Below are 57,671 nucleotides of genomic sequence, written 5' to 3' on the forward strand. Positions count from 1 at the left end.
GGCACTACGCTCTTTACTAATCATACAGAGGCAACTATCCCCACTACGTTGACGAATATCACTCGGGTCGAGTTGTCTGATGCTGGCGGTGATGGTTTCAGGGTGACTGGAGCCAATTTACTCGAGCGTATTGAAGAGGATCCTGTGATCACTAATTTCAATGTTGCGGTAGTTGATGGTGATGGTGACAAAGATACATCAATATTGCAGGTGGCCTTTGAGCCAGTTGTTGCTCCTGTTCTTATCGTTGGTAGTAATGCCGACGATGTCAGCGGCAGCTCCGTACCGTTTGTCGTGTCTGGTGGCGCTGGCGAGATTGATGGAAAGAGTGGTAATGATGCCCTGATCGGAGATGTCGGAGGATCGAACCAGTTACCTGGGCAGAAAGCGAATATTGCCTTTTTGCTGGATAACTCAGGCAGCATGATCAGCAATACAATTCAGTTCACCAATATTAATGGTGTCACGTCCAGTATCACCCGACTCGAGGCTATGAAGCAGGCAGTGATCAGTGCAATTAATGGGTTGTACAACTCGGGAGCGAGCGACATTCGAATTCATATCGATGCGTTCGCTACTCAGGTAAACAGCTCAGGTAGCTTCACTCTGACAACTGGAGGAGTAGATGACAATGCTCAACGGTTGGCAGCAATTGCTTTTGTCAATGCCATCACTGTGCCCAGTGCTGACGCCACAAACTATGAGGCTGGATTGATCGCCGCTAATAACTGGATTGAATCAGTTGGCCCTGATGCTCCTATTGCCGCGGCTGATGTTAACAAAGTTATCTTTGTTTCTGATGGGGAGCCCAACCGAGCATACCATGCAAATGGTACAACGACGGTTGATAGTGTCAGCAGTGCTGTGGCTATGCAGCATGTGCTCGGGACTTATAATCCTAGTGGCTCAAGCAATGATGATAATGTCAGCGAAGTAAATCGAATTGAGAATGTAGGCTCGTCAGTCGGGCAGACTTTTACGATTGAGTCCGTTGGGATTCAAATCGGTGCTAATGCCTTGACGCTACTTGGTCAAGTCGAAGGAACAGGAGGTAGCGCAACCAATGTCAACAATGCTAACCAGCTTAATACCGTTATTGGTCAGCTTACCGGCGGGGGGAGTGCTGCTGCTTCGGTAGGCAATGATCATCTGCAAAGTGGTGCCGGCAATGATGTGATATATGGCGACAGTATTTATGTCAACAGTGCTGATGCTGGCTGGGCTGCATTTGTAGCTGCACATCCAGGGCTGACGTCGAATCAGTTGCTGACCGAATTAGTAACTAACCATGCCTCCTACGCTCAAGAAGGTACAGTGGGTGGGGATGACATATTGGATGGTGGGGCTGGTAATGACATCCTCTATGGTCAAGGTGGTAACGATACCCTGATTGGTGGCTTAGGTTCGGATACTCTTACCGGAGGCACTGGTAACGATACCTTCAAATGGGTCAGTGGCGATGCAGACGGCAGTACGGACAACATCACCGACTTCACCCTGGGTGCGACTGCCAGTGGTGGCGATGTATTGGATTTGTCTGATTTGCTGGTTGGCGTACCTACTGGCGGCACCAACGAGGATCTGGCGACGGTATTGGACAACTATCTGCAGTTTGATACAGCTACCAACAAGCTGACCATAGATACTGATGGAACACTTGGGGGGCCCCAATTGACCATCCAGTTCCAGGGAGGATTGGACTTGGATCAAGGTGGCACGCTCACAACCAACCACGACATCATCAAGCAAATGCTGGATGACGGTAACCTCAAGGTTGATCCGTAGCCAGGAGTCGGGGCCAGGCCATGCTTGGCCCCTGTTTTTTATGACAGAGGATGGATAAGATAGCGGCGGTATAAAGGAGAGACACCATGCAGTCATTCAACTGGGTCGACATTGATGGCATCCGCTATAGCTGGGATGGACAGGGTCAGATTACCTGTGCCGGCCAGTTTGGCTATCAAGCCTCGATCGCAGGTGATCGGCTGGATGCGGTGGAGATAGAAAATGACGCCGGTGATGTCGCAGGAACGCTGCATGTCGACTTTGCGGCTGCATCGATCAGCTACATACCGGCCATGGATGCAGAAGCTTCCCATAACATGATTTTGGTTGGTCATGAGTTGGGTCAGCAGGAGTATCTATTGAATAGCTTTCATCCTGCATCCTTGCAGGAGTTGTTGGGGCCTTCTGAAACAATCGCTTGGACTGTAGTCGCAGATGACTTCAGTTCTCTCGGAACGGAATTACCTCCTCAAGGACATATCCTGTCGTGGGATTCATTCCATTTCGATGATGAGGTGTTGCTCGACAGTTCATTGCCGACGACAGCGCATGCAGAGATTCTTCCCGCTGCTGATGCGACAATCAGCATCAGTCTCGATTTGACCAATCAGGTACTGGATCAGATCCCGCCATTGCACGATATATAAATTCCCGTTTGCTAGGAGCATAATGACCTCAATTTTTCGATTGAGGTTTTTTATATGTGGCGTCCGCTTCTTACCCTTTCTGCGCTGGTTGTCAGTGTCCCCCTGTATGCTCTGGAAGTGCCTCAGGCACCCCATCTGGTGGTGAGTGGTTACGCCGAGCAGAAAGCGGAACCCGATATGCTGACCCTCAATGTGTCGGTCACCGCGTTGGAAAAACAGGGGTTCAAGGCCAAGCAACAGGTTGATACCAGAGTGGCTGCATTCTTTGGCCAGCTGGAAGGACTGGGTATCAAGCGCAGTGATGTGGAGGCGGGAAATCTGGTCATCTCTCCCGAGTATCAATATGGCGAGAACAAGAAGCCGACCTTGCTGGGGTATCGTGCCCAGCGTCAACTGGCGGTGAAGCTGTATCAACTCGACAAGCTGAGCCAGTTGATGGATACCGCACTCAAGGCAGGACTCGAGTCGGTGTCACATATCGAATATGGTCTGAAATCTCCGCAAACCATCAAGGAACAGGCACGCCTGGCTGCGGTCGAGGATGCGAAAAGCAAGGCCGAATCTCTGGCCAAGGCATTTGGTATGAAGCTTGGCAAGGTATACAGCGCTGAATATCGAAATTCATCGCCAGTTCCCGTCTATAGCCGCAATCTCAAGGCGCTGGCCATGTCCGCCGCACCTGCCGCAGATATGGTGGAAAACAGCTATCAACAGCAACAGATCACCATCACCGACAACATCGAGGCGGTTTTCCTCCTGGAATGATGGATAGCCAGTCTACTGCGCATTGATAATGCCAAAACCCGCTCTCGCAACGGGTTTTTAATGTCCAGCGCAACATCAGAATGAAAAAAGCCGACTCGAGAGAGTCGGCTTTTGTTTACTTGAATGGCGTTCAGACTGTGACGGCGTCAGCCTTGGCTGCTTCTGGTGCCGGATTACGGATGAGGTAATCGAAGGCCCCGAGTGCGGCGGTTGCACCAGCACCCATGGAGATGATGATCTGCTTGAACGGCACAGTAGTGGCGTCCCCTGCGGCGTACACGCCGGGCAGGGAGGTGGCGCCCTTGGTATCGATCTCGATCTCGCCGAAGCGGGTCAGCGCTACCTCGCTCCCCTTGAGGAACTCGGTATTGGGCACTAGGCCGATCTGGACGAAGATACCCGCGACAGCCAGATGCTTGATTTCCCCGGTGGTGCGATCTTCGTAATCCATGCCTGTCACCTTACTGCCATCACCGATCACTGCAGTGGTGCGGGCGCTCATGATGATGTCGATGTTGGCCATGGAGCGGGCCTTCTGCTGCAGCACTTCGTCGGCGCGCAGGGTGTCGGCGAACTCCACCACGGTAACGTGCTCGACGATGCCGGCTAGGTCGATGGCCGCCTCGATGCCGGAGTTACCGCCACCGATCACCGCCACCCGCTTGCCCTTGAAGAAGGGGCCGTCACAGTGCGGGCAGTAGGCCACGCCCTTGGTGCGGTACTCGAGTTCGCCCGGCACGTTCAGGTCGCGCCAGCGGGCACCGGTTGCCAGGATCACGGAACGACTCTTCAGGGTTGCACCGGATGCAAGATCCACGTTGACATAGCCATCCTTGCTGATGGCGGCGGCGCGCTGCTCGGTGATCACTTCCACGCCATACTGCTTGACGTGCTGCTCCAGGCTCGCGGCCAGCTTGGGGCCTTCGGTGTAGGGCACGGAGATAAAGTTCTCGATGCCGACGGTGTCCATCACCTGACCACCAAAACGCTCGGCGACGATGGCGGTGCGGATCCCTTTGCGGGCTGCATAGATGGCTGCCGCAGCGCCAGCCGGGCCACCACCCACCACCAGCACGTCGTAGGGATCTTTCTCATTCAGCTCAGCGGCTTTGCGTTCGGCAGCGCCGGTGTCGAGCTTGGCGACGATCTCTTCGAGCGAGATGCGACCCTGGCTGAACGGCTGGCCATTCAGGTAGACGTTCGGTACCGCCATGATCTGACGCTCGTTGACCTCGTCCTGGAACAGGGCGCCGTCGATCATGGTGTGGGTGATCCCCGGGTTCAGGGTAGCCATCAGGTTCAGTGCCTGAACCACGTCCGGACAGTTATGGCAGGAGAGGGAGATATAGGTCTCAAAGTGGAACTCACCCTTGAGGTTGCGGATCTGCTCCTGCACGGCTGCATCGGCCTTGGAGGGGTGACCGCCGCTTTGCAGCAGGGCCAGTACCAGAGAAGTAAATTCATGACCCATGGGAATGCCGGCAAAGTGAATGCGCGGAGTCTGGCCCTGGGTGGCCACACTCATGGAAGGCTTGCGAGCGGCAGTGCCAGAAGTCTGGGTAATCTTGGGTGACATCTCGCTGATCTCGGTGGCCAGTGCCAGCAGCTCTGCGGATTTGTCACTGTCATTGCCGGACACGCTGATCTCGATGGGATTGACGATGTACTGCAGATAGGTGTTCAGCTGTTGTTTGAGGTTGGTATCCAACATCTTCGAATTCCTTCTTGTGATTGCGGGTCGGCGGTATGCGTGGGCCAGAAAGCAGACCGGCCCTGAATCGGGCCGGTCTTTGGAGTGGGGAGGCTTAGATTTTGCCTACCAGATCCAGGGACGGGGCCAGAGTGGCTTCGCCTTCTTTCCATTTGGCCGGGCATACTTCGCCCGGGTGAGCGGCAACGTACTGGGCAGCTTTGACTTTGCGCAGCAGCTCCAGAGCGTCACGGCCGATACCGCCGGCGTTGATTTCAACGATCTGGATGATGCCCTGCGGGTCGATAACGAAGGTGCCGCGGTCAGCCAGGCCTGCTTCTTCGATCATCACGCCGAAGTTGCGGGTGATGGTGCCGGTCGGGTCGCCGATCATCGGGTACTGGATCTTCTGGATGGTGTCAGAAGTGTCGTGCCAGGCTTTGTGGGTGAAGTGGGTGTCGGTAGAGACGGAGTAGATCTCGACGCCCAGCTTCTGGAATTCGGCGTAGTTGTCAGCCAGGTCGCCCAGTTCGGTCGGGCAGACGAAGGTGAAATCAGCCGGGTAGAAGAAGACAACGGACCACTTGCCTTTCAGGTCAGCGTCAGACACCTGAACGAATTTGCCATTGTGGTAGGCGGTGGCGTTGAACGGCTTGATTTCAGTGTTGATGTAGGTAGACATGTATTGGCTCCTTGGTGATGTACATATGCCTGTCTGGTGTTGATGAGTCGAGCCGGACAAGGCGCTTAACTTTCGATGGATTCATCTTAGGGTCTTTCGCTAATCGATAAAAGCCGCAATTTTGAATCGCTTAAATCTAATAATTAGATACTACTTCTCTGCTGTACCTAACATGAACATGGCGACCTGGATGCGCTAACTCCTTGTCTGAATTCCATATCTGTGGTGTTGCTCCCCTTGTGCGAGAGGAAATGTGCGATCAAGCGAGGGGCCAGGTATAGAAACGTGGGGGAGTAAATGGCGGTAAGGCGAGAGGGGAACGTGCAGATAAAAAAATCCCGGCGCTATCGTGAGACAGGGCCGGGTCATCAAACAAGGAATGGCTATATAAACAAATGCTTTACAGCAAAGACTAACTACGGGGTGTGCAAACTTGCAGACAAATGAGAGGAAGAAGGTGGGTGCACAATCCCTCGTCTCCCCCTCGGCAATTATTGCATGGGGGAGATAATAGTGTGATGAAGATCACAAAGCAAGTTTTTGGTGTAAGTTTTCATTCAAAATGAAAGGCTTTCATTTTTACAGGCTGTTTTATCGCCTAAAAACGCTTTCTTTGTAATTTAATTACAAGTTGGTGGTCAGAAATCGGTAGGGGGATCCTGCTCTTCCATCAACTCCAGCAGGTTGATGGCCACCGCGATAAAGTCAGACTCTGTCACTATGCCCACCAGTTTGCGCCCCTTGAGTACCGGCAAGCAGCCATATTTATGGCGTTGCAAATAGAGGGCCGCCTCCTTGATGCCGGCGTGGGGATCCACGCTTGCCACTTGACGGGTCATGATCTCGTCGAGCTGGACACTGTCGGTGAATTCGGCCTCCCGCTCCGGACTGATGAGCAGCAGTTTGGACTCGCGAGTCGCCAGAATGTCGGTGAGGGTGACCAGGCCCAGCAGATGATGATGCTCATCGACGATGGGGATATGACGGATCCGCTCCTGCTGCATCAGATCCATCGCCTGTTTGACGCTGTTCTCCGGACCCAGGGTGAAGGGCTGTTCTGTCATGATTTCGGCTAGGGTCATCATGGTGGGCCTCCTTATGTACCTGCTTTCACCCTAGCCCACCCCCATCGGGCAAGACATGATCAGGGTCAATACAGATCATTAAAGAGTCATTAACCGGATGCGTATCGCAATATTGCTCGCTATCCCTTGTCTCTCTTGGGTTTTTGGTCTTTTGGGTTGCCTTGCAAGAGGGGGATAACTAGACTAGCCGCCGATTCCCCCGAGGTGAAAGATGCAAGTATCCGATTTTCATTTTGATCTGCCAGACGAGCTGATTGCCCGCTACCCGATGGCAGAGCGTACCGCCAGCCGCCTGTTGCAGCTCGACGGTCAGACTGGTGCGTTGCGCCATGGTCAATTTGTCGATGTGCTGGACCAGCTCAACCCCGGTGATCTGCTGGTATTCAACAACACCCGCGTCATTCCGGCGCGCATGTTTGGCCAGAAGGCCAGCGGCGGCAAGCTGGAAGTGCTGGTCGAACGCATTCTGGACGAGCACAGCGTACTGGCGCACGTCCGCTCTTCCAAGTCGCCCAAGCCCGGCACCCGCCTTATCCTGGATGGCGGCCCAGATGGCGAGAAGGTCGAGGCCGAGATGCGGGCCCGCCACGACGCCCTGTTCGAGATCCACTTCCTCGATGCGCGTCCCGTGCTGGAGATCCTGGAGGCCATCGGTCACATGCCGCTGCCGCCTTATATAGATCGTCCCGATGAAGATGCCGACAAGGAGCGTTACCAGACCGTCTACAACGCCAAACCGGGCGCGGTGGCGGCGCCAACCGCCGGTCTGCACTTCGATGAGCCTCTGCTCGAGAAGATCCGCGCCAAGGGGGTGGAAACGGCCTTCGTCACCCTGCACGTGGGGGCGGGCACCTTCCAGCCGGTGCGGGTGGACAAGATTGAAGATCACCACATGCACTCCGAATATGCCGAGGTGCCGCAGGAGGTGGTGGATGCCATCGTGGCAACCCGAGCCCGTGGCGGCCGCGTCATTGCGGTGGGGACCACCTCGGTGCGTTCTCTGGAGAGTGCCGCCAAGGTGACCCTGGCCCAGGGCAAGCCGCTGGCGCCGTTTTTCAGCGACACCGACATCTTTATCTTCCCGGGCTACCAGTTCCAGGTGGTGGATGCCATGGTCACCAACTTCCATCTGCCGGAGTCGACCCTGATCATGCTGGTCAGTGCCTTCGCCGGGTATGACAACGTGATGGCGGCCTATCAGGCAGCCGTGGCCGAGCAGTACCGTTTCTTCAGCTACGGGGACGCCATGTTCGTCACCCGTCGTCGGGCGCAGGCTTAAGCTTCGTCCTTCAGGCGCCGTTCACGAGCATCCTGTGATAATCGTGGGCGGCCCCAAAAATCGGGCCCATGAGGGCCTTCCACTGTCAGACTGTTTCTCTGACTGAAACCGAGGTAGCAATGAAATTTGAATTGAAAACCACTGACGGCCGCGCCCGTCGCGGTCAGCTGGTATTCGAACGCGGTACGGTACAGACTCCGGCCTTCATGCCGGTCGGTACCTATGGCACCGTCAAGGGGATGACCCCGGAAGAGGTGGCCGAGACCGGTGCCCAGATCCTGCTTGGCAACACCTTCCACCTCTGGCTGCGTCCGGGTCAGGAAGTGATGCGCGCCCACGGCGATCTGCACGACTTCATGAACTGGCAGGGACCGATCCTGACCGACTCCGGTGGTTTCCAGGTATTCAGCCTGGGGGATATTCGCAAGATCACCGAGGCGGGCGTGCATTTCCGTCACCCCATCAATGGCGAGAAGATCTTCCTCGACCCCGAGAAATCCATGGAGATCCAGTACGATTTGGGCTCCGATATCGTGATGATCTTCGACGAGTGCACCCCGTATCCGGCCACCTATGAAGAGGCGCGCAAGTCCATGGAGATGTCCCTGCGCTGGGCCAAACGCTCCCGTGACAAGTTCGATGCCCTCGGCAACAAAAACGCCCTGTTCGGCATCATTCAGGGCTCCGTCTACGAGCCGCTGCGGGATGTGTCGCTGGACGGCTTGCTGGAGATCGGCTTTGACGGTTATGCGGTCGGCGGTCTCGCCGTGGGTGAACCCAAAGAGGACATGCACCGCATCCTCGAGCACGTCTGCCCGAAAATCCCAGCTGACAAGCCGCGCTACCTGATGGGGGTGGGCAAGCCGGAAGATTTGGTGGAAGGGGTGCGCCGCGGTATCGACATGTTTGACTGCGTGATGCCGACCCGCAACGCCCGCAACGGCCATCTGTTCACTACCGATGGGGTGGTCAAGATCCGCAACGCCAAGCACCGTGACGACACCAGCACCCTGGATGCCGATTGCGATTGCTACACCTGCAAAAACTACAGCCGCAGCTATCTGCACCATCTGGACAAGTGCAACGAGATCCTCGGCGCCCGTCTGAATACCATCCATAACCTGCGTTATTACCAGCGTGTCATGCAGGGTTTGCGGGACGCGATCGAGCAGGGTAAATTAGACGACTTTGTAACAGAGTTTTACCGTCGGCAAGGGAAGCCTGTGCCTCCACTCGCTGAAAATGACGTGAAATAACAACAGCGTATCAGCTCGTTATCTTTGTGAATCTACATCAATAAGAGGTTGTTAAATGAGCATTATCTCCAAGGCATATGCAGAAGGCGCAGCTCCGGCAGCACAGGGTACAGGCATGGAAATGATCATCATGCTGGCCGTGTTTGGTCTCATCTTCTACTTCATGATCTACCGTCCCCAGGCCAAGCGTGCCAAGGACCATCGCAACCTGATGAGCTCTCTCTCCAAGGGTGATGAAGTGCTGACTTCCGGTGGCCTGGTTGGCAAGATTGCCAAAGTGGCAGCTGACAGCGATTACCTGGTGATCGCCCTGAACGACCAGACTCAAGTCACCATCAAGAAGGACTTCGTTTCTGCCGTTCTGCCCAAGGGCTCTATCCAGTCCCTTTAATCTCCCGAGGAGCACAGCGTGTTAAATCGCTATCCGCTGTGGAAATACCTGATGGTGATCGTGGTGATCGCCATCGGTTTTCTATATGCAGCCCCCAATCTTTACGGCGAAGACCCGGCCTTGCAGGTTTCTGCCAGCCGTGGTGCCGAAGTCAAGCTGGAAACTCTTGACCTGGTGAAAGAGACGCTCGAGGCGGCCAAGATCCCGGTCAAACATGCGGCGTTCGAGCACGGGCTGATCCTGGTACGTTTCAAGAACACCGAAGATCAGCTCAAGGCGCGTGATATCGTCGCCAATAAATTGGGCGATGACTTCATTACCGCGCTCAACCTGGCCCCTTCCACTCCCGCCTGGCTCGAAGCTATCGGCGCGGCGCCACTGAAACTCGGTCTTGATTTGCGCGGTGGCGTGCACTTCCTGATGGAAGTGGACATGGCTGAGGCGCTGGCCAAGCAGCAAGAGCAGATGGTGCAGGATTTTCGCACCGAACTGCGTACCCAGAAGATCCGCTACTCCGGCGTGCGCCGGGTCGGTGATCAGGTACAGGTGGTGTTCCGCGATGAAGCGGATCAGGAGCGTGCCGTTTCCCACCTGCGTCGCCAGAACCCTGATTTGACCTTCACCACACAGCAGAAAGGGGATGAGTACATCCTGCTGGCTGGCTTGAGTGAAGCCAAGATCAAGGAGGTGAAGAAGTACGCGCTTGAGCAGAACATCACCATCATCCGCAACCGGGTGAACGAGTTGGGTGTGGCCGAGCCGCTGGTACAACAGCAGGGTGCCGAGCGTATCGTGGTGGAGCTGCCTGGTATCCAGGACACTGCCCGTGCCAAGGAGATCCTGGGTGCGACTGCGACCCTGGAATTCCACATGGTCGACGAGACCGCTGATATCCAGGCTGCCGCCGCCGGTCGTGTCCCGCCGAGCTCCAAGGTGTATACCGATCGCAATGGCCGCCCGGTGGTATTGCACAAGCGGGTCATCCTGACCGGCGATCACATCGTGGGTGCCCAGTCCGGTTTCGATGAGTACAGTCGTCCCCAGGTCAACATCAAGCTGGATGGCCAGGGTGGCAACAAGATGGCCAACTTTACCAAGGACAACGTGGGTAAAGGTATGGCGACCGTCTTCATCGAATACAAGCCGGTGGGTCAGCCTGGTCCGGATGGCAAGCGCAAGTTCCGCAAGCAGGAGGAGGTGATCAACGTCGCCACCATCCAGTCGCGCCTTGGCAGCCAGTTCCGCATCACTGGGATCGACAACGCCAACGAAGCCCATAACCTGGCGCTGCTGTTGCGTGCCGGTGCCCTGATCGCCCCGATCCAGATCGTGGAAGAGCGCACCATAGGCCCGAGCCTGGGTCAACAGAACATCGACAGCGGTATGGAAGCCATCGGCTGGGCCATGCTGGTGATCGTGCTGTTCATGGGGATCTACTACCGTGCCTTCGGTTGGGTTGCCAACCTGGCGCTGTGCATGAACTTGGTGCTGATCGTCGGCATCATGTCGATGATCCCGGGGGCCACCATGACCCTGCCAGGCATCGCCGGTATCGTGTTGACGCTCGGTATGGCGGTGGATGCCAACGTGCTGATCTATGAACGTATCCGGGAAGAGCTGCGCAACGGGCGCGGGGTTCAACAGGCTATCCACCTGGGCTTTGATCGTGCTTTCTCGACCATCGCCGACTCCAACGTCACCTCGCTCATCACCTGTGTGATCCTGTTCGGTATCGGCACTGGCCCCATCAAGGGCTTTGCCCTGACGCTGGGCATCGGTCTGACTGCCTCCATGTTTACTGCCATCACGGTATCTCGCGCCATTATCAACCTGGCATGGGGTGGACGGCGTATCGACAAGCTGCCCATCTGAGGAAGAGACATGTTTCAGATCCTACATTTTGAAAAACCCATCCCCTTTATGCGTTTCGCCAAACCGGGTGTGGTGTTCTCTTCCCTGCTGATGGTGATCTCCCTGTTCTTCCTGTTTGATCGGGGCCTGAACTGGGGTCTGGACTTCACCGGTGGTACCACCATCGAGGTGGGGTTCCAGCAGTCGGTGAGCCTGGAGAAGATCCACGACGTCCTGGCCGAGCAGAAAATTGAAGGGGCAACCCTGCAACACTTCGGCTCCAGCCGTGACGTGCTGTTCCGCCTGACCCCGCAAGAGGGGGTCAAGGTCGAGCAGCAGGGCAACGAGGTGCTGGCCGCTGCCAAGCTGATCGACAAGGATGCCGTGCTCAAGCGCGTCGAGTTTGTCGGTCCTTCGGTGGGTGACGAGTTGGCGACGGACGGTGCGCTGGCGATGCTGGCCTCCATCCTCTGTATCCTTGCCTATGTGGCGGTACGTTTCGAATGGCGTCTGGCCATGGGGGGCATTCTCTCCCTGGTGCACGACGTGGTGATCACCCTCGGCGTCTTTGCCTACTTCCAGTACGAGTTTGACCTGACCGTGCTGGCAGCCCTGATGACGCTCGTGGGTTACTCCCTGAACGATACCATCGTCGTGTTCGACCGCCTGCGGGAGAACTTTCGCAAGGTGCGCAAGGGGGATACCGAGTACATCCTGGATCTCTCCATGACCGAGACCCTGAGCCGTACCATCATCACCTCCGGCCTCACCTTCGTGGTGGTGCTGGCGCTGCTGCTCAAGGGCGGCGCGCTGATCCACGGTTTTGCCGTGGCCATGGTGATCGGTGTGGCCTTCGGTACCTACTCTTCCATCTATGTGGCGAGTGCGTTTGCCATGTTTCTCGGCGTCAAGCGCGAGCACATGCTGCCAACCCAGGTCGAGAAAGAGGGTGCGGATCAACAAGAGATCCTGCCGTAACCATGAAAAAGAGCGCCGCTGGCGCTCTTTTCTTTTGTCTGCCTGTCGTATGCTGACGCAGATGATTCAAGTCAGAGGAGTTTGCCATGCAACACAATCCCCGTTTTCTGGCGCTGGTCGAAGGGATCCGCGCTCGGGTCGAGGAGACAGACGTTCACCAGATCCGGCGTTGGCAGGAGGAGGGACGTACCTTCATCCTGGTCGATGTGCGCGAGGAGAGCGAATGGGCCAACGGCCATTTGCCAGGGGCCGTCTATCTGGGGCGAGGGGTGATAGAGCGCGATATCGAGACCCGTTACCCGGATCCGGCGACCAAACTCTACCTCTATTGCGGGGGCGGATTTCGCTCGATCCTGGCGGCCGATAATTTGCGCCAGATGGGGTACAGTCGGGTTGTCAGCGTCGATGGCGGTTTTCGGGGATGGAAGGATGCTGGATACCCTGTCGAATCCTGATTTATTTGATGGAGAGGGGCTCAGCCACATGACAAAGTGGTTGTTGCCCTTTACCATATGCGAGGTCAAGAAGCGTCAGCGTCGGAGTGTTCATTGAACGTCAGGAAAGGGATTGGATGCCTCCTTGGTATCCTGTTGTTGCTTCCTATGTGGGGTTGCAGCAGTAGCAGTCAGATCAACACCCCGAAAGAGCCCAAGCCGCAGCCCGCGTCACTGGTTTTGGCGACCCCTCTGCAGGTCTCCTACCAGAGCGAGCTGGCACTGGCGCGCCTCGGGCAGATGCTGAGCGAAATGGAGTTGACCACGGAGCAGCGAGCAGAACTCTTCTATGAGCGTGCCGTCGTTTTCGATCGGGTGGGGCTGCGCTCCCTCGCGCGACTGGATTTCAACCGTGCCCTGCGGGAGAAACCGGATTTTGCCGAAGCCTACAACTTCATCGGTGTCTATCTGGTGCAGCAGCAGAACTATGACGAAGCCTACGAGGCATTTGATTCCGCCCTCGAACTGGCTCCCGATTATGATTATGCCTACCTCAACCGCGGCATCGCGCTCTATTACGGCAACCGCCCCGATCTCTCCGCCGCCGACATGAAGCGCTTCTATGAGGCGCAGCCGGAAGATCCCTATCGGGTGATCTGGCTCTATCTGGCCGAGCAGAAGCTCGATCCCGCCGCCGCCATGAGTCGGATGCGCGAGCGCCTGAACAAATATGACGACGATGCCTGGAACTGGGATCTGGTTCGCCTCTATACCGGCGAGATCAATGCCAGCAAACTGATGGCCAACGTGGTCAAAGGGGTGAAGGACAATCGCGAACTCGCCGAGCGCCTGTGCGAGACCTACTTCTATCTGGGCAAATTAGAATTGGGCAAGGGCAATCGCAAGGAGGCCATCAGCTACTTCAAGCTGGCGCTCTCCAACAACGTTTATGACTTCATCGAACACCGCTACGCCCTGCTCGAGCTGGAGCTGATGGCGCGCAAACCCTTGCCGCCGGGAGCCCAGAGTGCCCGCAGCAAAAGCGATCAACCATCTTGAACGCGTGTCATCACACCTGGCCCTGAAATAGGTCTACACATTTCCGGCTAGCTTTTCGTTACTTGGAACCCCCGCTGCACCACATCGGGGGTTTTGTATTTCAATGCCTGATGCGACCGCTTCAGGTTGTCAATGTTTATGGTCTGGGTTGCATCGGCAGGCGGTGCCCGGCCAATATCCGGTACAGCCTATCCCGTCCATCCCTCAGCCAGGCCTCATCCTGATTCTTCAACAAATAATGCAGCTTGCGGGTCCCCACCCGTGGCTCTTCGCAATAGTACCCATTGTACGTAGCGTACTACGTGCAAACAAATGGTCAGCTTGTCGACTTGCCATTGCGAGAGGGCTTGTCGAGTCGCATTTTTATGGGAGAGGCGCCGTAATCGTTCTTCCGCACATCGACCACGGTCTCGAAGAACCGGGCCTGCCGGTTAATGAGCGCCCATTGCTGCTTGAGTTCATTGATGAGCTGTTCGGGTTGCCGGGGTCAGGTGTGGAGGTGCTTCAGTCTGCGCGCCGGGATACCCCCTGTTCCAACTTTGCCGACGCGACCATCCCGGAGCGGTTGAGCTGCCACTACATCTGTAAACCATATTCAGGGCGGAACACACAGAGATAAAAGAGGGCCCCACCCTGTGAGGCCCTCTTGTTATGGGATGGCAACCTTAACGAGGTGCACAGTGTCAGGAACCGGATCCCGTGCTGGCCTCTGACATGGTTGCGGCACTCTTGCGCCGGCGCAGCACGCGCACCAGGGGAGGCAGGGCGATGACCAGCACCGCCAGAACCAGCAGGCTCTGGCTGATGGCGCTGCCCCACAGGATGTCGAGCTCGCCGTTGCTGATAGAGAGTGCCCGGCGCAGGTTTTGCTCCAGCATCTCCCCGAGCACGAAGCCCAGGATCAGCGGCGAGAGGGGGAAGTTGAGCTTGCGTAGCACATAGCCAAACACCCCGAGACCGGCCATTAGCAACAGATCGAAGGTGGTGCTGTGCACCGCGTAGACCCCCACCGCCGAGACGGTGGCGATGGCCGGGGCCAGGAACCAGAGCGGGATGCTGAGCATGCGGGTGAACAGCCCGATGAGGGGGATGTTCATGATGAGCAGCATGATGTTGGCCAGCAGCAGGGCGGCGATCAGCCCCCAGACGATATCCGGTTGCTCGGTGAACATGGTCGGACCCGGGGTGATGTTGTAGAGAGTCAGGGCCCCCATCATCACCGCCGTGGTGCCCGAGCCCGGCACGCCCAGGGTCAGCATGGGGATGAAGGAGCCGCAGGCGGAGGCGTTGTTGGCCGCCTCGGGGGCCGCCACGCCGCGGATGTCCCCCTGGCCGAAGGTGCCTTGCGGGCCGGCCAGGCGCTTCTCGGTCATGTAGGTGAGGGCGCTGGCGATGGTGGCGCCGGCCCCCGGCAGGATGCCGACGAAGAAGCCGGCGATGGCCGAGCGCAACATGGTGCCGGTGCACTGGGTCAGCTCGCGGAAACTGAACAGCAGGCGGCCGGTCTGGCGCACCAGCTGCTGACCCCCCTTGGTGTGCTCGAGCATCAGCAGGATCTCGCTCACCGAGAAGAGGCCGATCACCACCACGATGAACTGGATCCCGTCCGACAGGTGCACGCTGTCGAAGGTGAAGCGGTAGACGCCGGTGTTGGCATCGACGCCGACGGTGGCGAGCCCCAGGCCAATCAGGGCGGCGAGGAAGGACTTGAGCGGGTTCTGGCTCATCATGCTGCCAAGGCAGGCGATGGCGAACACCATGAGGGCGAAGTACTCGGCCGGGCCGAAGGCGAGCGACCAGCGGGCCAGGGCCGGGGCGAACAGTATGATGCCGCCGATGGCGAGCAGGGAGCCGACGAACGAGCTCACCGCCGAGATGGAGAGCGCCACCCCGGCGCGTCCCTGCTTGGCCATGGGGTAGCCGTCGAGCGCCGTCATGATGGCGGCGGCGTCCCCCGGCACGTTGAGCAAGATGGAGGAGATCCGCCCGCCGTACTCGCAGCCGATGTAGACGGTGGCGAGCAGGATCAGGGCCGACTCGGGGGGCAGTTTCAGGGCGAAGGCGAGGGGCAGCAGGATCGCCACACCGTTGATGGGGCCGAGCCCCGGCAGCAGCCCGACCACGGTGCCGACGAAGCAGCCGATGAGGGCGATCAGCAGGTTTTCGGGGGTGAGGGCCACCGCGAAACCTTGCGCAAGGTACATCCAGGTATCCATGACAACTCCTTAGGCCAGCCAGGCGCCGAGCGGCAGGGTGACATCCAGCAGCCGGTCGAAGGTGTAAAAGAGGCAGATGCCGAGCAGGGGCCCGGCGATGAGGGCGGCGCGCCAGCTGGCGCCAAACAGCCGCCCGACCACCACGGTGAGCAGGGTGGTGGCGAGCGGAAAGCCCAGCCACTCAAAGCCCCAGCCGTAGGCAAACAGGGCCAGCACCATGGCGGCGATGCGCAGCAGCGCGGGAAGCTCCGGCCAGCTGGCCGGATCCGGCGTGCGCCTCAGCAGCAGCAGGGCGCAGCCGGCCATCAACAGGCTGATGACCAGCGGGAAGGGGCGCGGCCCCACCGGCTCGTAGCTGTATTCGCTGTGCAGCTGCCAAGCGAGGGCGGCGGCCCCCAGGCTCAGCAGCAGCCAGCACAGGGCAAACAGACGATCGCTCATGGTGCTGGCTCCCTCTTACTTGGCCAGACCGAAGGCCTTGGCCTGCTCGCGATAGTCGGCGACCTGGGCCTTGACGTAGCTGTCCAGTGCCTCGCCGGTGAGATCGAACTCGAACAGGCCGCGCTGATCACGCTGGGCCTTGAAGGTGTCGGTCTTGACCAGTTGATCGAAGGTCTGCTTCCACCACTGGTACTCGGCGTCGCTCACCTTGGGGCCCACGTAGAAGCCGCGAATGACCGGCCACTCCAGGTCATAACCCTGCTCCCTGGCGGTGGGGATGTCGGCCAGCTTGCCCGGCAGGCGATCCTTGGCAAACACCGCCAGCACCTTGAGTTTGTCGCCGCCAAGGTGGGGCACCATCTCGCTCAGATCGCCGGAGACCGCCTGCACGTGGTTGCCGAGCAGGGCGGTGACCGGCTCGCCACCGCCTTCAAAGGCGACGTAGCGCATCTTGTGGGGATCGACCCCTGCCAGCTTGGCCAGCAGGGCGGCCTTCATCCAGTCCTGGCTGCCGATGGAGGCGCCGGCGCCGATCACCACGCTGTTGGGATCGCGTTTGAGGGCGGCGACCAGCTCCTTGAGGTTCTGGTAGGGGGCGTCGTGGCGCACCGCGATCATGCCGTAGTCGGTGCCAACGGCGGCCAGCCAGCGCACGTCATCGACCCCGTAGCGGCCGAACTTGCCCTGGGAGAGGTTCAAAAGCGAACCGCCGGAGAAGGCGACCACTGTGCCGGCCTCGGCCGGACGCTGGGCCACGATGGCGTTGTAGGCCACGGCGCCAACGCCGCCCGGCATGTAGGTGACGCGCATCGGCTTGTCGATGGTGTTGGTCTCCTGCAGGCTCACCTGCAGCAGCTTGCAGGTGAGATCGAAACCGCCGCCCGGTTTGGCGGGGGCGATGCATTCGGTCCGATCAGGGGCGCTGGCGGTGTCGGCAGCTTGCAGTGGCAGGGCACCGAACAGGGCCAGCAGGGCGAGGGCATGACGTGTGTGTTGCTTCATGGAGTGCTCCATCTTGTTGTTGTTTTTTCCGGGTGTGACCTCGTCGGTAGACGAGGTGATGCGAAATTGTTAAAACAACAACCTTTCATTCACCTTTCAGCCGTTGCTGAATTGCTGGGAGCGTGAAGTGGATCACACCTCGCAGTATGGGGAGACGAGATGCGGTTACTGCTGGCCGAAGACAATCATGAACTGGCGCACTGGCTTTCGCGGGCCTTGACCAGCGCCGGATTCGCCGTGGATTGGGTGGCTGACGGCGACAGCGCCGATCAGCTGCTGCGCCAGGAGCGTTATGCTCTGGCGATCCTGGATATCGAAATGCCCAGGCTGGATGGGCTGACAGTGCTCGGCCGGTTGCGCCGCCGCGGCCAGGGCTTGCCGGTGCTGCTGCTCACCGCCCGTGGCGCGGTAGAGGAGCGGATCTGCGGTCTCAATGCCGGCGCCGACGACTATCTCGCCAAGCCGTTCGATCTGGGGGAGCTCGACGCCCGTCTGCGGGCGCTGCTGCGACGCAGCGAAAGTGGCGGCGCCGAATTGCGGCTGGGGCAGCTGATGCTGCATCCGGACGGTTATTTCGTGGTGAATGACGCCAGGCTGGCCCTGACCCCGCGCGAGCAGGCGCTGCTCACCGCCCTCATGTATCGCCAGGGGCGACCGGTGGCCAAGGGGCAGCTGTTCGAGCAGGTGTTCAACCTCGATGACGAGGTGGGGAAGGAGAGCATCGATCTCTACATCCACCGGCTGCGCAAAAAGCTCGTCGGCAGTGGCGTGGTGATCACTACATTGCGCGGGCTGGGTTATTTGCTGGAAGCGGCGCCGGAGGCTTCCCATTAACCGCTCGCTCCTTCATCAACTGCTGCTGTTTCTTGGCGCTCCCTTGCTGATCCTCTGGGGGGCGTCGGCCTGGTACAGCTACTACGGCGCCCTGGCCGCCGCTACCCAAGCTTATGATCGCACCCTGCTCGCCTCGGCGCGCACCGTGGCCGAGCGCCTCGATGTGCAGCAGGGGCGGCTGCGGGTCGATGTCCCCTACGTGGTGCTCGACAGCTTCGAGCGCAACATGCGCGATCGCCTCTTCTATCAGGTGCGCTCGCCATCCGGTCGGGTTATCTCGGGCTATGAGGAGTTGCCGGCGAGGCCGGACAAGACGCCGCTCACCGACCGTTATCCGGCGCTCGCTTACTTCTATGACGGGGAGTATCAGGGCACGCCTATTCGCGCCGTCGCCCTGCTGCAGCCGGTTAACGAAGGAGGTCTGAGCGGCATGGCCACCATCACGGTGGCCGAAACCCTGATGGGGCGTCGTGAACTCGCCGAGCAGCTGTTGTGGCATGCGGTGCTCTCTCAGGGAGCCCTGGTGGCCCTGACCCTGCTGCTCGCCTACCTGCTGCTCAAGCGCCTGCTTACCCCGATGCGCCGTTTGTCGCGCGAGCTATTGCGCCGCGATGCCGCCAACCTGGCGCCGCTGCCGGACTTGCTCCCCTGGCAGGAGACCCGGCCGCTTATCCTCGCCTTTAATCGCCATCTGGCCAGATTGCGTCAGCTGGTGGCCCGTCAGGAGCGCTTCAGCGCCGATGCGGCGCACCAGCTGCGCACCCCGCTGACCATACTGAAGACCCAGGTGGAAGTGGCCCGCAGCGGTCACGATCCCGTCCTGATGCAGGAGAGCCTGACGGCCATGGCGGCCCGGCTCGATCACACCATAGCGCTGACCGAACGCTTGTTGCTGCTCGCTCGCCTCAAATCCGACGAGTGCTCCGGCCTTCGCCAGCGCGAGCCCATCGAACTGGTGGCGCTGGTGCAGCAGGCTTGTCTCTCCCGCTTGGCACAGGCGCGCAGCAAGGGGATCGATCTCGGCTACGAGGGGGAGGAGTCCGCCATCATGATGGCCGGGGAGCCGCTGCTGCTCGGGGAGCTGTGTGCCAATCTGCTGGACAACGCCATCAAGTACAGCCCGGCAGGTGGCACTGTGACGGCGCGGGTGCAGGCCACCGGTAAGCAAGTCTGGCTGGAGGTGGAAGACAGCGGTCCCGGTATCGCCCCCGAGCAGGCCGAGCGGGTTTGGCTGCCGTTCCAGCGGCTCGAAAATGGTGCCGATCAGCCCGGCGCCGGCCTTGGCCTCGCCCTGGTGCGCGACATCGCCCACTACCATCATGGTGAGGTGTTGTTGCTGCCTGCGCCGCAACTCGGCGGCTTGCTGGTGAGGCTGAGCTTGCCGGTGTGAGGCAGGCGAGGGGAGAATAAAGAAAAAGCCCGTCACCATGGTGACGGGCTTTTTGCTGTTGGAACCCCGGAGATGCCGTTGCCGGTTTGGGCCCTTGAACCGTCGGTTCAAGGCGGGGATCGGATCTGACCGCAGGCTTCTCGGTCGTGCCGAGCATGCGCAATAGCCAGAAGGCAGATCCCCTGTTTGGTATGAATATCGGCTCGGGGACTTGAACCGGCTGACAAACACCCCAGGGAATTTAAAACGGTGCGAGATTAGGGCTGTTGCCCCTCTTCTTCGCTGGAATCACCATACTGTCCGTGCTCTATCAAGGCCGCTTCTATGGTGCGTTGCAGCATCTTGATCCGCTTGTCCATGGTCTCAGAGTATTGGTGGTTTTTCTCTTTTTCAAGGCAGAGCTCATGGCAAAAATTGAGCGCCGCCATCACAGCAAGCTGTTCGTTGCTGGAGACTTTGGAACGTTGACGCAGGTCGATCAATTTTTCGGTCAGCTGCTCGGCGGCCTGGCGCAGGGCATCCTGTTGTCCCAGGGGACAGGATACCTTGTAGGGACGTCCCAAAATGACGATTTCTACGGCCTCTGTGCTCATGCCTTCCTCAATACGGCGAAGAAACTTTCCGCCTTTATCCACGTGGACAACTGGGCGGGACTATATAGCGCAGATGCATAACTTTCAAGGCCTTGCTGGCTCTGGAAGAGGGAGAATGCTAGGATCCTGACCATAAATTTTGCAAACTTGCATGAACTTTGAGCGGATCCACTATGAGCAAGACAACCCCCCTTAACTATGCGGCCGTGACGGCCATCATGGAGCAGCATGAGCTGATGGCCAGTGCGGTCGAGGCTCACGGTGTGATCTGTGGTCTGGTATGTGGTGGCGTGGCGCTGGATGAGAAGAGCTGGGTGCCCCATTTCAACGATCTGGTGAACGACGGATTCGGCCTGCCAGCCCCGGTGCGCCAGCTGATGACCGATCTTTATCACAATGTGGTCGAGAGCCTGATGGCGCAAAAAGGGGTCGAGCTGCTGTTGCCCGGCGACGAGACGCCGCTGGATGAACGCATCGATTCGCTGGTGGACTGGTCCCAGGCGTTTCTGGCCGGTTTCGGTGTGGTGCAGCAGGAACTCTCCCGCGCCTCGGAAGAGCTGCAGGAGATGATCCAGGATATCGCCAGCATCACCCAGGTCTCTGCCGAGTTCGATCAGGAAGATGACGAGAACGAAGCCTCCTTCCTGGTGCTCTACGAGCACGTCAAGCTGGGGGTCATGATGGCCTTCGAAGAGTTTGGCAAGCGCCCGGACAGCCCGGTTACCCCGCCGACCCTGCATTGATGGGCAGATTGTGGTGACAGATCACCCTTTGTCACCTACTGAAAGAACAGAGCGCCCCGTGGCGCTCTTTTGTTATGGCAAAGTGATTGCAACGTGATGGCAAAGGCTGACTAACCCTGTGAGCTGACACCGGTTTTTTGCCGCCAACCGCGCAACCGGCCTCGCCCTTTGTGGTAGCATGAGGCTACGTTTTTGACTTCTCCTTCTCTGCTTATGTCCCAATCTGATGTGCGACAGGTCGATGTGACCCTGGTCGGTGGTGGAATGAGTGGTGCCGTGCTGGCGCTCTCTCTGGCGGCCCTGCGCAAGCCCGATGGATCGCCCCTGTCGATCCTGCTGCTGGAGGCCAGTGCCCCCGACATCCATGCCTCTGCACCGGCTCACCCGGGCTTCGATGCCCGCGCCATCGCGCTGGCGGCGGGCACCTGCGAGGCGCTGGAGCGGCGCGGCCTCTGGCATCTGTTTGCTCCCTACTGCGCCCCCATCACCCATATTCATGTCTCGGATCGGGGCCACTGCGGCCAGACTCGCCTGTCAGCGGCCGAATACGGTCTGCCTGCCCTGGGGCAGGTCATTGAACTGGCGGCCGTGGGCCACGCCTTGCAGCAGGCCATGGCTGCCTGCGAGCAGATCCGGGTGGTGTGCCCGACTCGGGTCGGCGATATCCAGCCCCGGCAGGAGGCGGTCAGGCTCACGCTTGAGAGCGGCGAGCAAGTGGAGACCCGGCTGCTGGTGGCGGCCGACGGGGGCAACTCCTTCGTGCGCCAGCACTTCAAGCTGGCGGTGACCCGCCACGATTTTGAACAGAGTGCCATCATCGCCACCGTCAAGACCGCCGAAGATCCCGCCGGCCGCGCCTTCGAGCGCTTTACCGAGCAAGGTCCCCTGGCCCTGCTGCCGATGCAGGAGGGGCTCTCCTCTTTGGTCTGGAGCGTCGCGCGTCATGAGGTGGACGAGCTGATGGGGCTGGATGAGGCCGCATTCTTGGTCCGCCTGCAGGCGGCGTTTGGTTGGCGGCTGGGACGTTTCGAGCGCACCGGTCAGCGCCACGTCTATCCGCTGGTATTGACCGCCTGCGACTATCCGCTGGCCCAGCGCACCGTGCTGGTGGGCAATGCCGCCCACGCCCTGCACCCTATCGCCGGTCAGGGCTTCAATCTCGGCATGCGGGATCTCGATCTGCTGACCGACGCCATCGCCAGCGCCCTGGCGGCGGGGGAGGATATCGGCAGCTTTAGCGTACTCAATGGCTACTGGCAGCAGCGCAAGGTCGATCAGGCGCAGACCGTCTGGCTCACCTCCTCGCTGGCCCAGCTCTTCTCCAATGGTCACGATCCTCTGGTGGCGGGACGCAATCTGGCGCTCTCCCTGATGGGGCGGCTCCCCTGTCTCAAGGCGCCGCTTGCCTCCCGTACCCTGGGCTTTGTCGCCGATGTGTGTGGCAAGCGTTAAGGGGCCCGGGGCCAACTTATGCTGAAAGGGGAGGTGCGATGGCGCCCCCTGCTGGCCACGCTGGCCAGCCATGAAAGGAACAGATGATGCAGATGCAAGACGTGGATGTGGTGATTGTCGGGGGTGGCATGGTGGGCCTGGGGCTCGCCGCAGCGCTCAAGGAGAGTGCCCTCAAGGTGGTGGTGGTTGAGGGGCGCTTGCCTGACTCCGAGCTTGGCGAGGTGGCCGACAACCGGGTCAGCGCCCTGAGCCTCGCCAGCCAGCGCATCCTGCAGCGGGTCGGGGCCTGGTCCGGGATTGCGGCGCGCCGCCTGCAGCATTACGACAAGATGGCGGTGTGGGAGCAGGACAGCTTCGGCCACATCGATTTTGATGCTGCCAGCCTGCGCCAGAGCGCCCTCGGCCATATCGTCGAGAACCGGGTCATCCAGCTGGCGCTGCTGGAGACGATCGAGGGTGCCAACAACATCCAGCTGCTCACGCCGGCTCGCGCCAAGAGCCTGCAGAGCGGCCCGGCGGGGGCCCTGCTGCTGCTTGAAGATGGCCAGGCCATCGCGGCGAAACTGGTGGTGGCGGCCGATGGTGCCCACTCCTGGGTCCGTCGTCAGGCCGATATTCCGCTGACCAGCTGGGATTACGGCCATCATGCCCTGGTGGCAACGGTACGCTGCGCCGAGCCCCATCAGGCGGTGGCCCGCCAGATCTTTACCCCGGAAGGGCCGCTCGCCTTCCTGCCCCTGTGGCAGGGGGATCTCTGCTCCATCGTCTGGTCCCTGCCTGCCGCGCGGGCCGAGGCGCTGTGCGCCTGCGACGATGAGAAGTTCAATCGCCAGCTCACCGCAGCATTCGATGCGCGGCTCGGCCTGTGCAAGGTGGAGGGGCCGCGCAGCGCCATCCCGCTCACCGCCCGCTATGCCCGCGACTTTGCCCGCGAGCGGCTGGTGCTGGTGGGCGATGCAGCCCACACCATACACCCGCTGGCGGGGCAGGGGGTCAACCTCGGCCTGCTGGATGCTGCCGCCCTGGCCGAGCTTATCCTCGCCAACCAGCGTGCCGGCAAGGATATCGGCCTGCAGGCCAACCTGCGCAGCTACGAGCGCTGGCGCAAGAGCGAGGCGGCCAGGATGCTGGCGGCGATGGAGGGGCTCAAGCGACTGTTTAGCGGTGCGCATCCCCTCAAGAAGCTGGTGCGCGGGGTGGGATTGCGTGCGGCCGATCTGCTGACGCCCTTCAAAGAGGGGGTGATCCGTGCCGCCATGGGGCTGGAGGGCGAATTGCCCGCCCTGGCCCGTCCCGAGTGGGTGCCGGTGACACCGGTCAACCCGGTGCCGCGGGCCAAGCTTTCGCCAAAATGATGAAAAAAACTAATATTAGCCGGCTTTTTTTATAAAAAAAGTAATCTGGCAAGGCTGATGCCCCTGACGAGGCGTCAGCCTTTAATTTTGGTGCAGTGCGAAACGTTTTTCTGCAAATTGTGACGAAACGGTGAAAATCGAAATTTAATCTCGACTTCTTCCGTTTACGGCTGTTTTTATCTTGGCGTTTATCTTAGTGTCTGGAAGCACTTAAACGGGAGGGGATTAGTTTTTTTTGAGCGGCGCATGGGCCCGCTTGGCATATAATCCGTCCCGTTCAAGGAATCCCTCTTGCCCGGCAAGGGCAGGAGCGAGCACAGACCCGGTGACCGGCTCTCTTTGCTGTGAAGGCTTATCTTTGCAGTGAATCGGGCGGGTTGCGAGAGTTGTCGCTAACGCTAAAGGGCTTTTTGCTAAGGAAAGAATGCGATGATCCAGACTACTGTACTGCATCCCAAACACCTGGAAGCCGGCGCCAAAATGGTGGACTTCCATGGTTGGGAAATGCCCATCAACTACGGTTCCCAGCTGGAAGAGCACCACGCGGTGCGCAGCGACGCCGGCATGTTCGATGTCTCCCACATGACCATCGTCGATCTGACCGGCGAGCGGGTCAAAGCCTTCCTGCAACACCTGCTGGCCAACGATGTGGCCAAGCTGACCGTTTCCGGCAAGGCCCTCTATAGCGGCATGCTCAATCCCGAAGGGGGCGTCATCGACGACCTCATTACCTATTACCTGACCGATACCTTCTACCGCCTGGTGGTCAACTCCGCCACCCGCGAGAAGGATCTGGCCTGGATCCGCCACCACGCCATCGATTTCGATGTCACCGTGACCGAGCGCCCCGAGCTCGCCATGATCGCGGTGCAGGGCCCCAACGCCAAGCTCAAGGTGGCCTCCGTCCTGAGCGCCTCCCAGCGCACCGCCGTGGTGGGGATGAAGCCCTTCTTCGGCGTGCAGGCCGGCGATCTCTTCATCGCCACCACCGGCTACACCGGCGAAGATGGCTACGAGATCGTGGTGCCGCAAGAGAAGGCGTGCGATCTGTGGCAGGGGCTGCTGGATGCAGGGGTTGCCCCCTGCGGCCTGGGCGCGCGGGATACCCTGCGTCTCGAAGCCGGCATGAACCTCTATGGTCAGGACATGGACGAGTCTATCTCTCCGCTCGCCGCCAACATGGCCTGGACCATCGCCTGGGAGCCGGCCGATCGCCAGTTTATCGGCCGCGCCGCGCTGGAAGCGCAGAAAGCGGCGGGCAACCAGCACAAGCTGGTGGGCCTGGTGATGGAAGAGAAAGGGGTCTTGCGTGCCGGCATGGCGGTCACCTTTACCGGTGCCGATGGCGAGCCGCGGGAAGGGGTGATCACCTCAGGCTCCTTCTCCCCGACCCTGGGCTACAGCATCGCCCTGGCGCGGGTGCCCCGTGACATCGGCGCACAGGCCCAGGTTGAGATCCGCAAGAAATTGGTTACCGTGAAGGTGACCAAGCCCGCCTTCGTCCGCAATGGTCAGGCGCTGGTGTAATGATTGATGGCGGCGCAGGAAGGTCCTGCGCCGCGCCCTTTTGTAAAAAGTGATCCAAGTACATTAAGGAAGCACAAATGAGCCATATCCCGAGCGAACTGAAATATGCCACCTCCCACGAGTGGATCCGTGTCGAAGCCAACGGTGAGGCCGTCGTCGGTATCACCGAGCACGCCCAGGAGCTGTTGGGGGACATGGTGTTTGTCGAGTTGCCCGAGGTGGGTAAGCAGGTCAGCGCCGGTGACGACTGCGCCGTGGCCGAGTCGGTAAAAGCCGCCTCCGACATCTACAGCCCGGTGAGCGGCGAGATCATCGCCGTCAACGAAGAGCTGGAAGGCAGCCCCGAGCTGGTCAACTCCGATCCGTACCAGGCTGGTTGGTTGTTCCGCATCAAGCTGGATGACGCAGGCGAGCTGGCCAACCTGCTGGACGCCGAAGGCTACCAGAACGTGGTGGACGAAGAGTAATGCCTCTGGGCCCTGCACAGCGTGCGGGGCCCTTTTGTATGACGGTCTGCCAACGAGCGGGCCGCAGGATGCCGGCGCGCATCCGCCACAATGGGATAACAGTTCCATTGCGGCACCCATGAACATGAGTGGAGTCGGTCCAGGCCGACTATCAGTGCTTTTTATCAGGATTTATGAGCAGGAATAGGGAAATGACCCAGTCATTGTTTGAACTCGAGCAAAAAACCGATTTCATCCGCCGTCATATCGGCCCGGGTGAGGAAGAGCTGCGCGTGCTGTTGGCCGAAGTGGGTGCCGAGAGCCTGGACGATCTGATTGAGCAGACGGTCCCGGCCGCCATCCGTCGCCCCGGCCCCCTGGGGATCGGCGCCAGCATGACGGAGGTGGAGGCCCTGGCCAAGCTCAAGGGTTACGCCGCCCAGAACAAGATTGCCAAGAGCTATATCGGCATGGGTTATCACGACACCCACGTGCCCCATGTCATCCTGCGCAACGTGCTGGAGAACCCGGGCTGGTACACCGCCTACACCCCCTATCAGCCCGAGCTGGCCCAGGGCCGTCTCGAAGCCCTGCTCAACTTCCAGCAACTGACCCTGGACTTGACCGGCATGGATCTCGCCAGCGCCTCCCTGCTGGATGAAGCCACCGCCGCTGCCGAAGCCATGGCACTCGCCAAGCGGATGGCCAAGTCCAAGTCCAACCTCTTCTTCGTGGCCGACGACGTGCATCCCCAGGTGATCGACGTGGTCAAGGAGCGCGCGGTGCACTTCGGCTTCGACGTGGCTGTGGGCCCCGTCGCCGAGGCGGTGAGCGAAGAGGTGTTCGGTGCCCTGTTCCAGTATCCCACCACCACGGGTGAGGTGAAGGATCTGCGCGCCCTGATCGCCGCGGTGCAGGCTCAGAAAGGGTTGGCCTGCGTCAGCGCTGATATCCTCTCCCTGTTGCTGCTCAAATCCCCGGGCGAGCTGGGCGCCGATGTGGTGTTGGGCTCTGCCCAGCGTTTTGGCGTGCCCATGGGTTACGGTGGTCCTCACGCCGCCTTCTTCGCTACCCGCGATGCCTACAAGCGCTCCATGCCGGGCCGCATCATCGGCGTCTCCAAGGATGCCCGTGGCAAGAATGCCCTGCGCATGGCGATGCAGACCCGCGAGCAGCACATCCGCCGCGAGAAGGCCAACTCCAATATCTGTACCGCCCAGGTGCTGTTGGCCAACATGGCGAGCTTCTACGCCGTCTACCACGGTCCGGTGGGGCTGAAAACCATCGCCTCCCGCGTACACCGTCTGACCAGCATCCTGGCGCTGGGGCTGAAAGCCAAGGGCGTGGCCCTCAAGCACGACAGCTGGTTCGATACCCTCACTGTGCTGACAGCGGGCAAATCAGAGCTGATCGCCAAGGCCGAGGGGCTGGACATCAACCTGCGCGCCGATCTGGATGGCGCCGTGGGGGTGTCGCTGTCCGAGACCACCACCCGTGACGACGTGGCCGAGCTGTTCGAGCTGTTCCTGGGGGCAGGCCACGGCCTGGATCTGGAGGCGCTGGACAAGGCGGCCCAGGCCCATCATGCCATCCCGCAGGATCTGCTGCGCAGCGACGCCGTGCTGACCCACGAGGTGTTCAACAAGTACCACTCCGAGACCGAGATGCTGCGCTACATCCACCGTCTCGAAGCAAAAGATCTGGCGCTCAACTACGCCATGATCTCCCTGGGTTCTTGCACCATGAAGCTCAACGCCACCGCCGAGATGATCCCGGTGACCTGGCCCGAGTTTGGCAAGCTGCACCCGTTTGCACCGCTCGAGCAGGCCAAGGGTTACCAGCTGCTGCTGGCAGACCTTGAGGACTGGCTGGTGAAGGTGACCGGCTACGATGCGGTCTGCATGCAGCCCAACTCCGGTGCCCAGGGCGAGTACGCGGGCTTGCTCGCCATCAAGAAGTACCACGAGTCTCGCGGCGAGGGGCATCGCGACATCTGCCTCATTCCGGCTTCTGCCCACGGTACCAACCCGGCCTCTGCCCAGATGGCGGGCCTCAAGGTGATCGTCACCGCCTGTGACAAGGCCGGCAACGTGGATCTTGATGACCTGCGCGCCAAGGCGGCCGAGGCGGGGGATCAGCTCTCCTGTCTGATGGTGACCTACCCCTCCACCCACGGGGTGTACGAGGAGACCATCAAGGAGGTGTGCGACATCGTGCACCAGTACGGTGGTCAGGTCTATCTGGACGGCGCCAACATGAACGCCCAGGTGGGGCTGACTGCGCCTGGCTTTATCGGCGCGGACGTCTCCCACCTCAACCTGCACAAGACCTTCGCCATCCCCCACGGTGGTGGCGGTCCGGGCATGGGCCCCATCGGCGTGAAACAGCATCTGGCACCGTTCGTGGCCGGTCACGCCGTGGTCAAGACCGACAAGGAGAGCCGTGACAACGGCGCCGTATCGGCCGCACCGTTCGGCTCGGCCAGCATCCTGCCCATCAGCTGGATGTATATCGCCATGCTGGGTGACGAGGGGCTGAAGAAATCCACTCAGGTCGCCATCCTCAACGCCAACTACCTGGCCAAGAAGCTCGGCGAGGCCTTCCCGGTGCTCTACACCGGTCGCAACCATCGCGTTGCCCACGAGTGCATCCTGGATATCCGTCCGCTCAAAGAAGCCTCCGGCATCAGCGAGATGGACGTGGCCAAGCGCCTGATGGATTTTGGCTTCCACGCGCCGACCATGAGCTTCCCGGTGGCGGGTACCCTGATGGTTGAACCGACCGAATCCGAATCCAAGCGCGAGCTGGATCGCTTCGTCGAGGCGATGATCGCCATCCGCGCCGAGATCGCCAAGGTGCAGGACGGCCACTGGAGCTTGACCGACAACCCGCTGGTGCACGCGCCCCACACTCAGGATGACGTGATGGACGAGCAGTGGAACCGCGCCTACAGCCGCGCCGAGGCGGTCTTCCCGTCCGAGGCTGTGCGCGCCAGCAAGCTGTGGCCGTCGGTTAACCGCATCGACGACGTCTACGGCGATCGCAACCTGTTCTGCTCCTGCGTACCCACCGAGGATTACGCCAAGTAAGAAGAGGCGTTCGTGGCTAAAGCGCCGTGACCCTGCAAGCGATAAGGCCCTGCATCAGCAGGGCCTTTTTTATGTCGCTCGTCGAAAGAAAGTAAGAGGGACATAAAAAAACGGCGCCATCGAATGGCGCCGTGAAAATAGGGGGAGCTTGTTGTTGGTATAGGTATCAGGTCAGGCTGAAGCGGCCGATGCTCTGCTGCAGGTGAATGGCCAGTTTATTGAGATCCTGACAGGCCTGGGCCGTGTGCTGCGCACCCTGGGCGTTCTCGTCGGCGACCTCGTGAATGGTGACCATGTTGCGGTTGAGCTCGCCCGTCACCGTATTCTGCTGCTCGGTGGCGCTGGCAATCTGGGTGTTCATGTCGGTGATATGGGTCACCGCCTCGTTGATCTTGCCGATGCTGTTGCCCGCCTGGCGTGCCAGCTCGACGGAAGTCACCATCTGGTCGCGGTTGGCCTGCATGGCATTGCCGGCATCGATGGCGCAGTTTTGCAGTATTTCGATGATCTTGTTGATCTCGCAGGTCGAGTCCTGGGTGCGTTTGGCCAGGGTGCGTACCTCATCGGCTACCACGGCAAAGCCGCGACCCTGTTCGCCGGCGCGCGCGGCCTCGATGGCGGCGTTGAGAGCCAGCAGGTTGGTCTGATCGGCGATGCCGCGGATCACGTCCAGTACCACGCCGATATTGCTGCTCTCCTGCTCCAGGTTGTGGATCACCCGGCCGGTCTGCTCCAGCTGGCTGGAGACCTCTTCGATGCTGTCGATGGCATCCAGCACGACCTGGTTACCCTGATGGGACGCTTCAAAGGCGTGCTGGGCCGCGACGGCTGCGTCGGTGGAGTTGCGGGCAACTTCATGTACCGTGGTCTGCATCTCGTTCATGGCGGTGGCGACCTGGGCAATCTCCTGCTGCTGCTGGTGCATGCTTTGGGAAGCCTGAACCGAGATGGTGCTTACCTCTTCCACGGCGCAGCTCAGCTGGCTGACCGAGGCGTCGATGTCGTTGACCAGGTCGGTCAGCCCCTCCTTCATGTGGCGGATGGAGTGGGCAAGCTGGCCAATCTCGTCCTTGTGGAAGCGGCCCTGATCGAACCAGTCGCACAGGGTGCCACGCCCCAGACGGCCGGACGCAATCTGCTGGGCCTGATCGGCCAGCATCAACAGGGGATCGCGGATCTGGCGAGTCAGGATGGTGGCGAACACGACCACGGCGATGACCCCCAGCAGCAGGGTGATCATGATGTTGATGCGTGCGTTGCCATAGGCCTGTTCGGCCATGCTGCGCCCTTCGACCGCATAGTCCTGGTTGATCTTGATGAGCGCCTCGACGGCTTCGTGGAGCTTGTCGTAAAGGGGCGTGCCATCGCGCAGGAACATATAACGTGCGTTGAGGGTATCACCTTGTTCCAGAGTATTTTTTACCTTGTAGTAAAAATTCAGGTAATTGCGCCAATCGGATTTCAGATCTTCGAAAAGACGGGTCTCGTTTTGATCAAATAGCGTCTTGCGATATTCCTCGAGCAGCATGTCCATTTGTGCCGGCTTGCTGTCCATGATGACCCGATATTCATTTCGTTTTTGCTCATCATCGAAATTGACGAAATAGAGCAATTCATGGCGACGCAGATCGGTCGCGACATTGCGAATATCGTTGGCGCGATTGATGCTGGGGATCACCGCATCTGTGATATCCAGCGTCTGCGTGTTCATATTTTCGAACTGCAGTAGGGAGAAGCCGCCGATGGAGGCCAGCATCAGCCCCAATACGATGAATGCGGCGCTCAGCTTCTTGCCGATGGTCATGTTGTTGATGGACATAGAGGATCCGAACTGTGAGTGTGATTTTTCCTTCCGAAATAGCTGCACTCATCCCGCCAAAATAAATTCAGGCAAGAGAGAATCAGGGGTCCTTGATATAGCGCGGGGTATTGTTTTTTATTATTTAACTTGAGGTTTCAGGTGAAACCAAAAGGTGAATTAATTTCTACTATATAACAAAAAGGCATGTTTGGTCAGATCAGATAATAGGGGGTGAATAAAAGGACTGGGAGTTGGAAAAATAAAAATCAGAATTGTCAGTTATTTATTGGCGTTAATACCCACATGGGGTTAGCCATAAAACATGGCGTGCCGGGCAGGTAAAGAGGGGCAACCCACCGTGATGGCCGGTGGGTTGGAGAAGACAAGAGGCTGACAAAGAGACTTGATACAGAGAGCGAAAAGGTGGACGAACGCTGGGCGGCCATGCCCGGTGCTCATCTACCCTGATCCTGTTCTTTCAGCACGTGGGCGATGCCTGCCAGTATGGGGGCCGCGTAGTCGAAGAAACGCTTTATCCCGGGGCAGAGGTAGTTCAGGCCAATCTCGCCATCCGGGGCCCTGACCAGACGATTCTTGGGGCATTCGCCCCAGCAGAGCGTCAGGTAGGGGCACTTGAGGCAGTAATCGGGCAGGCTGTCCCGCTTGGACATGCCAAATGCCTCCTGGCGGGTGGAGAAGGCCATGTGGGTCAAGGGGCGCTGTTTGATATCCCCCAGCCGATACTCCGGATAGACGAAGTGATCGCAGGAGAAGACGCTGCCATCGTGCTCGATGGCCAGCGCCTTGCCGCAAAACTCGGCGGTGACGCAGAGCTGGGAGGGGTATCCCATGGTCTGGGCCACGGCGGTTTCGAACAGATTGACCAGCACGCGCCCCAGGTCGTTGTTGACCCACTCCTCGAACACGGTTGCCAGAAAGGTGCCCCAGTCATCGGGATCCACCGACCAGTCCGTGACGATCGACATGGGGTGGTCGGGTTTGCTGAGCTCGCTGCCAACCAGGGGCAGCATGCTGTCGTTCCAGAATTGCGGGGCCGTGCGTTTGAAATCGCTAGCCTCGACGCAGGGGGTGAACTGGATGTAGGTGGCCCCCAGTTCCCGGGTCAGAAAGCGATACACCTCGAGGGGATATTTCGCATTGTGCCGGTTGATGACGGTCAGGGCATTGAAGGGAACCTGATGCTGGCGCAGCAGCTCGGCCGCCGCCATCACCAGATCGAAGGTGGGTTTGCCGCTGCGGGTCACCCGGTATTTGTCGTGCAGTGCGCGGGGCCCGTCGATGGAGAGGCCAACCAGAAAGCCGTGCTCCTTGAGAAACCGGCACCACTCGTCATTGAGCAGGATACCGTTGGTCTGCAAGTCGTTGCGGATGCTGACCCCGGGTGGGCAATACTTTTGCTGCAGCGCCACTATCTGGCGAAAGTAGTCGATGCCGAGCAGGGTCGGTTCACCGCCCTGCCAGGAGAAGACGATCTCGTCGCCATCCTGCCCCTCTATGTAACTACGGATGAAGGTGTCCAGGGTCTCTTCATCCATCCTGGGTTGTCTGGGTTGATGGAGCAGGTCTTCCTTGTGCAGGTAGAAGCAATATTGGCAATCTATGTTGCACTTGGAGCCCCCCGGTTTGGCCATGACATGGAAGCGGCGGGCATAGGCGCCGCTGCTGTCGCGGCTGGCGGTTTTGAGCGGGGTGACGTCCAGGTGAGTCGTGTCACGGGTCCGGATTTTGTTCATCGTTACTCTTCTGATGACGACGGGCGAGGTCGATACGGGATGAAAACCTGACGAAAGGGAAAGGTGTCAGCCAGCGGGATGAAGATGGCGGAGGGATAGCCCTCCGCCGTATCGTTTACTGCTGGGTTTTCTGCATGGCTTCCTGAATGACCTTGGCCATGTCGAAGGTGGTGCTTCCCTGAACCGGCGGATACTTGACCAGGGTGTTGACGTGCTCGCCGACCATCTCGCTGACCGGTGCCAGCATCCAGGACATCTTCTGCACCAGGTGGCCGTTGGCATCGATGGAGTCGTAACTCTCGAACGGATCGGCCCTCAGGTTGTAGAGCTTGGGCTTGGAGAGCGGGGTGAGGTTGTCATAGTAGTTCTCTGCCACCGCGAAGTGGAACTTCCAGGGGCCGACCCGCACCGCCGAGAGCTTGTCCTCGAAGTAGTAGAAGATGGAGTCGCGAGCCGATTCCTTGTTCTTGCCTTCCCAGTAGGCGAGGTTGTTGACGCCATCTATGTACTGTTTCTTCTCGTCCATCATCTTCTTGTTGACGTCGGGGACACCCGCTGCCGCCGCCAGGGTGGTGAAGAGATCCTGGTGACCCTGGATGCCGTTGAGCACGCCACCCGCCGGGATCTGGGCCGGCCAGCGTGCCATCATGGGCACCCGGACGCCCCCTTCATAGGTGGTCATCTTCTCGCCGCGGAACGGCGTGGTGGCGCCATAAGGCCAGGAGGAGTGTTCCGGACCATTGTCGGTGGTATAGATGACGATGGTGTTCTCTTTCAGACCCCGCTTTTCCAGTTCGTCGAGCAGATAGCCGATGTCGCTGTCGTGCTGCATCATGCCGCTACCATGGTAGTCGTATTCACTGGTGTACTGCTCGGCAGCATAGCGCCACTTGTCGTTGAGACGGGTATAGAGGTGCATGCGGCTGGTATTGACCCAGGTAAAGAAGGGCTTGTCTTCCTTGAGCGAGTTGTCGATGAACTTGAGGGCGGCCGGGATCATCTCGGCGCGGTCGAAGTCCTTCATCCGCTCCTGGCCCAGCGGGCCGGTATCGGTACATTTCTGTTTGCCGACTTCACCGAAACGCGGGTCGACCGTCTTGTCTTCGGTCTCGGTGGCGTAGCAGTGCAGGACGCCGCGGGTACCGAACTTCTTGCTGTACGCCTCCACCGAGCCAGAGTACTGCTTGGCAAAATTCTGGTAATCCCGTTGCTCGTGTTCTTCTTGGGTATTGAGGTGATAGAGGTTGCCGAAAAATTCGTCGAAGCCATGGACGGTCGGCAGGGCAAAGTTGTGATCCCCTAGGTGGTTCTTGCCGAACTGGCCGGTCTTGTAGCCAACGGCTTTGAGCACTTCGGCCAGAGACGGGGAGTCTTTCTTCAGACCCAGCGCACCACCGGGCATGGCCACCGTCGTCATGCCGGAGCGAATGGGGTACTGCCCGGTCAGGAAGGCGGCGCGGCCCGCCGTCGAACTCGGCTGCGCGTAATGATCGGTGAACTTGATGCCTTCGTTGGCGATTCGCTCGATGTCGGGGGTGGTGTAACCCATGGTGCCCATGCCATAGGCACTGACGTTCTGCCAGCCGATGTCATCACCAAAGATGACCAGAATGTTCGGTTTATCCGTTTATGCCATGACACCGGCGGAGAGGATGATGCTCACTGCCGCAGATATTTTTCCCAATTTCATGTTGTCGCTCCATCTAGGTTCAAAAGAAACCTCATCATCAGCCGAACGGCCTGTACATCCATTACACAGCAGCACATTGAGTCCGGTACACCAAGATACTGTACCCATGTGAACAATGACACGCCACGCCCCAGCTTATTACGCAGACACTGACTAATAACCAGAGTGTCAGTTGCGAAATATGAAGATTGTGATGGGGCTCTCATGAGGAATATTCAAACATGACTTCTGTTCAGGTCATGGTATGAACGTCTGATGAGGCCAAAGGGGAGGGAGCCTCTCTTTATGCCGCCTCAACAACAGGTCAATCTGGTCATATTAATGGGCTGGCGCCAGCGCCATGAATAAATACGCAGACTTTGGCCCGCCGCGATTCGACTCGCCAGGGCCGTGAGCGTCGTTGTTGGCCTTGAAGCCTGAACGTATGGGGGCCAGGCTGGCAGTCGCAGGAACATTATTGTGTGACAGCATAATGAGGAGTGATGGATGGACAATACCGAACGATTTTCAGCCCGCGTCGAAGCCTATGTGAAATACCGCCCCGGCTACCCGTCAGCCATGCTGGATTTTCTGGCCGATGAGCTGGCTATGGGGCCAGAGACCCTGGTTGCCGACATCGGGGCGGGCACCGGCATACTGACGGCGCTGCTGGCCCCCAGGGTGCGTCAGGTTCTGGCCGTCGAACCCAATCCGGATATGCGTGCGGCGGCGCAGCAGCTGCTGGCCGGCGTTGCCAATGTCGTCTGTCATGATGGTCGGGCCGAGGCAACCGGCCTGCCGGATGGGTGTGTGGATCTCGTCACGGTCGCCCAGGCGTTCCACTGGTTCAATCGCCCGGCCTTCAAGGCCGAGAGTCGCCGCCTGCTAAAGCCAGGTGGCAGAGTGGCGCTTATCTGGAATGACAGGCTGACGAATACCGAATTTCTCAAGGCCTACGAGGACGGGCTGCGCACCTATTCCGGCGACTATGAGGAGGTCAATCATCGCAACCTGGGGGAGGATGACTTTGCCGCCTTCTTCGAGGGGGACTATCGGCTCAGCCGGTTCGACAACTGCCAGCACTTCGATCTGGACGGGGTGCTGGGTCGGCTCAACTCCTCTTCCTATGCCCCCGCTATCGGTACGTCGGCTTATGAGCAGTTGACGGCACTGATCCGCCGCGAGTTTGCGCGCTGGGAGCAAGATGGCCGGATTGCCTTCAATTACAGCACCCTGGTCTACAGCGGCCGAGTCTGATGCTATGGATTGGCAGGGCGTTTGCCTGGGTGCCATTACCAGGGGGTCATTAATGGCAGAGCCCTCACCGTGGCCGGAGAGGGCTCTGTTGCCATCTGTTGCCCCGGGGAGTGGGCACGCGTCAGTGGTTCTCTATCTCCAAGAGGGCCATGGCTTTGGCCAGCGCATCGACGGATTCCTGATGCTTGCCCGCCTTGTGCAGAGACTCCCCTTCGGCGCGCAGCTTTTTCACCTGTGCCAATTGCTCGGCACTGAGGTCGGGTGCCCTGGCCAGGGCATCGTCAATCTTCTTCATGTCGGCAGGGCAGTGAAAGGCGAGCGCGCCGCCGGCAAAGAGCAGGGTGAATACAAACAGGAGTGATTTCATCTTGATTACCTCGCTGGGGGACATCTGCAAGGATAGACCTCGTCAGGGCGCAACGAAGGCCCGTGTTTTGGATAGATGGCACAGGAGCGTTGTCACAGGCGACCCGGAGCCATGCGCGGGAAGGTCAGGGTAAAGCAACTGCCTTCACCCGGTGACGAACGCGCCGTCAGGCTGCCACCCAACACCGAGGTGGCGATGCGGCGGCAGATGGAGAGCCCCAGCCCCGAACCTCCCTTGCCCAGGGTGGTGGTAAAGAAGGGATCGAAGATGTGGGCCAGTACGTTGGGGGCCATGCCCTGGCCGTTGTCCAGCACTTCCAGGTAGATGGTCTCCTTGTCCTGATAGGCGCTGATCACGATTCGCCCATCCTGCCTGCTCCCTATGCCATGCACAGCGGCATTGTGAACGAGGTTGAGCAGGACCTGGCTCAGGGGGCCCGGGTAGGTGTCACAGAGAAGCCCCTCACCAACAGTATTTTGCATGATCACACGGTCATAGCCCTGTCCGGCCTTGAGGTTGGCCAGGTTGTCGTCGATGAGGCGCTTGAGTTCGAAGCTGCGCCGGCTCTCCGAAGTCTGATCGATGGCCACTTGTTTGAAGCTCTTGACCAGCTTGGCCGATTGGGTGATGGCCTGCTGCGCCAGCTCGCTCATCTCCTGGGTGGCCTTGATGAACTCTTCCAGGGTGGAGCGACGGATCGTCTGTGCCCCCAACTGGGCGGCCAGTTGCCGCGTTCTCTCCTGCAGAGCCGTGGTGGCGATCAGGGCATTGCCGATAGGGGTGTTCAGCTCGTGAGAGATCCCCGCCACCATGGCCCCCAGTGCCGCCAGGGTTTCGGTGTGGATCAGCTCTTCCTGGGTCTTTTTCAGGCTGTCGAGGGTCTGGGTCAGCTGTGCCTTGTGCTGCTCGAGCTCTTCCTGCGTCTCCTGCAGACGGATATTGTCGTAGAGGGTATGCATGCTCTGCTGCACCGAGTCACGAAATTGCAAGAGCAACTGTCGATAGAGACCACCGTAGTCATTCTCCTCCCGGCTCAGCACGCAGATGGTGCCGAAGATCCGGCCATCGGGCCAGCAGAGCGGCAGGCCGCAGTAGGAGATCATGCCGAGTTTGATGTCAGGGTTGTGATCCCACTCGGGATCCTTGAGGGCATTGGGAACGAGGAGCTCCTGGCGGGTATCCATGACCCGTTCGCAATAGAGCCCTGAGTCGAGGTGCTCGCGCGCGCCGGCAGGGTAGCAGTTGTCCGGCGTCTGGCTGGTGATGAAGACTTCGATCTCGCTGGGATGTACCCGCATGATGAGCCCGGCCGGCACGTGAAACAGCTCAGCCATCAGATTGATGGTTTTTTGCCAGGAGAGACGCAGGGAGTCCGGGATCTCGAACTCGGGGGCGATCGGGTACTTGGCGATGCTCGCAGACATTAAGGCGTTCCTGTTTGCTGGGACTATGGTGAGTGGACTCTATTTCCCATTCTAGTTGTCCGGTTCAGGCCGTGCGCGCCATGGCTTGGCAAATGCCGCAGGGTTGAAGCGAACCGGAAGCAAACGGTACCATGATCCTTTCGCCGAATTATTCGCCACCCTTATTCATCTTACTGGAGTGCCCATGACCCTCAGACGATTGTTGTCCCCCCTGACCAGTCTGGTGATCTTCATCCTGGGGCACGGCATGTTCAACACCCTGTTGACGGTGCGCCTGTCGGCCGAGGATGTCTCGGCCCAGGCCATCGGCCTGGTGTCGGCCGCCTATTTCGGTGGCCTGGTGCTGGGGGCTTTCGTCAACGCCCGCCTCATCATCCGGGTGGGGCATATCCGGGCCTATGCGGCCTATGCCTCCCTGCTCTGCTTTCTGTTCCTGTTGCACGGCATGGTGGTCGAACCCATCAGCTGGGCGGCGATGCGTCTGGTAGGGGGATTTGCTACCGGCGGCCTGTTCGTGGTGCTGGAGTCCTGGATGCTGGTCTCGAGTACCCCCGCCAACCGGGGGCGGTTGATGTCCCTCTACATGATCCTGCTCTACGGATCCCTTGCCATGGGGCAATTGTTGCTCAAATGGATCGATCCTATGGTGCTCACCCCCTTTGCTCTGTGCGCCATGGCCGCCACCCTGTCGGTGGTGCCGCTCGCTATCTCGCGGGTGGCCATGCCCGCCATGGTGGCGCCGCAGCCGGTCGGGGTGCGTGAGCTGGTGCGCCTCACCCCGGCGGGGATGGGCAGCAGTTTTACCTCGGGCCTTATTTTGGGGGCTATCTATGGCTTGCTGCCCCTCTATTTTGCCGATACCGGGGCCTCCCTCTCCCGGGTGGCGGACATGATGGCGCTGGTGATCCTGGGGGGGATGTGCCTGCAGTATCCCATTGGCCGCATGTCCGATCGTTTCGACCGGCGACTGGTGATCCTGCTGCTGTGCAGCGTGCTGACCCTGCTTGCCCTCTTGATGGTGGCGCTGCCCGCCGGCTGGCGCGAGCCGATCGCGGGGGCCCTGGTGTTCCTGCTCGGGGGCATGGCGTTTTCCATCTATCCCCTGAGCCTGAGTCACGCCTGTGACGAATTGCATCCGGATCAGGTGCTGGGGGCCAACCAGGGGTTGCTGCTCGCCTACAGCATGGGGGCCATGATAGGCCCGCTGCTGGCGCCGCTCCTGATGCGTCCCTTCGGGCCAGAGGGGTTGTTCCTCTACTTTGCCCTGTGCGGGGCGCTGCTCGCCACTTACCTTGGCTGGCGCAAGCGGCAGCGGGCGCCCATTCCGCTGGACGAGCATCAGGTGTTTATCCCTGTGCCGCCCAATACCCCCATGACCGCCGAGCTGGAGCCGAGAACCGATCTGGCGGGGGAGGCTGTGCCTACCTCCTATGCCACTCCTGATGCTCCCCTTGACACGGCTCCCGAGAACACTCCCGACCTGACTTCCGGCAACCCTGGGGGGGCCAGAGAGGGGACCTAGCCACTTCCCCGTTTGGCCATTTGCCATGGTCAACGAGTCTTACCAGACAATAAAAAAACGCCGATCATCCGATCGGCGTTTTTCTTGTTTTGTATTGCCCGAGGTTAGCCGAGTTCGGCGACGGCCTTGCTCTGGGCCTGGCTCTTGCGCTTGATGGCAAAACCCACCCCCAGCACCACCAGCCACACGGGGATCAGCTCAACCGAGATGCGGGTGCCCTCGTTCAAATACATGATCACCAGGATGGCGGCCATGAAGGCGAGGCAGAGGTAGTTGCCAAACGGGCTCCACAGAGCCTTGAACTTGGTAGTCACCCCTTCGGCGGCCTTGACCTTGCGGAACTTGAGGTGAGCCAGGCTGATCATGGCCCAGTTGATGACCAGGGCGGAGACCACCAGGGACATCAAGAGGCCGAAGGCCTTGCCCGGGATCAGGTAGTTGATCAGCACGCACAACAGAGTGGCGGCGGCCGAGATGGAGATGGCGGTCAGGGGAACCCCGCTCTTGTTGGTCTTGAGCAGCGCCTTGGGCCCGTTACCCTGCTTGGCCAGACCAAACAGCATGCGGCTGTTGCAGTAGACACAGCTGTTGTAGACCGAGAGCGCGGCGGTCAGTACCACCAGGTTCAGCACGTTGGCCACCAGGTTGCTGTCCAGGGCGTGGAAGATCATCACGAACGGGCTGCCGCCTTCCACCACCTTGCCCCAGGGATAGAGGGAGAGCAGTACGGCCAGGGCACCGATGTAGAAGATGAGGATGCGGTAGATCACCTGGTTGGTGGCTCTGGGGATGCTCTTCTCCGGGTTGTCGGCTTCAGCGGCCGTGATGCCGACCAGCTCCAGGCCGCCGAAGGAGAACATGATGAAGGCCATGGCCATCACCAGCCCGCCCACGCCGTTGGGGAAGAAGCCGCCCTGGGCCCAGAGGTTGCTGACCGTGGCCTCGGGGCCGCCGCTGCCGGAGAGCAGCATCCAGCCGCCAAATCCGATCATGCCGAGGATGGCGACCACCTTGATGATGGCAAACCAGAATTCCATCTCGCCGAACGCCTTGACGTTGGAGAGGTTGATGGCGTTGATCAGCACGAAGAAGAAGGCGGCCGACATCCAGGTCGGGATCTCGGGCCACCAGTACTGGACATAGATACCCACTGCGGTCAGCTCGGCCATGCTCACCAGCACGTAGAGTACCCAGTAGTTCCAGCCGGAGGCAAAGCCGGCGAAGTCACCCCAGTACTTGTAGGCAAAGTGGCTGAACGAGCCGGCAACCGGCTCTTCCACTACCATCTCGCCAAGCTGGCGCATGATGAGAAACGCAATGAAGCCGCCGATGGCATAGCCCAGCAGCACCGAAGGGCCCGCCATCTTGATGGTGTCGGCGATGCCGAGAAACAGGCCGGTGCCGATGGCGCCGCCCAATGCAATCAACTGAATGTGGCGGTTTTTAAGACCGCGTTTCAGCTCTTCGCCGTCTTGTTTCAAATCCATGGTCTGTCCTTATCTCTCTGTTGTCTCAGTCGGTGTTGGGCTCATCCTGAGCAGGCCGCGATGCGTAGCCAAAACCTGACGAAAGCTGTATTTATTTCGTTACGCCATGCGTTTTGTGATTTTTCATGCTGGCTGGCAACGCAAGCAGAATAGTGATAATCCGCCATGAATGCACCTGTTTTCCATGTTGAGTGGTGGTGTTTTGCACGATAGCCAGCTTTTTCATGAGTTGATCAAGCTTCTGGTTAGTGGTTGGGTGAAATTTAAACAATCGAATTGAATTTTGTTGACATGATTTTTTGATGGTGATTTTTCATTGCTTTTACTGAGAAAGGGATGCAAACGATGCACAAGCTGGTTGAAGGAGCGGATAAAGGGGGTCTGGTACAACAGGGGGTGGCCAAGGGCGTGCTACTGGCGCTCTGGTTGGCCATGGCGGCCTGCCCACTGCTCCTGACGATGGCGATCGCCATCCTGGCCGGTTGGGGCTGGCTGGGAGATGAAGGGTTGCTACAGCACTGGCCAAGGCTCCTGCTGGCAGGGGCACTGATCGGGGGAGTAGCCGGTTGCTGGCTGGCTGAGCGGGTACGCCGAAATGACGGTTTGCTGGCCTGCTATGCTCGCCTGATGAATAACCCTGAGCTCAATTGCCACCACTAAACGGCGCGTTTGATCAGATGGGAAAAAGGAGGGGCAAACGCCTTGATGCGCTTGCCCCTCGTTGTATCCGTCGCCTCAATGGTCACTGTGATGGCTAGCCATGCCTTGGTTGGCAAGGGCAGACCCCGGATTTTGTCATTATCCTCAGCGATAGCTGTCAAGCTGGCTTAACAGAGGTGGCGGCGCAGGCCGGTTGCCTCCAGGATCTTGGCGCTGATCTCCTCCACCGAGTGGGAACTGGTATCGAGAAAGCGGATCGCCTCCCGGCGAAACAGTCGCTCCACGCTCGCCAGCTCCTGCTCGCACTGTTCCAGCGAAGAGTAACGGCTGTTGGCGCGGCGCTGGTTGCGGATCTCGTGCAGCCGCTGGGGGGCGATGGTGAGGCCGAACAGCTTGTGGCGATTGGCCTTGAGGGCGGTGGGCAGATCCAGGGAGCCCATGTCCTGTTCGATGAAGGGGTAGTTGGCGGCGCGGATGCCAAACTGCAGCGCGAGATAGAGGCTGGTGGGGGTTTTGCCGCAACGTGACACCCCGATCAGTATGATGTCCGCCTCGTCGTACTCCCGGGTGGTGATGCCGTCATCGTTGGCCAGGGCGAAGTTCACTGCCTCGATGCGATCGTCATAGAGCTTGCGGTTCTCCATGCCGTGGGTGCGATGGAGCCTGGGCTCGGCCTTGACCCCCAGCTCTTGCTCCAGCGGGCTCACGAAGGTGTTGAGGAAATCGTGACCGCAAGCCTCCGCCTTAAGCACCTCTTCCCGTACTTGCGGGTCGACGATGGTGTGGAACAGGATGGGGCGCACCCCGGTCTGGCGGAACTGTTCGTCGATGCGGGCCCGTACCTGCCTCGCCTTTTCCAGAGTCTCCACGAAGGGGATGGTAATCTGTTCAAACGCCAGCGGAAACTGGCTCAGCACGGCGTGGCCGAACACTTCAGCGGTGATGGCGGTGCCGTCGGAAACATAGAATACGGTGTGCACGGGGGCTCCTGTGGTGGGGATTGGCATGGTGGCGAGAAGGAAGTATCTCTCGAAACTATATCAATTTTGTCAACCGGTCTGCTGTGCCCAAGTTGTGAAGTGGCTTGCAAACCTGAGTCGTTACCTTTTTGTGTTGGCATTGTAGAATGTCTGTGTCATTCGGCCATCCCCAAATCTTGCGTGGGGATTTTTTTGACAACAAGTAGAAAACGTTTTCTTGGTCGTTGGCAACAGCACAAACAGACAATAACGCACAAAACTCACGTACATAAATCAGGGGACAGGGAGCCCTGACTCCCGAGCCCACCAACCTGGAGACATGCAAGTGCAACAGTACGTACTCTGGTACGAGCAACTCGGAATGCAAGATGTAGAACGAGTTGGCGGCAAGAACGCATCCCTTGGCGAGATGATCAGCAATCTCTCTGGCGCCGGTGTATCCGTGCCGGGGGGCTTTGCCACCACCGCCTATGCGTTTAACGAGTTTCTGGAGTCAAGCGGCCTCAACGACAAGATCCACGATCTGCTCGACGCCCTGGATGTGGACGACATCGCCGCCCTCAACCGGGCCGGCCAGCAGATCCGCGACTGGGTGATCGACGCCCCGTTCCAGCCCGAGCTGGAGCAGGCGATCCGGGTTGCCTACGAGAAGTTGAGTGCAGGTGTCGAGGCCTCCTTTGCGGTGCGATCGTCAGCCACCGCCGAGGACATGCCGGATGCCTCCTTTGCCGGCCAGCAGGAGACCTTCCTCAACGTGCGCGGCATCGACGCCGTCATGACGGCCGTCAAGCATGTGTTTGCGTCACTGTTCAACGATCGCGCCATCTCCTACCGGGTGCATCAGGGCTATGACCACAAGGGCGTGGCGCTCTCGGCCGGGGTACAGCGCATGGTGCGCTCGGATCTCGCTGCCTCCGGCGTCATGTTCACCCTGGATACCGAATCCGGCTTCAACGACGTGGTCTTCATCACCGGAGCTCACGGCCTTGGCGAGATGGTGGTACAGGGCGCCGTCAACCCTGACGAGTTCTATGTGCACAAGCCGACCTTAAAGAGCGGCCGTCCCGCCGTGGTGCGAAAGACCCTGGGCTCCAAGCTTATCAAGATGACCTACTCCGACGATGCCGGTCACGGCCGTCAGGTGAAGATCGTCGATACCGTGGATGCCGAGCGCAGCCGCTTCTGCATCACCGACGAAGAGGTGATGGATCTGGCCAGACAAGCCCTCATCATCGAGCAGCACTACGGCCGCCCGATGGATATCGAGTGGGCCAAGGATGGTCAGGATGGCAAGCTCTACATCGTCCAGGCGCGCCCGGAAACCGTACGCAGCCGCCAGGAGGCCAACACCCTAGAGCGTTTTGCTCTCAAGCAATCCGGCAAGGTGCTGATCGAAGGGCGCGCCATCGGCCACAAGATAGGGGCGGGCCCGGCCCGGGTCATCTCCTCCATCAGCCAGATGGACGAGGTACAGCCCGGTGACGTGCTGGTCACCGACATGACGGATCCGGACTGGGAGCCCATCATGAAGCGGGCCTCCGCCATCGTCACCAACCGGGGGGGGCGCACCTGCCATGCAGCCATCATCGCCCGCGAGCTGGGCATTCCGGCTGTGGTGGGTTGTGGCAACGCCACCGATCACATCAAGGATGGCCAGCTCATCACCGTCTCCTGCGCGGAAGGGGACACCGGCTTCATCTATGACGGTGAACTCGACTTTGACGTGGCGGTGACCGAGGTAGGCAACATGCCGCGCCTGCCCATCAAGATCATGATGAACGTGGGCAACCCGGACAGAGCCTTTGACTTCGCCCAGCTGCCGAACGCTGGCGTGGGGCTGGCCCGTCTCGAGTTCATCATCAACCGCATGATCGGCGTACACCCCAAAGCCTTGCTGGAGTTTGATCAGCAAAGCCCCGAGCTTCAGGCCACCATAGCCAAGATGATCGCCGGCTACGAGAGCCCGCGCGAGTTCTACGTCGCCAAGCTGACCGAAGGCATCGCCACCCTGGGCGCCGCCTTCTGGCCGGAGCGGGTGATAGTGCGGATGTCGGACTTCAAGTCCAACGAGTACGCCAACCTGGTGGGCGGTCGTGACTACGAGCCTCACGAAGAGAACCCCATGATCGGTTTCCGTGGTGCGTCTCGCTACATCGCCGACAGTTTCCGCCCCTGCTTCGCCCTCGAGTGCGAGGCGATCAAGCGGGTGCGCGACGTCATGGGGCTGACCAACGTCGAGGTGATGATCCCCTTTGTGCGCACCGTGGGTGAGGCGGAGCAGGTGATCGACATCCTGGCTGAAAATGGCCTGCGCCGCGGCGAGCGGGGGCTCAAGGTGATCATGATGTGCGAGATCCCGAGCAATGCCCTGCTGGCCGACAAGTTCCTCGAACACGTGGATGGTTTTTCCATCGGCTCCAACGACATGACCCAGCTGACCCTTGGACTTGACAGGGACTCGGGCCTGATCGCCCACCTGTTCGACGAGCGCAACGAGGCGGTCAAAGCGTTGCTGGCCATGGCCATCCAGGCTGCCCGCAAGGCCGGCAAGTATGTGGGGATCTGCGGCCAGGGGCCGTCTGATCACGCCGACTTCGCCGCCTGGCTGGTGGAGCAGGGGATCGATTCGGTGTCGCTGAACCCGGATACCGTGGTCGACACCTGGCTCTATCTGGCCGAGCAGCACGGCGGCAAGTAAGCCTACAAGCGTGCAGCAATGACAAGGGGGCCTGATGGCCCCCTTGGTTTTTACGGGCGGCAGCCTGGCTGCCGACGTGCTTATTTGGGCTGTTGCTCTGTTCCGGACAGCTCAATCTGCACCTTCACCCCTTCCTCTTTGAGCCGGGTGGCGATGGCGTTGAGATCTGTACTCGGCTTGGCCTCCAGCAGGGCAATGCCGCCGCTGCTTTGCTTGAATTGCAGGCCGTGGCGGCTTGCAATCTCCTTGGCCTGACTGTCATCGGCTTCCACCAGCAGGGTGCCGCTGACGGTCAGCTCCGGGCTGGCAACGCCCTGCAGCAGGGCATCGCCCCGGCGCAGGGTTTGCTGCGGCACCTTGCCGTCCAGACTGCGGGTGACCCGCTTCTTGCTGCCATCATCAGGGGTCAGGTAGGTCTGACCATTGACCTCTATGGTGCGATATTGCTTGCCGTCTATGGTCACTGATTCCTCGGCACTGGCATAGGTGGTGGCCGTTGCCAGCAGGCTGGCGAGGGCAAGGGTGATCATGGTCTGTTTCATGGATGATTCCTCTGTAATCAGGCGCGGGGCGCGTCATGGCCCAGTACGCGCAGTGACCAGTCGATGAGCTTGCCCGGCTGGCTGTTGTTGCGTTCGGTCAGGGTGCTGCGGGTGTTGGTTCGGCGATCAAGCAGTGAAACCTGACGAGTGCCGTTGGCGATGTCGGTCACCTCCAGTCGCCACTCTCCCTGAGCCGGCTCGCCATAGAACTTGTGGGAGAGCAGGCGCATGTCACGCAATCCCCTGGTGCGAACATAACCCAGTTGCTGCCGGTCGAGGGACTGACCCACCAGGCTGTTGTAGGGGTTGAGCAGCACGCTGCGGGTACCGGACGGAGAGACCAGCTCGATCAGCAGATCTGGCAGGCGCTGGTGATCCAGGTTGACCATGACCTGTACCGCTTCCACCGTCAACGCCTGCTCGATCTGGATGGCCGAGCGGGTCGGGGCAGCACCGACGTCAGGAATGGCAGCCACCCTGCTGTCGCTCGGGGAGGCCTTCTGCCAGGGCAGTTGCACCAGCGGCGGCAGCGGGTTGTGGTTGGCGGCGCGCGCCAGAGCCTTATTGACATCGATCAGACCAAAACCGTAAGTCGGGCTGAACCACATGCCGGCGGCGTTGCGCTCCCACCCTTCCAGTGCGGTGACCGTGCGGGCGCTGCCTGCGCGGCTGGTGTAGCTCACCTGTACCGCCGGATGCGCGGCATCGACCCGGGTGGCGCTGCGGGCCAGCAGATCCCGCAGGTCCCGCACCGACAGATCCGGATAAGCGGACATCAGCAGGGCCACCGAACCCGAGGTGTTGGGGGTCGCCGAGGAGGTACCGTTCATCACGCCGTTGTAGTCGCAGAGCGCATCCAGTTGCTGGTTGCCGTGCAGCCGGTTGGCGCTGGGATCATCATTGCGGTTGTAACCCATGTCGCACCCGGGGAGATCCGTGGTGACCATGGCCGGCGTATCGGTGCCATATTCTCCCCCGGGGGCGCTCAGGAAGACGTTGCTGCCGACGCTGGAGTAGGAGGAGCGCTTGCCATCGGCATTGAGGGCACTGACCACCAGGTTCCAGAAGTTGCTGTTGGCGGGATCGATGTTGCTGTTCTCGAAGGGCAGGAGGGGGCCATTGCCGGTGCGGGAGAGGGCATAGTTGCCGGCGCCGATGCGTTTGAAGCCGTTGCCCGCCGCCTTGATGTAGGCCGCGCTTTCCGCCTTGAGGGTTTGCTGCTCGAACAGGCGATCGAGCTGGGCCTGATCCAGATCGGTGGCCCCTTGCGGGTCGACCAGGCTCATGCCGTAGCTCTGGTTGAAGACCCGGTTGTCACGGCTGGCCTGGCTGTCGCCAAGGGCATAGAGCCAGTCCTTCTGCAACTGCCGGCTGTCGTTGTCGAGCAGGTTGAACCCCTGCAACTGGGCCTGGGGCGACACCCCTTTGGTGCCGACGGCGTTGTCTGCCGCAGCGATGAGACCGGCTACCGAGGTGCCGTGGGCGCTGTCGGGATCCGTCGGGGTGGGATCGCTGCCGCCGGTAACCACGTTTTTGGAGCCCGGTCGCACGTTGTCGGCCAGATCAGGGTGGGCAATGGCCAGGCCGTCATCCACTACGGCCACATTGATCCCCTGTCCCAGCACTCCGGTGCGGTGTGCCCACCAGAGGTTGAGGTCGTTGCCAGCCACGCCGCCGCGAGCGCTGAAGGCATCCTGGCCGCTGTTGAGCAGGTGCCACTGCTGATCCTGCAGGGGATTGCTGCCCGGCAGGCAACGCATTGCGCTATTACGAGCGGTATCCACGCCACTCTCCTTGCCGGTGAGCGGGGCACAGTTTTCATTTGCCTGAACGAGTGCAACTGGCAGGGTCGACAGCAGTGCTGTGATCGCCAGTGCTAACGATGTTTGCTTCATTATTTTTAACTCCATCTAGGATCGCACCTTCCTGGGTGCGAATGGAATCTATACACGGGATGAAGCGAGTCAAAAGACTCTCTTTTAGGAACTCTGACGAGCTTCAAAGAAATCCGATCTGGTTTGTGGTGGGTATTCCATTGGCGCTCTTTATGTGATTTATTGAGAGCATTTCTCATTTTCGTTTATTGATCTTTTTGTTTTTTAAATGCTTTGCGAGCGCCATATCGGGTGGGATGAGTAGCGGGGAGTGGACCGGCCCTGTCGCAACAGGAGCCGGTATGAGAGCCATAGGGTATGGCAAGCAGCAGGTGGTCAGATTGCGAGCTCGGTCACAGGGAAACCCGCCAATAGCCAGAACAGGGCGGCGAACAGGGAGAGGCCTATCAGGCTCCAGCGCAGATAGCGGCGGGTCGCCGCCATGCCGATGACGCTGATCGTTGCCGCCACCCAGCCGGCTACCAGCAGGTAGATGAAGGGGGCCATGTTGTCCATCATGGCGCCTTACCTCACGAGTGCCAGCACCTGGCGAAACGCCGGATGGCGGCAATTTCCCAGCAGTTCGTAGAGGCACATCTCCACCGAGGTGAGCTCGGTCCCTCGAGCTGCAAGTTTGCCGATGGCCAGCTCCCGGTTGGCGGGAGTGCGTGAGGAGACCGCATCTACCACCAGCGAGACCTCGCTGCCGTTTGCCAGCAGCCCAAGTACCGTTTGATAGACGCAGATATGGGTCTCGATGCCGCACACCAGCCAGTGGTTGACCCCGGTCTGGGTGAGGGCGGCGGACACGGTCGGCTCACCCAGGGCACTGAAGCTGAATTTGGTGAGCACAAGGTCGTCTGCCTGCAACCCTTGCAACTCGGGCACAGTGGTTCCGAGCTTGTCCGGATTTTGCTCCAGCCAGATGACCGGCAATCCCAGCGCTCTGGCCCCTTGCACCAAGCGCTGCGTATTGGTGATAAGGGCCTCGCTACCCTCGACCAGGCGAGCCAGCTTGCCCTGAATATCGACGACCAGCAGGCCGGTCGTGGCCACCGTCAGCGGCTGTATTCCCATCATTTGCTCTCCTTGCAGCGGTTTTCTCGGGCCTATTGCGCCAAAGAGGCACGCCCTCAGAATGTTTGACTATACCGGAATTGCCTTCGATTAAAGCTCTCTATGAATCCTTTGTTTGTGTCATGAAGGACAGGTAACCCCCATTTTCCAGTCAGCCCTGTTTTGCCGCTTGGCGAAGGGAAGGGGCTCTGTTATTGTGGTTGAAATAGCCATTTGGATGGCTAGATGGTTGCTGCGTGGCGTTTATCGCCCCGGATTGCACCTCTGGCCACCCTCTTGATGATCGTTTTGACAGGGAGTCCCTATGCAACGCCGTTTCTTCTTCAAGCTCTCCGCGCTGGCGCTGTTCGCCAGCAGTCTGCCGTTTTCCGTCCTCGCCGCCGATCCGGCCAAGAAAGAGATAGTGATCGGCACGACCGTGGGGGATTTTGCCGACATGGTGACTGATTCCATCAAGCCGCAGCTGGAGGCCAAGGGCTACCAGGTCAAACTGGTGGAGTTCACCGACTATGTGACTCCCAATATTGCCCTGGCCGATGGTTCGCTCGATGTGAACTGCTTCCAGCACAAGCCCTATCTGGAGAGTTTTGCCAAAGACAGGGGCTTGTCGCTCGCACCCATCACCCAGGTGCCGACCGGCCCCATGGGCCTCTATTCCGGCAAGAAGGGGCAGCTGGCCGAGGTGGGTGAGGGGAGTTCTGTGGCCATTCCCAACGATCCCACCAACCAGGCGCGGGCGCTGCTGATGCTGCAGGACTTGGGCTGGCTCACGCTCAAGGAGGGGATCAATCCGCTCAAGGCGAGTGAGTTCGATGTAGTGGACAACCCCCACGACATCAAGCTGGTGTTGCTGGAGGCGGCCCAGCTGCCCCGTTCACGGGAAGACGTGGATTTTTCCGTCATCAACGGCAACTTCGCCGCCTCCAGCGGCATCCCGTTCAGCGAGGGCTTGTTCCTTGAGCGCAGCTACGACTTCATCAACTGGGTAGTGGTGAAGAGTGCCGATGCGGACAAGCCGTTTGCCAAAGACGTGGCGGCAGCCTACAACTCCCCCGAATTCAAGGCCTATGCGGCCAAGCGCTTCGCGGGTTACAAGTACCCGCAGGGGTGGGGCGGTTAATACCGGGATGGCGACAGACAATAAAAAACGCCCCGCATGCGGGGCGTTTTTTATGTCCGGCCATCAGGGATGGCGATAGAAGCGGTTCAGCTCGTTCATCACCTGGATCATGGCACCCATGTCCGGGTTGCCGTGCTTGATGGGGCGATAGCTCTTCTGCTCCAGCAGCTCGAAGTCACCCTGCTTGTTGAAGTGGGTGATGGTGTTGTCCTGATAGATGGCAAAGTCGTTCTGATCGCCCGCCAGCAGCCAAGGGCGTGGGCTGGTATCAAACAGGCTGCGACCTATGCTGTAGTCCCGCGCCGGGTTGCGCACCCCCAGCATGCCCTGCATCAGGGTTGGTACCAGATCGAGATGGCTGCTGGGCTGTGACATCACCTGGCTGTCGCGACCGGGCCAGGCCAGCACGAAGGGCACCTGCACCTGATAGGGGGAATAGTTGGTGCCGGCCCCCCAGCTGTTGCTGCGGGTGTCGTTGAACTCCTGGCCATGATCCGAGGTGATGACGACTATGGTGTTGTCGCTCATACCCTGCTGTTGCAGCTGGGTCAGCATCTGCTCCAGCAGCTGGTCGGTATAGAAGACCGAGTTCTTGTAGCGGTTTTCGAGCTTTTGCAGGTTCTCGGCCCGATAGGCGGTGGCCGGGTTGAAGTTGGTCAGCTCCGGCTGGAATGGCCCCTTCATGGTCGCCGGCAACTGGTAGTCGCCCGGGCTCGACAGATAGACCAGCGAGAACCAGGGGCGCTCCGGCGTGCGCTTCTCGAGCCAGCCCTGCCAGTCGGACAGCAGCTTGCCGTCGTCGAGTTCTTCGGAGACGAATACCTGTTTGCGCAGGCCGGCCAGAATGCTCTGGCGATACTTCTGGGCATCTTCCATCGCGCCAAACAGACCGAACTGGTAGTCCTGACGCAGCATCTCGTCAAACAGCACGGGGGGCCGCTTCTCGCTGCTGATGTCCTGGTAGTAGTGGCCGGGCAGACCGTAGAAGAGGCCGAACATGCCCATCAGCGCGTCGTTGCCGCTGCTTAAGTGATTGCGGAACGTCAAATTCCGGGAGGCATAACGCTGCAGGTTGGGCATGTTGATGTTGTTCAGCATGTCAAAGCGCAGGGAGTCGACCACCACCACCAGCAGGTTGTTGTGGCTGCTGGGGGCGTTGACGTTGAGCGGGCGCAGGGGATAGTGCATCCGGCTGTCGCTGCCACTGTTGTTCTCCGACGCCGCCTGCTTCTTCTCGTACTGATCCAGATCCAGCCAGCCATGCTTGGCTAGGAAGGAGCGAGCCGTCATGGGGTAGGAGAGGGGGAAGTTGGCCCGCTGCATGGTGATGGGCTGATACAGGGTGGCATCCGCCCAGCTGTTGACCAGGTGGGTCAGGATGAAGCAGACCAGCAGGGCCAATCCCACCTGATTGCCGTACTGACGGCGCTTGCGCTTGTTGATCTTGCGCCAGACGTAGGCTGACAGCAGCAACTGCAACAGGAAGATGGTGGGCACAGCGACGAAGATGATGCTCCAGATCGAGCCCTCCTCGGTCTGGGCCTGATCCAGCAGCAGTTGCCACACCTGGGCATTCAGGTGGAACTTGAACAGCCTGAATACCTGGGTGTCGATAAGCAGCAGCACCAGCGCCAGGGTGGCGACGATGGCCGAAATAAAGCGCAGGGATTTCTCTTTGGGCAAGAGGAAGGTGAGCGGAAAAATCGTCAACAAATAGGTGACGAAGCTCAGGAAAGAGAAGTGGCCAATCCAGCTCACAACAAGGTAGATCACGCCGAGCGTGGTCGATGGCCAACTGATGGCACCCAGATAGCGGGTGGCGATCAGCATGGCCAGGATGATGTTGAAGAAGGAGAACCAATGCCCCCAGGTGATCAGGCGAGAGACATTATCACGATAGGGGTTACCGGTTTCGACCATAGTGATCCATCTGCGTAGAGAAACGTCAAATCAACGGAGTCGGGGACTCAGTGTGTGTCGTGGCGATTGTCGACCGATGCGGTCAGGGCCTGGACAAACTTCTCGGTGATGGCCTGGCGCTGGGCCGGTGCCATACCGTTGATGATATTGGTGGTCAGGTTGCCAAGCACCATGAGGCTGAGATCCACCGGCGCCTTGTGCTTTTCCAGCGCGGTGATCAGGTCGTTCATCAGGGCGTCAAACTGCTCGTTATTGTACTTTGATACGATGGGCATAATCTTCAGTTCATCTCGGTTCAAAGCGCCTTATAATACTTCACCCTTTCGGCTAACACTATGGCTTTGTGACATGAGTCTCGATATCGACAAGATCATACTTCACTCCCTGCGCCAGGGCGGCGATGGTCAACCTTACGCCGATACCCGCAGCCAGACCCTGCCCCCCGACGAGGCGGTGCAAGGGCTGATGGCGGAACTGCATCGCATCTACAACGGCAAGGGCGGCAAGGGCTTTGGCTTTTTTGCCGACCCCGAGGAGGCCGTCGCCGAACTGGCTGACGGTGAAGACGCCCCCAAGCAACCCTCTCCCGCGTTTCGCATCGCCCTCGAACAGCTGCTCGACGAGCAGACGGAATTTGTCCCCTTCTCGGTCACCGTGACCCAGATGCTGGTCAAGCAGCTGGTGGAGCATGCCCTGGATGAACAGGGAGTGCTGCTGTTTGCCAAATACAACTACGTCGGCGTCGATTATTTGCTGATCGCGCTGCTGGAAGGCAAGGAGAGCGTCACCGTCAGCGAGGCGCTGGAATTGCGTCATATCCAGTATCTGGATATCGGTAAACTCAATCTGGTGGCCCGCATCGATCTCACCGAGTGGAAAACCCAACCCGAGTCGCGCCGTTATATTACCTTCAGCAAGGGACGCATAGGCCGCAAACTCGGCGACTTCTTTATGGATTTGCTGGGCGCCCGCGAAGGGATGGATGCCAAGATCCAGAATAAAGGCTTGCTGCAAGCGGTCGAAGATTATTGTGACAGTCGCCAGCTCGAACCGGCCGAGCGCAATGATTATAAAAAGCAGGTTTTCAAATATTGCACCGAGCAGGCCAGTGCCGGTGAAGAGATCGAAATCAAGGAGTTGTCCGCAGAATTGCCCGGCGACGGTGACCTCGATTTTTACAGCTTCATCGGTCAGGAGTATGAGCTGGAAGAGCGCTTCCCCGCCGATCGTTCCACCCTGCGCGGTCTGACCAAATTTGTCGGATCCGGCGGCGGCCTGACCCTGAGCTTCGAGCAGAAGCTGCTGAATAGCCGCATTTTTTACGATCCGGACACCGATACCCTCACCATCAAGGGGGTGCCGCCCAACCTCAAGGATCAGCTGCTGCGCCAGTCGTAATGTGATCCGGTCGTCATATTTGGCAAAAAGGGACCCCGCTTCGGCGGGGTCCCTTTTTTATGACGTCCGTGGCGCAGGACGAAACCGGGGCGGTGCTTTGTTAACAGATAAAACAGAATCGATTGTCTGAAAGGGTTTTCATTCAAGTGAAAACCCTTTCAGTGAAGTAATAAAGTTTCATAATGGTAATTATATTTCTGCTTTGGTTGCGAAATAAGCCGATAAAATCGGTTATTACCGCGATTTAAGAAAATGTTTTCAAAACTTTCTGGAAGGAAATACGTAATTGCATTTCAAAAATGCGAGTTACGTCATGTGAGCCGTTTGCCGCTTGGGATAATATTCATCTCGCACACAAATGCTCTTACAGCGCGGAACTAATACAAGGAAAGGCTCATGAAAAAGAAATTGCTGTCATCCCTGATCGGTCTGGCCACTCTTGGTGTCGCCTGCTCTGCCACTGCTGCCATCGACGAAGGCCAGCTGACCATCTGGATCAACGGTGACAAGGGATACAACGGCCTGGCTGAAGTGGGTAAGAAGTTTGAAGCAGAAACCGGCATCAAGGTGACTGTGGCCCACCCGGATCAGGTTGAAGTTAAATTCCAGCAAGCCGCCGCCACTGGCAACGGCCCGGACATCTTCTTCTGGGCTCACGACCGTTACGGTGAGTGGGTCAAAGCCGGTCTGCTGGTGCCCGTGACCCCCAATGCCGACACCAAGGCCAAGTTTGAACAACTGGCATGGGATGCCATGACCGTCGATGGCAAGACCTATGGTTACCCGGTTGCCATGGAAGCGGTCAGCCTGATTTATAACAAGGATCTGCTGCCCGAGCCGCCCAAGACCTTCGAAGAGATCGCCAAGATCGACGAAACCCTGAAGAAGGATGGCAAGCGCGCCATCATGTGGGCCTATGACACCCCCTACTTCAGCTATCCGCTGGTGGCTGCCAACGGTGGTTACGCCTTCAAGAAAACCGCCACCGGTTATGACGTGAAAGACACCGGCGTAAACAACGCGGGCGCCAAGATGGGGGTGGGCTACATCTCCGAGATGATCAAGTCCGGTCACCTGGAGAAGGGCATCGACTACGGTGTGATGGATGCCAAGTTCAACAAGGGCGAAGTGGCCATGATGATCAATGGTCCCTGGGCCTGGAGCAACTTGGACAAGAGCGGCATCAAGTACGGCGTCGCCCCGCTGCCGACCCTGAATGGCAAGCCGGCCAAGGCCTTCGTTGGCGTGCTGGGTGCCACCATCAACGCCGCCAGCCCGAACAAGGATCTGGCCATCGAGTTCCTCGAGAACTACCTGCTGACCGATGCCGGTCTGGCGCCGATGAACGCCGACAAGCCGCTGGGTGCCGTGGCCCTGAAATCCTTCCAGAAGACCCTGGAATCCGATCCGCACATCAAGGCGACCATGCAAAACGCCCAGGCTGGCGAGCCGATGCCGTCCGTGCCCGAGATGAGCCGTTTCTGGTCCTCCTTTGAAACTGCCCTCAAGAACGTGACCTCCGGCCGTCAAGGTGTTGATGAAGCCCTCGATACCGCTGCCAAGCGTATCGTCCAGTAAGTTCGTACTACCCGGGAGGTCTTCGGGCCTCCCACTTTCTCCTCTCTCTTGGCGTTATAAAGGTTAATTGGCATGGAAGTAGTACCTTCTGTTGAGTCCTATGCCGGTCCGAAGGATAAGCACGTCTGGCTCAAGTGGACCATAGCGGCCCTGGTTGCCATCCTCAACGGCTACGCAGCCGTGATGATGTATGCCAGTGGCGAGTGGGTATTCGCGTTGCTGGATCTGGTGGTGGTATCCGCCGGCCTGTATGTCTTTATGAACAAGAAGACCTATGCCCATCGTTACATCTTTCCGGGTGTGGCGGGCATGGTTGTATTTATCATCTTCCCTCTTGCCTACACGATTGGCATCGCCTTCACCAACTATTCAGGCTCCAATTTGCTCTCGGTAGAGCAGGCGCGGGATTATCATCTCAAGAAATCCTACAAGGTGGCGGGTGGTGAATTCGATTTTACCCTGCTGGAAGCCGACAACGGCCAGTTCCAGCTGCTGCTGAACCAGGGTGAACAGACCTTTGTCAGCCAACCTCTCTCCCTGATGAACAACAAGGCCCGCGAGCTGGCGGTGCGCGAGGGACGGGCACAGGCGGCCCCGCAACTGGTCGAGTTGCAGGTGGCAACCGCCGAGACCGAGCGCAAGTCCGCGCCCATTCGCGTCATCGTCGAGCATCGTACTCACCTGAGCGGGCTGGATCTGGTGCTGCCGGACGACGGCACTCACCTGACCCTGAGCAGCCTGCGCAAGTTTGCCGCCCAGAAGCCGCAATATACCCGGCTGATGGATGGGGCCGTGCTCAAGTCCGGGGTGGTGATCAAGGACAGCAACCTGCTGCGCGACAACCAGACCGGCGAGCTGATGCTGCCCAACGGTGACACCGGCTTCTATCAATACATCGACGAGCAGGGTCAGTTCGTCGGCAAGGGCATCGCCCCCGGTTTTGTGGTGAGCGTGGGCTGGAAGAACTTTGCCCGCATCGTGACCGACCCGGGCATCCAGGCGCCGTTCCTGCAGATCTTCGTCTGGACCGTGATCTTCTCCACCTGCTCCGTCGCCTTCACCCTGGCCATCGGCATGGTGCTGGCTTGTCTGGTGCAGTGGGAAGAGCTCAAGGGCCGCGGCTTCTACCGGGTCATGCTGATCCTGCCCTATGCCATCCCGGCGTTTATCTCCATCCTGGTGTTCAAGGGCTTGTTCAACCAGAACTTCGGCGAGATCAACATGTTCCTGGAAGCGGCATTCGGCATCAAACCGGACTGGTACACCAACCCCTTCCTGGCCAAGGTGATGATCCTCATCGTCAACACCTGGCTTGGCTACCCCTACATGATGATCCTCTGCATGGGCCTGCTCAAGGCCATTCCGGAAGATCTCTATGAAGCGTCCGCCATGGACGGGGCCGGCCCGGTACAGAACTTCTTCAAGATCACGGTACCGCTCCTGATGAAGCCGCTGACACCCCTGTTGATTGCCTCGTTCGCCTTCAACTTCAACAACTTCGTGCTTATCCAGTTGTTGACCAATGGCGCCCCGGACATCATTGGCGCCAGCACCCCGGCCGGTACCACCGACCTGCTGGTGAGCTACACCTACCGGATCGCGTTCCAGGGCTCGGGTGGTCAGGACTACGGTCTGGCCAGTGCCATCGCCACCGCCATCTTCCTCATCGTGGGTGCGCTGGCCTTGCTCAACCTGAAATTGTCCAAAGCCGACAAGCAACTGTAAGGAGGCTTCAACATGGCAATCGTACAACCCAAATCAGTCAAATACCGGGTGTGGGCAACCCACCTGGTGATGTGGGGCTTCCTGGCACTGATCATCTTCCCGCTGATCATGGTCATCGCCATCTCGTTTAGAAACGGCAACTTCGCGGTAGGGGAGATCATCCCCTCCAACCCGACCCTGGATCACTGGAAGCTGGCGCTCGGCATGTCCATCACCAACGCCGACGGCAGCATCACGCCGCCGCCGTTTCCGGTGCTGACCTGGCTGTGGAACTCCATCAAGATCGCGGGGATCACCGCTCTGATGATAGTGGTGCTCTCCACCACCTGTGCCTACGCCTTCGCCCGCCTGCGTTTTCGTGGCAAGTCCACCATCCTGCAGGGCATGCTGATCTTCCAGATGTTCCCGGCGGTGCTGGCACTGGTGGCCATCTATGCGCTCTTTAACAAGATTGGTGACTACATCCCCTGGCTGGGTCTCAACACCCACGGCGGCCTGATCCTAGCCTACATGGGGGGCATCGCCCTGCACGTCTGGACCATCAAGGGCTACTTCGAGACCATCGACTCCTCTCTGGAAGAGGCGGCGGCCATCGACGGTGCCACCCCGTGGCAGGCGTTCCGCCTGATCCTGCTGCCCCTGTCGGTGCCCATCCTGGCGGTAGTGTTCATCCTGGCTTTCATCGGTTCCATCACCGAGGTGCCCATGGCCTCCATCCTGCTGCAGGATGTGAACAATCTGACCCTGGCGGTCGGGGCCCAGCAGTACCTCTATCCGCAGAACTACCTGTGGGGTGACTTCGCCGCAGCGGCCGTGCTGTCCGGCTTCCCCATCACGGTCGTCTTCCTGCTCGCCCAGCGCTGGCTGGTGGGTGGTCTCACTGCCGGTGGCGTCAAAGGTTAAGGTTTGTGGCCGGGGGAGCCGACTCCCCCCGCCATCACGATTTGCAAAGATTCAAGAGCGGAGCTCGACATGGCTGAAGTAGTACTCAACAACGTTCGCAAAAATTACGATCCGGCTGTTCACAAGGACACCCTGCGCAATATCAACCTCTCCATCAAGGAAGGGGAGTTCATCGTCTTCGTCGGCCCCTCCGGCTGCGGCAAATCCACCCTGCTGCGAATGATCGCGGGTCTGGAAGACATCACCAGCGGCGAGCTGACCATCGGCGGTCGCTACATGAACGACGTGCCGCCGGTAGAGCGCAACGTGGGCATGGTATTCCAGTCCTACGCCCTCTACCCGCACATGAACATCTACGAGAACATGGCCTTCGGCCTCAAGCTCAAGAAGATGGACAAGGAGAACATCCACAAGCGGGTGATGCGTGCCGCCGAGATCCTCGGTCTCGAGCCGCTGCTCGAGCGCAAGCCCAAGGCCCTCTCCGGCGGTCAGCGCCAGCGGGTGGCCATCGGTCGTTCCATTGTGCAGCAGCCCCAGGTGTTCCTGTTTGACGAGCCGCTCTCCAACCTCGACGCCGCCCTGCGGGTCAAGATGCGCATCGAGATCGCCAAGCTGCACAAGGAGCTCAACTCCACCATCATCTACGTGACCCATGATCAGGTGGAGGCCATGACCCTGGCCGACAAGATAGTGGTGCTGAGCCCGCTCAAGGGCGAGGCGGCCACCAACCTGGAGCAGTTCGGTTCCCCGCTCGATCTCTACCACAACCCGGACAACAAGTTCGTGGCGGGCTTTATCGGCTCCCCCAAGATGAACTTCCTGGCGGCCGAGCTGGTGGAAATTGGTGAGCAGGAGTGTCTGGTCAAGCTGAGCTCTGGCGACAACGTGCGGGTGCGGGTCGATGCCCGTCGCGGCGCGGTTGGTG

48 protein-coding genes and 1 other RNA gene (2 of these 49 running past the window's edge) are annotated in these 57,671 nt (G+C 59.6%); 28 read left to right on the plus strand and 21 right to left on the minus strand.

The features are described from left to right. The 3 genes from MRK42_RS08255 to MRK42_RS08265 form a co-directional block, all read left to right on the plus strand. Window positions 1–1,785: the final stretch of a retention module-containing protein gene (locus MRK42_RS08255; protein ID WP_354689012.1), read on the plus strand. Its footprint begins 7,479 nt before the window's first position; 1,785 of the gene's 9,264 nt are visible here — the last part of the coding sequence; the start codon falls outside the window, past its left edge; it ends in the stop codon at window positions 1,783–1,785. Between the two features lie 86 nt (window positions 1,786–1,871). Beyond that, window positions 1,872–2,432, plus strand: coding sequence for a hypothetical protein (locus MRK42_RS08260; RefSeq protein WP_042024958.1), 561 nt, complete (start codon window positions 1,872–1,874; stop codon window positions 2,430–2,432). Between the two features lie 54 nt (window positions 2,433–2,486). Then, window positions 2,487–3,197, plus strand: a complete 711-nt coding sequence (locus tag MRK42_RS08265) for an SIMPL domain-containing protein (protein WP_042071768.1) — start codon at window positions 2,487–2,489, stop codon at window positions 3,195–3,197. Window positions 3,198–3,327: 130 nt separating this feature from the next. Here MRK42_RS08265 and ahpF read toward each other — a convergent pair whose 3' ends face one another. The 3 genes from ahpF to MRK42_RS08280 form a co-directional block, all read right to left on the minus strand. Next, window positions 3,328–4,908 carry an alkyl hydroperoxide reductase subunit F gene (gene ahpF / locus MRK42_RS08270; RefSeq protein WP_216992107.1) on the minus strand — a complete coding sequence of 527 codons (1,581 nt, stop codon included), beginning with the start codon at window positions 4,906–4,908 and terminating at the stop codon, window positions 3,328–3,330. A gap of 94 nt (window positions 4,909–5,002) precedes the next feature. Continuing rightward, window positions 5,003–5,569, minus strand: coding sequence for an alkyl hydroperoxide reductase subunit C (ahpC, locus tag MRK42_RS08275; RefSeq protein WP_026456610.1), 567 nt, complete (start codon window positions 5,567–5,569; stop codon window positions 5,003–5,005). A 638-nt stretch (window positions 5,570–6,207) separates the two neighbouring features. After that, complete coding sequence (locus MRK42_RS08280; RefSeq protein WP_042024955.1) at window positions 6,208–6,654, minus strand: CBS domain-containing protein; 447 nt, start codon at window positions 6,652–6,654, stop codon at window positions 6,208–6,210. A 211-nt stretch (window positions 6,655–6,865) separates the two neighbouring features. Here MRK42_RS08280 and queA point away from each other — a divergent pair, with 211 nt between their 5' ends. From queA to nlpI, 7 genes are all read left to right on the plus strand, one after another. Next, window positions 6,866–7,933, plus strand: a complete 1,068-nt coding sequence (queA, locus tag MRK42_RS08285) for a tRNA preQ1(34) S-adenosylmethionine ribosyltransferase-isomerase QueA (protein WP_338612159.1) — start codon at window positions 6,866–6,868, stop codon at window positions 7,931–7,933. Between the two features lie 119 nt (window positions 7,934–8,052). Beyond that, window positions 8,053–9,189: a tRNA guanosine(34) transglycosylase Tgt gene (gene tgt, locus MRK42_RS08290; protein WP_026456613.1), complete on the plus strand. Its 1,137-nt coding sequence runs from the start codon at window positions 8,053–8,055 to the stop codon at window positions 9,187–9,189. A gap of 55 nt (window positions 9,190–9,244) precedes the next feature. Then, the gene (yajC, locus tag MRK42_RS08295) at window positions 9,245–9,580 is read left to right on the plus strand and encodes a preprotein translocase subunit YajC (RefSeq protein WP_201977238.1); all 336 of its coding nucleotides are present in this window, start codon (window positions 9,245–9,247) and stop codon (window positions 9,578–9,580) included. Between the two features lie 18 nt (window positions 9,581–9,598). Beyond that, a complete protein-coding gene (gene secD / locus MRK42_RS08300; protein ID WP_042024953.1) occupies window positions 9,599–11,452 on the plus strand; it encodes a protein translocase subunit SecD in 1,854 nt (617 codons plus the stop codon). Between the two features lie 9 nt (window positions 11,453–11,461). After that, a complete protein-coding gene (gene secF, locus MRK42_RS08305; protein WP_061475436.1) occupies window positions 11,462–12,409 on the plus strand; it encodes a protein translocase subunit SecF in 948 nt (315 codons plus the stop codon). An 86-nt stretch (window positions 12,410–12,495) separates the two neighbouring features. Then, window positions 12,496–12,864, plus strand: coding sequence for a rhodanese-like domain-containing protein (locus MRK42_RS08310; protein ID WP_338612160.1), 369 nt, complete (start codon window positions 12,496–12,498; stop codon window positions 12,862–12,864). A gap of 93 nt (window positions 12,865–12,957) precedes the next feature. After that, window positions 12,958–13,902 (plus strand): lipoprotein NlpI, encoded by a 945-nt coding sequence (nlpI, locus tag MRK42_RS08315; protein WP_324606633.1) that lies wholly within the window; start codon window positions 12,958–12,960, stop codon window positions 13,900–13,902. Between the two features lie 683 nt (window positions 13,903–14,585). On the opposite strand, the gene MRK42_RS08320 is transcribed toward nlpI, so the two are convergent. From MRK42_RS08320 to MRK42_RS08330, 3 genes are read right to left on the minus strand one after another with little or no spacing between them, the layout of a single operon-like run. Next, window positions 14,586–16,118: a tripartite tricarboxylate transporter permease gene (locus MRK42_RS08320; protein WP_338612161.1), complete on the minus strand. Its 1,533-nt coding sequence runs from the start codon at window positions 16,116–16,118 to the stop codon at window positions 14,586–14,588. Between the two features lie 9 nt (window positions 16,119–16,127). Then, window positions 16,128–16,559, minus strand: a complete 432-nt coding sequence (locus MRK42_RS08325) for a tripartite tricarboxylate transporter TctB family protein (RefSeq protein ID WP_338612162.1) — start codon at window positions 16,557–16,559, stop codon at window positions 16,128–16,130. Between the two features lie 15 nt (window positions 16,560–16,574). Continuing rightward, complete coding sequence (locus MRK42_RS08330; protein ID WP_156130285.1) at window positions 16,575–17,561, minus strand: tripartite tricarboxylate transporter substrate binding protein; 987 nt, start codon at window positions 17,559–17,561, stop codon at window positions 16,575–16,577. Window positions 17,562–17,720: 159 nt separating this feature from the next. Here MRK42_RS08330 and tctD point away from each other — a divergent pair, with 159 nt between their 5' ends. Continuing rightward, window positions 17,721–18,395 (plus strand): transcriptional regulator TctD, encoded by a 675-nt coding sequence (tctD, locus tag MRK42_RS08335; protein WP_042024946.1) that lies wholly within the window; start codon window positions 17,721–17,723, stop codon window positions 18,393–18,395. A 43-nt stretch (window positions 18,396–18,438) separates the two neighbouring features. Then, window positions 18,439–19,785: a sensor histidine kinase N-terminal domain-containing protein gene (locus tag MRK42_RS08340; RefSeq protein ID WP_338612163.1), complete on the plus strand. Its 1,347-nt coding sequence runs from the start codon at window positions 18,439–18,441 to the stop codon at window positions 19,783–19,785. Window positions 19,786–19,844: 59 nt separating this feature from the next. Here MRK42_RS08340 and ssrS read toward each other — a convergent pair. Together ssrS and zapA are read right to left on the minus strand one after the other, a co-directional pair. Next, a non-coding RNA gene (gene ssrS, locus MRK42_RS08345) (6S RNA) lies at window positions 19,845–20,027 on the minus strand. 15 nt (window positions 20,028–20,042) lie between these two features. Continuing rightward, entirely contained in the window at window positions 20,043–20,378 is a 336-nt protein-coding gene (gene zapA / locus MRK42_RS08350; RefSeq protein ID WP_026458364.1) for a cell division protein ZapA, read from the minus strand. Window positions 20,379–20,551: 173 nt separating this feature from the next. Between zapA and MRK42_RS08355 the strand changes: the two genes are divergently transcribed. From MRK42_RS08355 to gcvP, 6 genes are all read left to right on the plus strand, one after another. Then, complete coding sequence (locus tag MRK42_RS08355) at window positions 20,552–21,121, plus strand: UPF0149 family protein (protein WP_042024943.1); 570 nt, start codon at window positions 20,552–20,554, stop codon at window positions 21,119–21,121. Window positions 21,122–21,334: 213 nt separating this feature from the next. Then, entirely contained in the window at window positions 21,335–22,573 is a 1,239-nt protein-coding gene (gene ubiH, locus MRK42_RS08360; protein ID WP_338612454.1) for a 2-octaprenyl-6-methoxyphenyl hydroxylase, read from the plus strand. A gap of 86 nt (window positions 22,574–22,659) precedes the next feature. Continuing rightward, window positions 22,660–23,928, plus strand: coding sequence for an FAD-dependent 2-octaprenylphenol hydroxylase (locus MRK42_RS08365; protein ID WP_338612455.1), 1,269 nt, complete (start codon window positions 22,660–22,662; stop codon window positions 23,926–23,928). 429 nt (window positions 23,929–24,357) lie between these two features. Next, window positions 24,358–25,455 carry a glycine cleavage system aminomethyltransferase GcvT gene (gcvT, locus tag MRK42_RS08370; protein WP_026457263.1) on the plus strand — a complete coding sequence of 366 codons (1,098 nt, stop codon included), beginning with the start codon at window positions 24,358–24,360 and terminating at the stop codon, window positions 25,453–25,455. Between the two features lie 77 nt (window positions 25,456–25,532). Beyond that, window positions 25,533–25,922, plus strand: a complete 390-nt coding sequence (gene gcvH, locus MRK42_RS08375; RefSeq protein WP_026457262.1) for a glycine cleavage system protein GcvH — start codon at window positions 25,533–25,535, stop codon at window positions 25,920–25,922. Window positions 25,923–26,113: 191 nt separating this feature from the next. Next, on the plus strand, window positions 26,114–28,990 hold the full coding sequence (gene gcvP, locus MRK42_RS08380; RefSeq protein ID WP_338612164.1) for an aminomethyl-transferring glycine dehydrogenase: 2,877 nt from the start codon (window positions 26,114–26,116) through the stop codon (window positions 28,988–28,990). A gap of 166 nt (window positions 28,991–29,156) precedes the next feature. Here the strand turns inward: gcvP and MRK42_RS08385 are convergent, their stop codons facing one another. The 3 genes from MRK42_RS08385 to MRK42_RS08395 form a co-directional block, all read right to left on the minus strand. Next, complete coding sequence (locus MRK42_RS08385) at window positions 29,157–30,809, minus strand: methyl-accepting chemotaxis protein (RefSeq protein ID WP_061477205.1); 1,653 nt, start codon at window positions 30,807–30,809, stop codon at window positions 29,157–29,159. A gap of 437 nt (window positions 30,810–31,246) precedes the next feature. Beyond that, window positions 31,247–32,545, minus strand: coding sequence for an anaerobic sulfatase maturase (locus MRK42_RS08390; protein WP_338612165.1), 1,299 nt, complete (start codon window positions 32,543–32,545; stop codon window positions 31,247–31,249). 115 nt (window positions 32,546–32,660) lie between these two features. Continuing rightward, window positions 32,661–34,103 (minus strand): arylsulfatase, encoded by a 1,443-nt coding sequence (locus MRK42_RS08395; RefSeq protein ID WP_354689013.1) that lies wholly within the window; start codon window positions 34,101–34,103, stop codon window positions 32,661–32,663. 618 nt (window positions 34,104–34,721) lie between these two features. Here MRK42_RS08395 and MRK42_RS08400 point away from each other — a divergent pair. Beyond that, complete coding sequence (locus MRK42_RS08400; protein ID WP_338612166.1) at window positions 34,722–35,471, plus strand: class I SAM-dependent methyltransferase; 750 nt, start codon at window positions 34,722–34,724, stop codon at window positions 35,469–35,471. Window positions 35,472–35,592: 121 nt separating this feature from the next. Here MRK42_RS08400 and MRK42_RS08405 read toward each other — a convergent pair whose 3' ends face one another. Together MRK42_RS08405 and MRK42_RS08410 are read right to left on the minus strand one after the other, a co-directional pair. After that, a complete protein-coding gene (locus MRK42_RS08405; RefSeq protein WP_061477209.1) occupies window positions 35,593–35,838 on the minus strand; it encodes a hypothetical protein in 246 nt (81 codons plus the stop codon). 92 nt (window positions 35,839–35,930) lie between these two features. Beyond that, the gene (locus MRK42_RS08410; protein WP_338612167.1) at window positions 35,931–37,262 is read right to left on the minus strand and encodes a GAF domain-containing sensor histidine kinase; all 1,332 of its coding nucleotides are present in this window, start codon (window positions 37,260–37,262) and stop codon (window positions 35,931–35,933) included. A gap of 184 nt (window positions 37,263–37,446) precedes the next feature. Between MRK42_RS08410 and MRK42_RS08415 the strand changes: the two genes are divergently transcribed. Next, window positions 37,447–38,784: an MFS transporter gene (locus MRK42_RS08415; protein ID WP_338612168.1), complete on the plus strand. Its 1,338-nt coding sequence runs from the start codon at window positions 37,447–37,449 to the stop codon at window positions 38,782–38,784. A 104-nt stretch (window positions 38,785–38,888) separates the two neighbouring features. On the opposite strand, the gene MRK42_RS08420 is transcribed toward MRK42_RS08415, so the two are convergent. Continuing rightward, complete coding sequence (locus tag MRK42_RS08420) at window positions 38,889–40,271, minus strand: amino acid permease (protein ID WP_026456096.1); 1,383 nt, start codon at window positions 40,269–40,271, stop codon at window positions 38,889–38,891. Window positions 40,272–40,616: 345 nt separating this feature from the next. Between MRK42_RS08420 and MRK42_RS08425 the strand changes: the two genes are divergently transcribed. Then, complete coding sequence (locus MRK42_RS08425; RefSeq protein WP_338612169.1) at window positions 40,617–40,931, plus strand: hypothetical protein; 315 nt, start codon at window positions 40,617–40,619, stop codon at window positions 40,929–40,931. Window positions 40,932–41,098: 167 nt separating this feature from the next. On the opposite strand, the gene MRK42_RS08430 is transcribed toward MRK42_RS08425, so the two are convergent. After that, window positions 41,099–41,911 (minus strand): pyruvate, water dikinase regulatory protein, encoded by an 813-nt coding sequence (locus MRK42_RS08430; RefSeq protein ID WP_026456094.1) that lies wholly within the window; start codon window positions 41,909–41,911, stop codon window positions 41,099–41,101. A gap of 319 nt (window positions 41,912–42,230) precedes the next feature. Here MRK42_RS08430 and ppsA point away from each other — a divergent pair, with 319 nt between their 5' ends. Next, the gene (ppsA, locus tag MRK42_RS08435) at window positions 42,231–44,609 is read left to right on the plus strand and encodes a phosphoenolpyruvate synthase (protein WP_224209862.1); all 2,379 of its coding nucleotides are present in this window, start codon (window positions 42,231–42,233) and stop codon (window positions 44,607–44,609) included. Window positions 44,610–44,689: 80 nt separating this feature from the next. Here the strand turns inward: ppsA and MRK42_RS08440 are convergent, their stop codons facing one another. From MRK42_RS08440 to MRK42_RS08455, 4 genes are all read right to left on the minus strand, one after another. Further along, a complete protein-coding gene (locus MRK42_RS08440) occupies window positions 44,690–45,151 on the minus strand; it encodes a hypothetical protein (protein WP_201977264.1) in 462 nt (153 codons plus the stop codon). Window positions 45,152–45,168: 17 nt separating this feature from the next. Then, complete coding sequence (locus MRK42_RS08445; protein WP_338612170.1) at window positions 45,169–47,046, minus strand: S8 family serine peptidase; 1,878 nt, start codon at window positions 47,044–47,046, stop codon at window positions 45,169–45,171. Between the two features lie 315 nt (window positions 47,047–47,361). Then, window positions 47,362–47,544: a hypothetical protein gene (locus MRK42_RS08450; protein ID WP_338612171.1), complete on the minus strand. Its 183-nt coding sequence runs from the start codon at window positions 47,542–47,544 to the stop codon at window positions 47,362–47,364. A 6-nt stretch (window positions 47,545–47,550) separates the two neighbouring features. Next, a complete protein-coding gene (locus MRK42_RS08455) occupies window positions 47,551–48,102 on the minus strand; it encodes a hydrolase (RefSeq protein WP_338612457.1) in 552 nt (183 codons plus the stop codon). A gap of 304 nt (window positions 48,103–48,406) precedes the next feature. On the opposite strand from MRK42_RS08455, the gene MRK42_RS08460 reads away from it, so the two are divergent. Further along, window positions 48,407–49,222, plus strand: a complete 816-nt coding sequence (locus MRK42_RS08460) for a MetQ/NlpA family ABC transporter substrate-binding protein (protein WP_338612172.1) — start codon at window positions 48,407–48,409, stop codon at window positions 49,220–49,222. A 63-nt stretch (window positions 49,223–49,285) separates the two neighbouring features. Here the strand turns inward: MRK42_RS08460 and MRK42_RS08465 are convergent, their stop codons facing one another. Both MRK42_RS08465 and MRK42_RS08470 read right to left on the minus strand, forming a co-directional pair. Next, window positions 49,286–51,142, minus strand: a complete 1,857-nt coding sequence (locus tag MRK42_RS08465; protein WP_042069726.1) for a DUF3413 domain-containing protein — start codon at window positions 51,140–51,142, stop codon at window positions 49,286–49,288. A 47-nt stretch (window positions 51,143–51,189) separates the two neighbouring features. Next, window positions 51,190–51,417 carry a YejL family protein gene (locus MRK42_RS08470; RefSeq protein WP_005344699.1) on the minus strand — a complete coding sequence of 76 codons (228 nt, stop codon included), beginning with the start codon at window positions 51,415–51,417 and terminating at the stop codon, window positions 51,190–51,192. Window positions 51,418–51,490: 73 nt separating this feature from the next. Here MRK42_RS08470 and yejK point away from each other — a divergent pair, with 73 nt between their 5' ends. The 5 genes from yejK to ugpC all read left to right on the plus strand — a co-directional run. Then, complete coding sequence (yejK, locus tag MRK42_RS08475) at window positions 51,491–52,540, plus strand: nucleoid-associated protein YejK (RefSeq protein WP_042069724.1); 1,050 nt, start codon at window positions 51,491–51,493, stop codon at window positions 52,538–52,540. A 396-nt stretch (window positions 52,541–52,936) separates the two neighbouring features. Continuing rightward, window positions 52,937–54,118 (plus strand): maltose/maltodextrin ABC transporter substrate-binding protein MalE, encoded by a 1,182-nt coding sequence (gene malE, locus MRK42_RS08480; RefSeq protein ID WP_042024923.1) that lies wholly within the window; start codon window positions 52,937–52,939, stop codon window positions 54,116–54,118. A 72-nt stretch (window positions 54,119–54,190) separates the two neighbouring features. Then, entirely contained in the window at window positions 54,191–55,843 is a 1,653-nt protein-coding gene (malF, locus tag MRK42_RS08485; protein WP_223378071.1) for a maltose ABC transporter permease MalF, read from the plus strand. A gap of 12 nt (window positions 55,844–55,855) precedes the next feature. Beyond that, the gene (malG, locus tag MRK42_RS08490) at window positions 55,856–56,746 is read left to right on the plus strand and encodes a maltose ABC transporter permease MalG (protein ID WP_005299600.1); all 891 of its coding nucleotides are present in this window, start codon (window positions 55,856–55,858) and stop codon (window positions 56,744–56,746) included. Between the two features lie 69 nt (window positions 56,747–56,815). Next, window positions 56,816–57,671, plus strand: the 5' portion of a protein-coding gene (gene ugpC / locus MRK42_RS08495; RefSeq protein ID WP_026457175.1) for a sn-glycerol-3-phosphate ABC transporter ATP-binding protein UgpC. 281 nt of this gene lie beyond the right edge of the window; 856 of the gene's 1,137 nt are visible here — the first part of the coding sequence; the start codon lies at window positions 56,816–56,818; its stop codon lies off the right edge, out of view.

This window comes from Aeromonas sp. 19NY04SH05-1, from assembly GCF_040581895.1.
GTDB lineage: Bacteria > Pseudomonadota > Gammaproteobacteria > Enterobacterales > Aeromonadaceae > Aeromonas > Aeromonas enteropelogenes.

Coding starts and splice junctions, on each gene's coding strand:
- MRK42_RS08260 (WP_042024958.1), top strand. CDS start 1,872: ATGCAGTCATTCAACTGGGTCGACATTGATGGCATCCGCTATAGCTGG.
- MRK42_RS08265 (WP_042071768.1), top strand. CDS start 2,487: ATGTGGCGTCCGCTTCTTACCCTTTCTGCGCTGGTTGTCAGTGTCCCC.
- ahpF (WP_216992107.1), bottom strand. CDS start 4,908: ATGTTGGATACCAACCTCAAACAACAGCTGAACACCTATCTGCAGTAC.
- ahpC (WP_026456610.1), bottom strand. CDS start 5,569: ATGTCTACCTACATCAACACTGAAATCAAGCCGTTCAACGCCACCGCC.
- MRK42_RS08280 (WP_042024955.1), bottom strand. CDS start 6,654: ATGATGACCCTAGCCGAAATCATGACAGAACAGCCCTTCACCCTGGGT.
- queA (WP_338612159.1), top strand. CDS start 6,866: ATGCAAGTATCCGATTTTCATTTTGATCTGCCAGACGAGCTGATTGCC.
- tgt (WP_026456613.1), top strand. CDS start 8,053: ATGAAATTTGAATTGAAAACCACTGACGGCCGCGCCCGTCGCGGTCAG.
- yajC (WP_201977238.1), top strand. CDS start 9,245: ATGAGCATTATCTCCAAGGCATATGCAGAAGGCGCAGCTCCGGCAGCA.
- secF (WP_061475436.1), top strand. CDS start 11,462: ATGTTTCAGATCCTACATTTTGAAAAACCCATCCCCTTTATGCGTTTC.
- MRK42_RS08310 (WP_338612160.1), top strand. CDS start 12,496: ATGCAACACAATCCCCGTTTTCTGGCGCTGGTCGAAGGGATCCGCGCT.
- MRK42_RS08320 (WP_338612161.1), bottom strand. CDS start 16,118: ATGGATACCTGGATGTACCTTGCGCAAGGTTTCGCGGTGGCCCTCACC.
- MRK42_RS08325 (WP_338612162.1), bottom strand. CDS start 16,559: ATGAGCGATCGTCTGTTTGCCCTGTGCTGGCTGCTGCTGAGCCTGGGG.
- MRK42_RS08330 (WP_156130285.1), bottom strand. CDS start 17,561: ATGAAGCAACACACACGTCATGCCCTCGCCCTGCTGGCCCTGTTCGGT.
- tctD (WP_042024946.1), top strand. CDS start 17,721: ATGCGGTTACTGCTGGCCGAAGACAATCATGAACTGGCGCACTGGCTT.
- zapA (WP_026458364.1), bottom strand. CDS start 20,378: ATGAGCACAGAGGCCGTAGAAATCGTCATTTTGGGACGTCCCTACAAG.
- MRK42_RS08355 (WP_042024943.1), top strand. CDS start 20,552: ATGAGCAAGACAACCCCCCTTAACTATGCGGCCGTGACGGCCATCATG.
- ubiH (WP_338612454.1), top strand. CDS start 21,335: ATGTCCCAATCTGATGTGCGACAGGTCGATGTGACCCTGGTCGGTGGT.
- MRK42_RS08365 (WP_338612455.1), top strand. CDS start 22,660: ATGCAGATGCAAGACGTGGATGTGGTGATTGTCGGGGGTGGCATGGTG.
- gcvT (WP_026457263.1), top strand. CDS start 24,358: ATGATCCAGACTACTGTACTGCATCCCAAACACCTGGAAGCCGGCGCC.
- gcvH (WP_026457262.1), top strand. CDS start 25,533: ATGAGCCATATCCCGAGCGAACTGAAATATGCCACCTCCCACGAGTGG.
- gcvP (WP_338612164.1), top strand. CDS start 26,114: ATGACCCAGTCATTGTTTGAACTCGAGCAAAAAACCGATTTCATCCGC.
- MRK42_RS08385 (WP_061477205.1), bottom strand. CDS start 30,809: ATGTCCATCAACAACATGACCATCGGCAAGAAGCTGAGCGCCGCATTC.
- MRK42_RS08390 (WP_338612165.1), bottom strand. CDS start 32,545: ATGAACAAAATCCGGACCCGTGACACGACTCACCTGGACGTCACCCCG.
- MRK42_RS08395 (WP_354689013.1), bottom strand. CDS start 34,103: ATGGGCACCATGGGTTACACCACCCCCGACATCGAGCGAATCGCCAAC.
- MRK42_RS08400 (WP_338612166.1), top strand. CDS start 34,722: ATGGACAATACCGAACGATTTTCAGCCCGCGTCGAAGCCTATGTGAAA.
- MRK42_RS08405 (WP_061477209.1), bottom strand. CDS start 35,838: ATGAAATCACTCCTGTTTGTATTCACCCTGCTCTTTGCCGGCGGCGCG.
- MRK42_RS08410 (WP_338612167.1), bottom strand. CDS start 37,262: ATGTCTGCGAGCATCGCCAAGTACCCGATCGCCCCCGAGTTCGAGATC.
- MRK42_RS08415 (WP_338612168.1), top strand. CDS start 37,447: ATGACCCTCAGACGATTGTTGTCCCCCCTGACCAGTCTGGTGATCTTC.
- MRK42_RS08420 (WP_026456096.1), bottom strand. CDS start 40,271: ATGGATTTGAAACAAGACGGCGAAGAGCTGAAACGCGGTCTTAAAAAC.
- MRK42_RS08425 (WP_338612169.1), top strand. CDS start 40,617: ATGCACAAGCTGGTTGAAGGAGCGGATAAAGGGGGTCTGGTACAACAG.
- ppsA (WP_224209862.1), top strand. CDS start 42,231: ATGCAAGTGCAACAGTACGTACTCTGGTACGAGCAACTCGGAATGCAA.
- MRK42_RS08440 (WP_201977264.1), bottom strand. CDS start 45,151: ATGAAACAGACCATGATCACCCTTGCCCTCGCCAGCCTGCTGGCAACG.
- MRK42_RS08445 (WP_338612170.1), bottom strand. CDS start 47,046: ATGAAGCAAACATCGTTAGCACTGGCGATCACAGCACTGCTGTCGACC.
- MRK42_RS08450 (WP_338612171.1), bottom strand. CDS start 47,544: ATGATGGACAACATGGCCCCCTTCATCTACCTGCTGGTAGCCGGCTGG.
- MRK42_RS08455 (WP_338612457.1), bottom strand. CDS start 48,102: ATGGGAATACAGCCGCTGACGGTGGCCACGACCGGCCTGCTGGTCGTC.
- MRK42_RS08460 (WP_338612172.1), top strand. CDS start 48,407: ATGCAACGCCGTTTCTTCTTCAAGCTCTCCGCGCTGGCGCTGTTCGCC.
- MRK42_RS08465 (WP_042069726.1), bottom strand. CDS start 51,142: ATGGTCGAAACCGGTAACCCCTATCGTGATAATGTCTCTCGCCTGATC.
- MRK42_RS08470 (WP_005344699.1), bottom strand. CDS start 51,417: ATGCCCATCGTATCAAAGTACAATAACGAGCAGTTTGACGCCCTGATG.
- yejK (WP_042069724.1), top strand. CDS start 51,491: ATGAGTCTCGATATCGACAAGATCATACTTCACTCCCTGCGCCAGGGC.
- malE (WP_042024923.1), top strand. CDS start 52,937: ATGAAAAAGAAATTGCTGTCATCCCTGATCGGTCTGGCCACTCTTGGT.
- malF (WP_223378071.1), top strand. CDS start 54,191: ATGGAAGTAGTACCTTCTGTTGAGTCCTATGCCGGTCCGAAGGATAAG.
- malG (WP_005299600.1), top strand. CDS start 55,856: ATGGCAATCGTACAACCCAAATCAGTCAAATACCGGGTGTGGGCAACC.